Annotated in this window: 43 protein-coding genes and 2 pseudogenes; 28 read left to right on the top strand and 17 right to left on the bottom strand. The window is 63.8% G+C overall.

The window, feature by feature from the left end; genetic code table 11:
- Positions 1-1,058: 1,058 nt before the first annotated feature.
- The 12 genes and pseudogenes from HMH01_RS17070 to HMH01_RS17015 form a co-directional block, all read left to right on the top strand.
- A pseudogene (locus HMH01_RS17070) lies at positions 1,059-1,730 on the top strand (MotA/TolQ/ExbB proton channel family protein); the annotation flags it as partial.
- Entirely contained in the window at positions 1,731-2,114 is a 384-nt protein-coding gene (locus HMH01_RS17065; protein WP_171327008.1) for an ExbD/TolR family protein, read from the top strand.
- A 4-nt stretch (positions 2,115-2,118) separates the two neighbouring features.
- On the top strand, positions 2,119-2,541 hold the full coding sequence (locus tag HMH01_RS17060) for an ExbD/TolR family protein (protein WP_171327007.1): 423 nt from the start codon (positions 2,119-2,121) through the stop codon (positions 2,539-2,541).
- On the top strand, positions 2,538-3,458 hold the full coding sequence (locus HMH01_RS17055) for a TonB family protein (protein WP_171327006.1): 921 nt from the start codon (positions 2,538-2,540) through the stop codon (positions 3,456-3,458). Before HMH01_RS17060 ends, HMH01_RS17055 begins: the two co-directional genes overlap by 4 nt.
- A gap of 91 nt (positions 3,459-3,549) precedes the next feature.
- A complete protein-coding gene (locus HMH01_RS17050) occupies positions 3,550-4,533 on the top strand; it encodes a siderophore-interacting protein (protein WP_171327005.1) in 984 nt (327 codons plus the stop codon).
- Positions 4,534-4,615: 82 nt separating this feature from the next.
- Positions 4,616-6,706 (top strand): TonB-dependent siderophore receptor, encoded by a 2,091-nt coding sequence (locus HMH01_RS17045; RefSeq protein ID WP_171327004.1) that lies wholly within the window; start codon positions 4,616-4,618, stop codon positions 6,704-6,706.
- Complete coding sequence (locus HMH01_RS17040; RefSeq protein WP_171327003.1) at positions 6,706-7,470, top strand: ABC transporter ATP-binding protein; 765 nt, start codon at positions 6,706-6,708, stop codon at positions 7,468-7,470. The genes HMH01_RS17045 and HMH01_RS17040 overlap by 1 nt, the downstream gene beginning before the upstream one ends.
- 13 nt (positions 7,471-7,483) lie before the next feature.
- Positions 7,484-8,389 (top strand): iron-siderophore ABC transporter substrate-binding protein, encoded by a 906-nt coding sequence (locus HMH01_RS17035; protein ID WP_171327002.1) that lies wholly within the window; start codon positions 7,484-7,486, stop codon positions 8,387-8,389.
- Positions 8,386-9,279 (top strand): ABC transporter substrate-binding protein, encoded by an 894-nt coding sequence (locus tag HMH01_RS17030; protein WP_171327001.1) that lies wholly within the window; start codon positions 8,386-8,388, stop codon positions 9,277-9,279. Before HMH01_RS17035 ends, HMH01_RS17030 begins: the two co-directional genes overlap by 4 nt.
- A complete protein-coding gene (gene fhuB, locus HMH01_RS17025; RefSeq protein ID WP_171327000.1) occupies positions 9,276-11,252 on the top strand; it encodes a Fe(3+)-hydroxamate ABC transporter permease FhuB in 1,977 nt (658 codons plus the stop codon). Before HMH01_RS17030 ends, fhuB begins: the two co-directional genes overlap by 4 nt.
- Positions 11,253-12,533: 1,281 nt before the next feature.
- Positions 12,534-13,862, top strand: a complete 1,329-nt coding sequence (locus tag HMH01_RS17020; protein ID WP_171326999.1) for a hypothetical protein — start codon at positions 12,534-12,536, stop codon at positions 13,860-13,862.
- Between the two features lie 248 nt (positions 13,863-14,110).
- Entirely contained in the window at positions 14,111-15,469 is a 1,359-nt protein-coding gene (locus HMH01_RS17015) for a hypothetical protein (protein ID WP_171326998.1), read from the top strand.
- A 424-nt stretch (positions 15,470-15,893) separates the two neighbouring features.
- Here HMH01_RS17015 and HMH01_RS17010 read toward each other — a convergent pair whose 3' ends face one another.
- Positions 15,894-16,316: a helix-turn-helix domain-containing protein gene (locus HMH01_RS17010; protein ID WP_171326997.1), complete on the bottom strand. Its 423-nt coding sequence runs from the start codon at positions 16,314-16,316 to the stop codon at positions 15,894-15,896.
- A gap of 625 nt (positions 16,317-16,941) precedes the next feature.
- Here HMH01_RS17010 and HMH01_RS17005 point away from each other — a divergent pair.
- Positions 16,942-17,886, top strand: a complete 945-nt coding sequence (locus HMH01_RS17005; RefSeq protein ID WP_171326996.1) for a tyrosine-type recombinase/integrase — start codon at positions 16,942-16,944, stop codon at positions 17,884-17,886.
- 248 nt (positions 17,887-18,134) lie between these two features.
- Here the strand turns inward: HMH01_RS17005 and HMH01_RS17000 are convergent, their stop codons facing one another.
- The 4 genes from HMH01_RS17000 to HMH01_RS16985 all read right to left on the bottom strand — a co-directional run bounded on the left by HMH01_RS17000 (position 18,135) and on the right by HMH01_RS16985 (position 22,602).
- Positions 18,135-18,893 (bottom strand): AIPR family protein, encoded by a 759-nt coding sequence (locus HMH01_RS17000; RefSeq protein ID WP_171327013.1) that lies wholly within the window; start codon positions 18,891-18,893, stop codon positions 18,135-18,137.
- Positions 18,894-19,154: 261 nt separating this feature from the next.
- The gene (locus HMH01_RS16995) at positions 19,155-20,681 is read right to left on the bottom strand and encodes a sugar ABC transporter ATP-binding protein (protein WP_171326995.1); all 1,527 of its coding nucleotides are present in this window, start codon (positions 20,679-20,681) and stop codon (positions 19,155-19,157) included.
- Positions 20,678-21,658, bottom strand: a complete 981-nt coding sequence (locus tag HMH01_RS16990; protein ID WP_246237465.1) for an ABC transporter permease — start codon at positions 21,656-21,658, stop codon at positions 20,678-20,680. The genes HMH01_RS16995 and HMH01_RS16990 overlap by 4 nt, the downstream gene beginning before the upstream one ends.
- The gene (locus HMH01_RS16985; RefSeq protein WP_171326994.1) at positions 21,655-22,602 is read right to left on the bottom strand and encodes an ABC transporter permease; all 948 of its coding nucleotides are present in this window, start codon (positions 22,600-22,602) and stop codon (positions 21,655-21,657) included. The genes HMH01_RS16990 and HMH01_RS16985 overlap by 4 nt, the downstream gene beginning before the upstream one ends.
- A 296-nt stretch (positions 22,603-22,898) precedes the next feature.
- Here HMH01_RS16985 and HMH01_RS16980 point away from each other — a divergent pair, with 296 nt between their 5' ends.
- Positions 22,899-23,900 (top strand): sugar ABC transporter substrate-binding protein, encoded by a 1,002-nt coding sequence (locus HMH01_RS16980; RefSeq protein ID WP_171326993.1) that lies wholly within the window; start codon positions 22,899-22,901, stop codon positions 23,898-23,900.
- Positions 23,901-23,965: 65 nt separating this feature from the next.
- On the opposite strand, the gene HMH01_RS16975 is transcribed toward HMH01_RS16980, so the two are convergent.
- Both HMH01_RS16975 and HMH01_RS16970 read right to left on the bottom strand, forming a co-directional pair.
- A complete protein-coding gene (locus tag HMH01_RS16975; RefSeq protein ID WP_171326992.1) occupies positions 23,966-25,669 on the bottom strand; it encodes an extracellular solute-binding protein in 1,704 nt (567 codons plus the stop codon).
- Positions 25,670-25,859: 190 nt separating this feature from the next.
- Entirely contained in the window at positions 25,860-26,981 is a 1,122-nt protein-coding gene (locus HMH01_RS16970; protein ID WP_171326991.1) for a Gfo/Idh/MocA family protein, read from the bottom strand.
- A 261-nt stretch (positions 26,982-27,242) separates the two neighbouring features.
- Between HMH01_RS16970 and HMH01_RS16965 the strand changes: the two genes are divergently transcribed.
- The 10 genes from HMH01_RS16965 to HMH01_RS16920 all read left to right on the top strand — a co-directional run bounded on the left by HMH01_RS16965 (position 27,243) and on the right by HMH01_RS16920 (position 36,242).
- A complete protein-coding gene (locus tag HMH01_RS16965) occupies positions 27,243-28,835 on the top strand; it encodes a GMC family oxidoreductase (RefSeq protein WP_171326990.1) in 1,593 nt (530 codons plus the stop codon).
- Positions 28,832-29,830: an inositol 2-dehydrogenase gene (gene iolG, locus HMH01_RS16960; protein ID WP_171326989.1), complete on the top strand. Its 999-nt coding sequence runs from the start codon at positions 28,832-28,834 to the stop codon at positions 29,828-29,830. The genes HMH01_RS16965 and iolG overlap by 4 nt, the downstream gene beginning before the upstream one ends.
- A gap of 392 nt (positions 29,831-30,222) precedes the next feature.
- Positions 30,223-31,110, top strand: a complete 888-nt coding sequence (locus HMH01_RS16955; RefSeq protein WP_171326988.1) for a LysR family transcriptional regulator — start codon at positions 30,223-30,225, stop codon at positions 31,108-31,110.
- 105 nt (positions 31,111-31,215) lie between these two features.
- A complete protein-coding gene (wrbA, locus tag HMH01_RS16950; protein ID WP_171326987.1) occupies positions 31,216-31,839 on the top strand; it encodes an NAD(P)H:quinone oxidoreductase in 624 nt (207 codons plus the stop codon).
- Complete coding sequence (locus HMH01_RS16945) at positions 31,839-32,477, top strand: DsbA family oxidoreductase (protein WP_171326986.1); 639 nt, start codon at positions 31,839-31,841, stop codon at positions 32,475-32,477. Before wrbA ends, HMH01_RS16945 begins: the two co-directional genes overlap by 1 nt.
- A 36-nt stretch (positions 32,478-32,513) precedes the next feature.
- Positions 32,514-32,927 (top strand): P-loop nucleotide/nucleoside kinase family protein, encoded by a 414-nt coding sequence (locus HMH01_RS16940; RefSeq protein ID WP_171327011.1) that lies wholly within the window; start codon positions 32,514-32,516, stop codon positions 32,925-32,927.
- Positions 32,928-33,002: 75 nt separating this feature from the next.
- Positions 33,003-33,902, top strand: coding sequence for an EamA family transporter (locus HMH01_RS16935; RefSeq protein ID WP_171326985.1), 900 nt, complete (start codon positions 33,003-33,005; stop codon positions 33,900-33,902).
- Between the two features lie 41 nt (positions 33,903-33,943).
- Positions 33,944-34,606 carry a DUF4386 domain-containing protein gene (locus HMH01_RS16930; protein WP_246237464.1) on the top strand — a complete coding sequence of 221 codons (663 nt, stop codon included), beginning with the start codon at positions 33,944-33,946 and terminating at the stop codon, positions 34,604-34,606.
- Between the two features lie 51 nt (positions 34,607-34,657).
- Positions 34,658-34,819 (top strand): hypothetical protein, encoded by a 162-nt coding sequence (locus tag HMH01_RS16925; RefSeq protein WP_216366913.1) that lies wholly within the window; start codon positions 34,658-34,660, stop codon positions 34,817-34,819.
- A 484-nt stretch (positions 34,820-35,303) separates the two neighbouring features.
- Positions 35,304-36,242 carry an ABC transporter substrate-binding protein gene (locus tag HMH01_RS16920; protein ID WP_343035388.1) on the top strand — a complete coding sequence of 313 codons (939 nt, stop codon included), beginning with the start codon at positions 35,304-35,306 and terminating at the stop codon, positions 36,240-36,242.
- On the opposite strand, the gene HMH01_RS16915 is transcribed toward HMH01_RS16920, so the two are convergent.
- Complete coding sequence (locus HMH01_RS16915; protein WP_171326982.1) at positions 36,239-37,468, bottom strand: winged helix-turn-helix domain-containing protein; 1,230 nt, start codon at positions 37,466-37,468, stop codon at positions 36,239-36,241. The two genes, HMH01_RS16920 and HMH01_RS16915, sit on opposite strands and share 4 nt — an antisense overlap.
- A gap of 124 nt (positions 37,469-37,592) precedes the next feature.
- On the opposite strand from HMH01_RS16915, the gene HMH01_RS16910 reads away from it, so the two are divergent.
- Complete coding sequence (locus HMH01_RS16910; RefSeq protein ID WP_246237463.1) at positions 37,593-38,093, top strand: DUF6647 family protein; 501 nt, start codon at positions 37,593-37,595, stop codon at positions 38,091-38,093.
- 143 nt (positions 38,094-38,236) lie between these two features.
- Here HMH01_RS16910 and HMH01_RS16905 read toward each other — a convergent pair whose 3' ends face one another.
- The 6 genes from HMH01_RS16905 to HMH01_RS16880 form a co-directional block, all read right to left on the bottom strand.
- Positions 38,237-38,980: a response regulator transcription factor gene (locus HMH01_RS16905; protein ID WP_171326981.1), complete on the bottom strand. Its 744-nt coding sequence runs from the start codon at positions 38,978-38,980 to the stop codon at positions 38,237-38,239.
- A gap of 343 nt (positions 38,981-39,323) precedes the next feature.
- On the bottom strand, positions 39,324-39,824 hold the full coding sequence (locus HMH01_RS16900; RefSeq protein WP_171326980.1) for an OmpA family protein: 501 nt from the start codon (positions 39,822-39,824) through the stop codon (positions 39,324-39,326).
- Positions 39,824-40,318, bottom strand: a complete 495-nt coding sequence (locus tag HMH01_RS16895; protein ID WP_171326979.1) for a hypothetical protein — start codon at positions 40,316-40,318, stop codon at positions 39,824-39,826. Before HMH01_RS16895 ends, HMH01_RS16900 begins: the two co-directional genes overlap by 1 nt.
- Positions 40,319-40,391: 73 nt before the next feature.
- The gene (locus HMH01_RS16890) at positions 40,392-41,660 is read right to left on the bottom strand and encodes a hypothetical protein (RefSeq protein ID WP_171326978.1); all 1,269 of its coding nucleotides are present in this window, start codon (positions 41,658-41,660) and stop codon (positions 40,392-40,394) included.
- A 53-nt stretch (positions 41,661-41,713) separates the two neighbouring features.
- On the bottom strand, positions 41,714-42,307 hold the full coding sequence (locus HMH01_RS16885; protein ID WP_171326977.1) for a hypothetical protein: 594 nt from the start codon (positions 42,305-42,307) through the stop codon (positions 41,714-41,716).
- Positions 42,308-42,546: 239 nt separating this feature from the next.
- Positions 42,547-43,320 carry a hypothetical protein gene (locus HMH01_RS16880; RefSeq protein ID WP_171326976.1) on the bottom strand — a complete coding sequence of 258 codons (774 nt, stop codon included), beginning with the start codon at positions 43,318-43,320 and terminating at the stop codon, positions 42,547-42,549.
- 133 nt (positions 43,321-43,453) lie between these two features.
- Between HMH01_RS16880 and HMH01_RS16875 the strand changes: the two genes are divergently transcribed.
- From HMH01_RS16875 to HMH01_RS16865, 3 genes are all read left to right on the top strand, one after another.
- Entirely contained in the window at positions 43,454-43,684 is a 231-nt protein-coding gene (locus HMH01_RS16875; RefSeq protein ID WP_171326975.1) for a hypothetical protein, read from the top strand.
- 153 nt (positions 43,685-43,837) lie between these two features.
- Positions 43,838-45,064, top strand: a complete 1,227-nt coding sequence (locus HMH01_RS16870) for an ATP-grasp domain-containing protein (protein WP_171326974.1) — start codon at positions 43,838-43,840, stop codon at positions 45,062-45,064.
- A gap of 105 nt (positions 45,065-45,169) precedes the next feature.
- Positions 45,170-47,158 (top strand): hypothetical protein, encoded by a 1,989-nt coding sequence (locus HMH01_RS16865; protein WP_171326973.1) that lies wholly within the window; start codon positions 45,170-45,172, stop codon positions 47,156-47,158.
- A gap of 225 nt (positions 47,159-47,383) precedes the next feature.
- Here the strand turns inward: HMH01_RS16865 and HMH01_RS16860 are convergent, their stop codons facing one another.
- From HMH01_RS16860 to HMH01_RS16850, 3 genes and pseudogenes are all read right to left on the bottom strand, one after another.
- Positions 47,384-48,523 carry an HPP family protein gene (locus HMH01_RS16860; protein ID WP_171326972.1) on the bottom strand — a complete coding sequence of 380 codons (1,140 nt, stop codon included), beginning with the start codon at positions 48,521-48,523 and terminating at the stop codon, positions 47,384-47,386.
- A 707-nt stretch (positions 48,524-49,230) separates the two neighbouring features.
- Entirely contained in the window at positions 49,231-50,094 is an 864-nt protein-coding gene (locus HMH01_RS16855) for a transporter substrate-binding domain-containing protein (RefSeq protein ID WP_171326971.1), read from the bottom strand.
- Between the two features lie 393 nt (positions 50,095-50,487).
- A pseudogene (locus HMH01_RS16850) lies at positions 50,488-51,727 on the bottom strand (hypothetical protein); the annotation flags it as partial.

Here is a 51,727-nt window from a genome sequence, read left to right as displayed (position 1 = left end):
TATAGATACAATTTCCATTGATTGTGAGGGGCCATCAACAGGATGTTCCACATCATCCTAGCAGGTTTCCCTGCCTGCCACACCCCGAGAGTCGATGCAAAAACCTAAGCCAAAGAGGCTGGTGAAGCCATGCATGAGTAGTTCCGTCGAGCGTCAAACAGTCGTCCGTGGCACTGAAAAGCGCTCAGCGCGTTTGGGATTGCCCCTGAGAGCTCCTATGCGCCGTGCATGCGGCCTTGATGCGATTGGCCAGGGTAAGGGGACAGCCACAAACGGAAACAATCTGTCAGCGGGCGTCTCAGAAGGTCATGGGCTTATGGCTGCCGTTGAACGCGACGGACTGTGGGCTTCCGCAACCGCCACAGCACGGCCCAATTCCCGGCGACCGACGCGAAATTCTGGGTCATCGCTGCGAAGCGCGGGATCGCGCCAGCCTGCTTGGGCCAGCGATGCCCGATCCTCTTCCAAGACAGCCGAGGACGGCGCCGTGCCGTTTCCGTGTCCAAAATCCGACGAGTCTCTGAGAGGCCCGTGGACGGCCGAAAATCGTCGACGCACGTTCCCCCCTGCTGCCGACCAAGATGATCGCCAGCGAGCCTCCTAAGGCGCCTGCGCCCCCCCTCCGACACTGGGGGGCGCTGCTTCCGCTCCACCCTGTCGGCCGCCTGAAAGAGTCCGGTCTCGAGCGCGCTAAATGTAGCATCGAGCGCCAACTGTGGACCCATCCATACGGATCTGGGCACCAATATAAGGATCCGCGCACCGGAAGTCGGCCCACAGCCGACACTGGAACCTAAGAGGGGCGCGGCCGTTCTAGGACTTCCAGTATGAGCGCCCATGTCTGGGCAGGCGTCGTCTAGTGCAGCGTCGTGCAAACACAAGCCGCTGCCTCGCGCCGCTCGGGTAGCCTGTCATACCGAAGCACGTCTGGATTCCCGACAAGATTAATCGGATAAATTGTTGACAAGGATAGTCGTGAATTATATCGCAACCCGGCAGTGTGAATGCAGCAGGGAATTGCAGGCATGGAAAATCTTTCGGGCACCCTCGCGCCGGGCGTCTCCACCCTCGCTACCCGCGCTTGGGAATTCACCCTCCTGGGTGGACCGGCAATCTGGGCAATAGCGGCGCTTTCGGTCACGACTGTCGCGCTGATCCTGTGGAAGATCTGGAGGCTGGCGCTGCTCGGAGCCTGGACGGGCGGCCGTAGCGCGCGTCTTGCCCTCGATCTCTGGACCGGGGGACAGGAGCGTGAAGCCATCCGGCTTGTCTCCGACAGACGCACCTGCCGGGCACGGTTGCTCGCGGCCGCGATGTCTGCGCGGCAGGATCACACTCTGGGCGAAGCAGCAGCGCAGGCCGAGACGGAGCGCGTCGCCCGGGGCCTGCTGGCCCGCGCGCGATCGGGGCTTCGGCCACTCGAACTGATTGCAACGATCGCACCGCTGCTCGGGCTCCTCGGGACGGTTCTCGGCATGATCGCAGCTTTCCAGGCCTTGCAGGAGGCCGGTGCGCGCGCGGATCCTGGCACCCTTGCAGGCGGAATCTGGGAGGCACTTCTGACGACCGCGGCGGGTATGGCCGTCGCGATCCCGGCATCCATGGCGCTCACCTGGTTCGAGAGCATCGCCGACCGTCTGCGACACGACATGGAGGATGCCGCGACAAGGGTCTTCCTGCGCCCTATCGCTTCATCTGAAACACGCCGCCTGCGCGCGGCGGCCGAGTGAATGTTCGACTTCGATGTCCCCCGCCGACCGCGGCGGCCGAGCCTGACTCCGATGATCGACGTCGTGTTTCTGCTGCTGGTGTTCTTTATGCTTGCCTCGCGCTTCGGGCTGGACTTGCAACTGCCGCTCAACCTCGCCGGTGGCGTGAACGCCGACGAGTACGAGGGGCCACCCCGGCTTGTGGACGTGCTGCCGAAGGATCTGAGGCTGAACGGTGTCGCGGTCCGCGCTCAGGATCTGGCGACCAGTCTGGAAAACCTCACAGCGACACCGCAGGACACGATCATCCTCCGCCCCCGCGACGACGCATCGTTGCAGCGCGTGGTCGAGGTCATGGAAGCGCTTGCCGCTGCGGGGTTTTCCCGGCTCGTTTTGGTGGAGTGACTGGATGCGACTTGCCGATCCCTCCCGCCGTCAGCCGCCCGAAAGTGTGGTTCCCATGATAAACGTGGTGTTCCTGCTGCTCATTTTCTTCCTCATGACAGCGCAGATTGCACCGCCTGAGCCATTCGCCGTCGAGCCGCCACAAGCGGAGGCCGGGGACCCCGCCGGTGGCGATTTCACTATCTATCTCGCGCCGGACGGAACCTTCGCCTTTCGTGACGTGACCGGGGACGAGGATGCGCTCGCCGCTCTCGGGTCGGAGCTGGAGGCCTACTGTACGGCTGGTGAGTGTTCCGAAGCGGTCCCACGCCCGTCAGTAATCTTGCGCGCGGACCAGGCCGTATCTGGCGCAAGCGTTGCAGCGCTCCTGCCGCGTCTGGGCGCGATCGGATTTGCTTCCGTACAGCTGGTGACCGTCTCACCATGAAACGGTTCGCGGAGTTCACGATCTTTGTCGCGGCATCAGCGGGGCTGCACGTGGCAGCATTCGCCATCGCCCCGGCGGAGGAAGGTATCAATGCCGCTGGTGAGGGTGGCGAGGTCGTCATTTCCCTCACCGCCTCAAGCGCAAGCCTGGCCGACATGGTCGTCGACTGGGAACGCCCGCCCGAGATACTGACCGCATTTGAGCCACCACCAGCCCTGCCTCCATCGCCGGTAGAGCCTCCGCAAATTGAGGCCCCGCTCGCGACGGAAGCGTCCGTTGCCATGGCGAGGCCCGACGCGCCGGGTCTTGCCCTGCCGCAAGCAGAGGAGGCGCCCGAGATCGATACGACCGCCCCGCCGCCGCAAGCCGAACCGCCGATAGAGGCAGAGGCGGAAGAACCCGAGGCGGAACCGCAAGAGACAGACCTCGATAGCACCGCCGCCGTCGAGACGAGCGCCCGCCCCTTGGCCCGACCGCGCGACTTTGCCTCCGTCGAAAGGAGCGAAGCCGCGCCTGTACAGCGAAGTCAAGCGCAGGCGAGCCCCTCACAACGTGCGGCCGGACAGTGGGACGGCGCGGCGGCCGGCAACGACCGACCAGCCGATACCTCGACATTGAGTCAGAACCAGCGGCAGAGTCTTACGGCGCGCTGGGGAGGGCAGGTGCGCGCTGCGATCGAGCGACGCAAGCGCTATCCACGTGATGCCACGGGCGCTTCGGGCACGGTAGTGGTCCGGATCACGGTGGGGCGCGATGGCAGCCTGAGGAATGTCGCGCTTGCCCGGTCCTCCGGCAGCGCCGCACTGGATCAGGCCGCACTCCGCGCGGTGCACACCGCCCGAAGCTTTCCATCCGCTCCCTCTGGCCTGACTGAGCCGACTTACACATTCACACTCCCGATGACTTTCAGCAGCTGACGCACCGAGGCGGCGCGCCTGCCCGCCGAGAGGAGATCTCATGACACGGCACAGCACATTCACGAAAGTCTCCAGTGCCAGTCCTGGGATGATGATCACGCAGATCCGGACCGGGCTTGAAGCCCGCGATCTCGTCTTTGCCAGTGACGCGGACGGTGCGCTCACCTGCGACACCGGCATCGGCCTACTGCGATTCAGTGCCGAAGATGGGTCGGTTGCCATCCGGGTAGAAGCGCCCTCGCGCAACGAGGTGTTCATGCTTCGCGAGAGCGTACTGGCACAGCTCGAGCAGCTCGGCCCGGCGCTGGTCGCTGGGATCGAGTGGCAAGGCGCTGAGTTCGCCTCGCCGTATCCGCCGAACTTCCGTGTGGCGCAGATCGTTGGGTGCACGCAGGTATCGGCGCGTTTCCTGCGGCTGCGGCTTGAGGCCGAAGATTTGGGTGATTTCGCGCGATCCGGATTGCATCTCCGCCTGCTTTTGCCACCCGCGGGACGGGAGCCCGTCTGGCCAAGCCTTGGGCCCGACGGCCGCACTCACTGGCCTACGGGTGCGGACCGGCTGCACACTCCGCCCTATACGATCAGACGCATCGATCCAGGCGCGGGCTGGCTCGATGTGGATGTATTCCTTCACGGCAATGGACCGACCTGCACATGGGCCAAGCAGGTTTCCCCGGGCGCCACGGTTGGCATGACCGGACCGGGGGGCGGCTGGTATCCGCAGGCGGATGACCTGATCCTCGCAGGCGACGAAACCGCGCTCCCGGCCATCGCCCGCATGCTCGAGGCGGCGGCGCCTGAGACGACTGGCAAGGCCCTGATCGCGGTCGAGGATGCCGGGGACCGGGGCGATCTTCAGAGGCCGCCGGGCGTGGAGGTAGTCTGGATCGAGCGCGGCAAGACAGCACAGCCCTTGGTTGGGGTGCTCAAGGAAATTGTTACTCGTCCCGGCCCGTATGTCTGGTTCGCCGCCGAGAAGGCCGAGGCCGCGCTCGCGCGTGACTACCTGCGCGAGACGGTGCAACTCGACCGAAAGGCCTGCCATGTCGCGGGCTACTGGGCGAAGATAAGTTGACAATAAAAGTCGGAATCAGTAACCCGCCACCGCCAAGCCAGTCGCCAGGTAAAAATAAGATTGAAAAAGAATGGAGCGACACATGCAGCTTAGCCGCACCGCCATCTCGTTCTGCGCATTGCTGGCGGCCGTGCCAACACTGGCGCAGGACATCCAGCTCGATCCGATCACGGTCGAGGACGCAAGCGACGAGGGGTTCTTCGGCGCGCCTGTGGCACTTGATACTGGCAGCGTCATGAAATCGGGAGACCCGATCCTCGAGACACCCCGCTCGGTGGGCGTAGTGACAGCCGAGGAGATCCAGCAGCGGGGCGCGCAGGACGTTGAAGAAGTCCTGGCTTACTCTACCGGTGTCGCCGTCGGTGAATACGGACTCGACAACCGCTCCGACTGGTACCTGATCCGCGGCTTCCGCCCTTCGACCTTCCATGACGGGCTCCAGGCACGCTACGGCTTCTACAACGACACCAAGCCCGAGCCCTTCCTTCTCGACAGTGTCGAGATCCTGAGGGGGCCCGCCTCTGGCCTCTATGGCAACGGCGAGGTGGCGGGCGTGGTCAATACCACCTCGAAGACCGCCGCCGAGGATTCCCCGAACGTCGTGCAGCTGCAGTTCGGCTCCTTCGGACGAAAGCAGGTCGGGGTGGACTATGGCAGCGATCTGACCGCGGACGGCACACTGAGTTACCGGGTCGTCGGGCTGTTGCGCGACGCCGATGCTCAGGTCGACTATTCGCGTGACGACGCCTTTGCCATCGCGCCCTCGATCACCTGGCGTCCGACGGCTGCCACGAGCCTTACGGTCCTCGCCAACGTCCAGCGCAACCGGACCAGTCCGATGATCCAGTTCGCATCCGTGGCCGGGACGCGCGACCCTGCGCCTAACGGACGGTTCCTGCCCGACAGTCTTTTTGTGGGAGAGCCGGGTTTCGACCGTTTCGACGCCGATCAGGACGCACTGACCGTCCTTTTCGAGCACCGCTTCAACTCTGTCTGGAGCACTAACGTCAATGCCCGCTACACGCAGGGTACCGCCGACTATCGGCATGCGTGGTGGGCCTATGACAACTTTGCCACCAACCGCTACAACCCCGACGGGACGATAAATCGCACTTTCTACCGTGCAGAGAACGAGATGGAGTCCTTCAATCTCGACGCGAACGCAACGGCCGAATACCGGCTGGGGACGTTGGACATGCGCACGCTTACTGGGATCGGCTATACTCGCGGCGAATACGACAGCGATTTCGGTTACGGGGCCGAGACGAACCCTATCGACCCGTTCGACCCCGTCTACACCGGATTTCCCGACATCGCGGTGACCGACACGCCGGCGAACACTGTCGAGGAATGGGGCGCCTATGTCCAGAACCGTGCAAGTCTCGACGACAGGCTCCACATTGATTTCGGACTCCGCTTCGGGCGCATTGAGACCGGCGAGACTTCCGGCACATTCCGCTCGGCCGCGATCTCTGCTTCGGACGAGGCGATGACGAAGAATCTCGCGGTACTCTATCGGTTCGATAATGGGCTTGCGCCCTATGCCAGTTATGCCGAGAGCTTCCGGCAGGAAATCGTGGGCTCAGACGCGGCTGGCGATCCCTTTGAGCCGACCCGCGGCAAACAATACGAGCTGGGCGTCAAGTATCAGCCGCCCGGCACCAACACGCTGCTCACGGCTGCAGTTTTCGACCTCATCAAGTCAAACCTGACTGTTGCGGATCCCGCGAACCCCGGCTTCCAGATACAGACTGGTGAGGCCAAGGTCCGCGGGCTCGAGTTCGATGCGGTTACCCGTATCGGCGACTTCACCCTCGATGCAGGCTACACCGTTCTCGACACTGAGAACGTGAGCGGAGAGCGGATCGAAACGGTGCCCGAGGACTATGGCTCGATCTGGGTGAACTACGCGCCGCTCGGTAGCGAGATCGAAGGATGGAGCGTAGGCCTGGGGGCGCGCTACAGTGGCGCAAAATGGGATGGTGCAGGCAACCGGAGCACGCCCTCCTACATGCTCTATGACGCGTCCGTGGGCTACACGTCGGAGCGCTACGACCTTCGGCTAAACGTTCGGAACCTAACCGACGAGCGGCACGTGACCTATTGTGGTGGTGGTGCCTGCTATTTCGGCGAGGGACGCACCGCAACGCTGACCGGGACCATCAAGTTCTGATGTTCAGGCTAGAGCAGGTCAGCAGGAGCCACGACGGGCGCGATGTGCTCAGGATCGACCAGCTCGCGCTTGGAAACGAGGGCGTTACGGTGATCCTTGGACACAACGGATCGGGCAAGACAACGCTGATGGGCCTGCTCGCGCGGCAGGACCGGCCGGACACGGGCCGGATCGCCCTGGAGGGTGAGCCACTTGCCGCCCTCCGACAGAGGGACCTGGCGCGTCGGGTCGCCTTCCTGCCGCAGCGTCTTCCGACGGTGCACGGCCTGACAGTGCGGGAACTGGTTCGCCTTGGTCGGTTTCCCTGGCGCGGAGCCCTTGGTGCCTGGCGGGAGGAAGACCACGTCGCGGTCGAGAATGCGATCGTGCGAACCGGGGTCACCACGCTCGCCGACCGACTGGTCGAGGAGACTTCGGGCGGCGAACGTCAGCGCGGCTGGATCGCCATGCTGTTGGCTCAGGATGCCCCCGTTTTGCTTCTGGACGAGCCGACCGCTGCTCTCGATCTGGCGCACGCCTTCGAGGTGATGGCGCTTCTGCGCACGCTCAGCCGCGAGGCCGACCGGCGGGTCATCGTCATCCTGCACGACATAAACCTCGCTACACGTTTTGCCGATCGCATCGTGGCGCTCAAGGGCGGCACGATCGCCTTCGATGGCCCGCCCGACGCGCTGCTCTCGGCAGATGTACTGCGTGGGCTCTACGGCATCGACATGACCCTATTGCCGCGTGCGGGCGCCTTGCCCCATGCGGTCGTTGCCTGAATTGGAGAAACCCATGCTGCGCATACTCGCCTTTCTCGCTGCCTTTACCACCGGTGCGTCCGCACAGTCGCTGAGTGACAGCCGCGGCCTTGTCGCGCTCGACGCCCCGCCAGAGCGGATCGTCGCGCTCAGCTGGGCCCTTGCTGAGCTTCTGGTAGAGCTGGACGTTACACCTGTCGGGGTTGCGGACGTCGAGGGCTATGGCACGTGGGTAGTGCAACCCGCGCTCCCCGAGGGCGTGGCCGACATGGGCTTGCGAAACGAGCCCAATCTCGAGCAGATCGCTGCGGTTGCCCCCGACCTGATCCTTGCATCGGATCAGCAATCTGACGTTGTGCCCATGCTCGAGCGCATTGCACCGGTGGCGCATTTCGAGTCCTTCACGGCCGAACATGACAACGCCGCCGCCAGCCGCGAAACCTATCTCGCCCTCGCCCGCATGCTCGGCAAGGAGGCCGAGGCAGAAGCCCGACTCGCCGATCTCGATGCGCGTATTGCAGCGGCGGGAGAGCGGGTCGCAACGCATTTCGGAGGTGACGTGCCTCCAGTGCTGCCGATCCGTCTGCTGTCGCCAACGAACCTGCGCCTCCACGGGGCAAATTCCATGGCCGCCGCTGCCCTGTCGCAGATGGGGCTGGATCACGCCGCGCCCGGAGAACCCACAGATTGGGGGTTCGTACAGCGCCCCGTGGAGGATCTGGCGGAGTTCGACTCCGAACTCGTGCTGGCCATAGAGCCCTTTCCCCAGCGCGACGAGTTGTTCGGAACGCAGCTCTGGCAGTTCATGCCCTTCGTGCGCACAGGCCGTTTCGCCGAGGTGCGACCGGTCTGGACCTTTGGCGGGGTGTTCTCGCTCGGATACATCGCGGAGGCCTTCGCCGAGAGCCTGATGACCATCGATCCCGAGGCCGCACGGTGAAATACCTGCGGGTCCTCATCCTGTCTTTACTTCCCGTCGCGGCGGAGGCCGTAACCATCGAAGACCGGCGCGGCCCGCAGGACTTCCAGACGATACCGCAGCGGGTCGTGGCGCTCGACTGGACGATGGCAACGCAACTACTGGATCTGGATCTCGCGCCCATCGGCGCGCCGGAGATCGAACTCTATCGAGACTGGGTACGCGATCCGGCAATGCCTGCCTCTGTCCAGGAGATCGGGCGGCGTGACGCGCCCGATCTAGAGACGCTGGCCCGGCTGCGACCTGATGCGATCATCGGATGCGACCGGTCCGCAGATGACGTCTCTAGCCTGGAGCGGATTGCGCCAGTCCTGGTCTTTGACTGCTTCAGTGCGCGACATGACAACATTGCCGAGGCGCGGCGTATCTATCTCGCCCTTGGCGCGCTTTTCGACCGAGAACGGCTCGCGATGGAGCGCCTCGCCACCGCCGAGAGCGAGATCGCAGGACATGCCGCGGACATCGCCCCGGACGTGGCACAGCTTGGAACCGCCGCCGTGGTGCGGCTCAACGGGGATGCCACCGCTTGGGTCTATGGCAGCAATTCCTTTGCCGAGGCCGCACTGGAAAGTCTTGGGCTTTCGAATACGCTGCCGCAGGCCGCCTCGCGATGGGGCGTGGCACTCAGGCCGGTAGAGGAGCTCGCCAGTGCCGATCGTGGTGCGCTTCTCGCAATCTTGCCACACCAGGCCGATCCCGCGCTTTTCGAAAGTCCGCTCTGGCGGTTCCTGCCGGCCGTTCGCGACGCGCGCTACCTCGAGGTGGACCCGGTCTGGAGTTATGGCGGCGCGCTTGCCCTGCTGCGGCATGTGCGGGCCTTTCATGCGGCGCTGTCCGGGCCTGGCGCATGAGGCTTGCGCTTCGGATCGCACCACCGGCCACCGCGGTTCTGGCAGCGCTGGTCGCAGGACATCTATGGGTCGGCAGCGACCTGCCCCCCTCTCGCATGGCCGAGCTTCTGATCGGATCACCGCCCGAGACGTTCGAGGACATCCGCTTCAGCCATGCAACGCTGCCACGAATGGCATTGGCACTGATGACAGGCCTCGCACTCGGGCTTGCGGGCAGCCTGTTCCAGCAGGTAACGCAGAACCTTCTTGCATCCCCGCTGACGCTTGGAGCGGCCTCGGGCGCGTGGCTCGCGATGGTTGCGGGTACGCTGATCGCACCCACGCTTGCAGCCGAACATGGGGCCTGGCTCAGCCTTCTGGGTGCCAGCCTGGCCTTCGGCCTCGTGGTCGCCATCGCAGGCCTGAGGGGCCTGATGGGGCTTCATGCCGTGCTGGCAGGAATGGCGGTGAACCTGTTGCTAGGGGCGGTCGCATCGGCGCTTCTGCTGCTCAAGAGTCCCTATTTCGGACATCTTTTCGTCTGGGGCGCCGGCGATCTGGGGCAGACGGGTTGGGACCGGACACTCTGGCTCCTGCCGCGGCTCCTGCCTGTCCTCGCGATTGCGCTGCTTTTGGGCCGAGGGCTTGCTCTTCTGCGCACGGGTGCGGCCGGCGCGGAAGCACGCGGCATGACACTCGCACCCTTTCTGGCGATCGCCGTGCTGCTGGCTCTTGCGCTGACGGCCCTGAGCGTAACGGCCGTGGGCATGATCGGCTTCGTCGGTTTGCTGGCGCCGAACCTCGCGCGCCTGTCTGGCGCAAGACGCCCTGTCGAAGAACTCCTCGCCAGCGCGGCGCTTGGTGGGATACTGCTTCTCGGCGCGGATCTGATCGCCGTGATAGCGAGCAATGCGCTTCCCGACATGGTCCCCACCGGCGCCGCGACGGCGGTCCTCGGCGCGCCCGCACTGATCTGGCTTCTCGGCCGTCGCCTCGGCGCTCAGGATCATATCCGCTTCGAGTTACCGCCGGGGCCCGCGCGGCTGTCCCGACGGACAAAGTTCGCAGTTCTCCTTGCCGCAGTCGCCTTGCCATCCGTCGCATTCCTCGTGGAGCAGAATCCGGAGGGGTGGAGCCTGACTTTACCCGAGGCCCTTATACTGGAGTTCCGTTGGCCGCGGGTGATCGCTGCTGCCGCCGCCGGCCTCGGGATGGCGCTGTCCGGCGTGATCCTGCAACGCCTTGTGCGCAATCCACTCGCCAGCCCCGACATCCTCGGCATGTCCTCGGGCGCCACCTTCGCTCTTGTCGGTGCGGCAGTTCTCGGGGGCGGCTCCGTTCACGACTTCAGCGCAGGCCTCGCGGTGGCTGGCAGCCTCTGCGTCCTTGCGATGCTTCTGTGGTTCGGCAGAAGGCACGGACACGCTCCGGCGGCTCTGGCCCTGATCGGCATCGCGCTTGGCGCCCTGCTCGACGCCCTTGTCAAGTTCGCCCTCGCAGCGGGATCCGAGGACAGCTTCGCTATCGTCGGATGGCTGGGCGGATCGACCTACCGCGTGGGGCCCGAGGCAGCCGTCGCACTTGCACTCTCCATGCTTGCCGCACTTGCACTCACATTTGCCTTCCGGCGCTGGCTCACGCTGCTGTCGGCAGGCGACACAGTGGCCGCGGGCCGCGGCCTTTCCCTCCCTCTTGCGCGCCCTGCAAGCATGACGCTCGCGGCCTCCATCGCGGCCGTCGTTACGGCCTTTCTTGGCCCCGTATCCTTCGTGGGGCTTCTTGCCCCCCACATGGCGGTCATGCTGGGCGCACGCCGGGTTGAAACGCAGATCTTGCTGGCGGGAGTGCTCGGCGCTCTCCTGATGACCTGCTCGGACTGGCTTGGACGAATGGCTCTGCACCCGATGCAGCTTCCCGCGGGCACGATCGCGGCAGTCCTGGGCGGCAGTTACTTCGTACTGCTCTTGGCGCGGGGGCGGATCCTGCAGCAGTGAACAGCGACCGGTGCTTTCCGTGTCCCGATGCAAACTAGCTGTTCGCGCGCATCTCGGAAGGCCGTCGAACTTCTTGCAGCGGTTGAGCATTTCAGACGAGCCAGAGCCTCAACGTCATCTGGATAGCCCCCTGTACGAGGTGCTCACCATCGGCGATCAGCAGCGCAAGGCGACGCAGCAATGGGATCATAGTTTCCATTAAAGATACTGTTTCGATCACCTATGAGCGCCCGTTGCTACGATGTTGCGCACCACCCTCACCCGCTATCCTGCTTGCCACACCCCGAGAGTCGATGCAAAACCCGGACCAAAGAGGCGAGTGACACCAGGCGTGAGTAGCCCCATCGAGGGTCCAACAGTCGTCCGCTAAACCGAGATTCCCTCAGTTCGTTTGAGATCCCACCTGAGAGCTCCTGTGAGCCACGCAGGCGGCCTTGAGGCGATTGGCCAGGGGAGGACAGCCGCAATCGGAAACAGTCTGCCAGCGGGCGTTTCAGGAGGTCATGGGATTCTGGCTGCCGTTGGAAGCGATGGACTGTGAGCTGCTGTGACCGCCGCGACATAGCCTAATTCCGGGCGCCCGTCGCGAAACCGTCAGTCATCGCTGCGAAGCGCGGGATCGCGCCGGCCTACTTGGGCCCAGCGATTTCCAACCCTCTTCCAAGCGAGCAGAGGACGGCGCAGAGCCATCTACGCGCCCAAAATCCGACAAGCCTCTGAGAGGCCCGTGGACGGCCGTTAATCCTCGAGGCACCAAGACCCTGCCGCCGACCCAAGATGATCGCCAGCGAGCCTCGTAAAGCGCCTGCGCCCCCCTCCGGCACTGGGGGTCGCGTCTTCTACTCCGCTCATCCGCTCCACCCTGTCGGCCGCCTGAAAGAGTCCGGTCTCGAGCGGGCTAAATGAAGCATCGAGCGCCACCTGTGGACACATCCATACGGATCCGGGCGCCAATATAAGGATCCGCGCACCGGGAGTCGGCCCACAGCCGACACTGGACCCTAAGAGGGGCGCCGCCTTTCTAGGACTTCAAGTTTTACAAGCTTCTCTGACTGCATACATCCTCCGCCACGCCGCGCTGAAATTTCGGTCAGCCGGCCCACGCGAAGACATGGAGATCTCGGCGAGCGCCACTTGCATTCAGACACAACCACGCATAACTCCGCCCAATCGCAGCCACGGATGATCCAAGGCGGTGCGCTGCGCGATCGCACCAGCAGACCCAATTCCTTTCGCTTAATGAAAAGCTTTTTTCAAAAACCTCTTGAAACCAAATAACAAATGATTAGACTGCTAAAAAATAAAAAGATTACATATAAGGAGAAAATAAAAGCAATTCGTCACGGCCTTGAATTTAACATTTCCCATTCCGATAAAACTATCTCTCTACATCCAGCGACCCTAAGCAAAAAATTAGACGACTACCATCTCGTTACATCCCTTGACAGCATCTTCACACTTACAAAGTATAATTCCCGGTATCCCATAGGGAAACAAAGAAGATTTTCTGGCCGGGCAGCTCTTGTACCGCAAATCGACCTCAGCAAATACAGGCTGTCGCCAAAAATTGAGGAGATCCGGGTAAGCTTGTCGGACATGAGGCCGGAGCGCCTCGAGCGCCTTCGCGAAATCCTGATTAAGGAAGGCATTGACGCCGAAATCTGTGCGCCGCGCAAGGCGGGCGGCCAAACTCGTCCGCAGCAGCTGAAAATAGTCCCGCCGTCCAAAAATCCTGCAGAAAAAATCCATTCCGCTTTGATCTATGCATCGCTAAATCTAAATGAAATAAAAATAGATGAACTGAAACTATCAATAGAATTTAAAGCTAAAAGGCCGACCGATTTAAGGTATGTCCGGATTGTAGAGATTTTGTGGCGCCACTTCATGCCACCAGAAGAACTATGGAACGCACCTGGGTTGAGGCCACGCTCGATTTGGCGCACTTACGCCAGCAGCCCTTCAGACAAAAGTGCTGACCGCGTCAACCTGCTTTTTGCTCCAATGACCGCCTCGGACTACCAAGAGTACACGCCGACCTTTCGTGGAGTAGAACTGGAACCGGATCCAATCCGTGATGCCGCCCTCAAACCGCAGAAAATGAAGCGTCCAGGCGCATACACCGCGATACACTGGGGCAGCCAGCGATCATCGATGCACTATGAAATTTTCTTTAAGTATAAGGACAAAAACGGCGTCTCACTAAAAAAAGAAGATCGTAGAGCAGTTCTTTCTCTGACAGCGGCTGGCCTTGGGCTGTCTCCTAAAGGCTATCTCTGTCTCGATGAGATTCCTGCATTTGTACGCAGCTTGAAGAAAGGTCACTTAAAGTTTTACCTTGCAACCATCCCCTATGCAAATACTCAACCATTAATGTGGAAACGCCATGCAAAATACTTTGTAAAGGCAGGGGTGTTTGGCGCCGCCTTGAAGGATTGGGCGGAAGCAGCACGCATCAAGGCCTTTAACCGCCTGGTTAACCGAGCCTCCCGACTTAAAGTGGAGCGCCTGCCTTCGCGTATTGGCGCTCACCTCACAGTGTATGACGACCTCAGCGATAAAGTCAGTGACGCGCTTATTCGATTAGCAGATAAATGGGAAACATCAACATAGTTTCTCTTCCGCAAGCATAGCTTAAATATAAGAATGCGTCAATAGATGAAAATTGGCTTTATGGCAACCTAAATTATTTAAAATTAACCTTATGTTTCACCCCTTGGAATAACGGGGTGAGAAAGAGTCGCGATCCGCCCAGACAAACCCTCAACGTGAGGCGACACAGATTCCTCTAGCCGCAAGAAATGAAGCGCTGAACCTAGCGTAATTGACACGGCGCTCTACGGCAAGCACAGGGACAAAAGATGGCTCTAAGTTTCAAATTAATAGGGACTGATGAAGATAAACGTATCTCCATCCCTCTTGAGTTTTCGCCCGGCAAGAGCGATCCGGCGGTAGATTTATGTAAGCCTGAACCTTTAGAGTACTTTTTTGCGCAAGTAGCGCCAAGTGCTCCTGATAGTGAATTACAGACTCGGTTCCTTGGTCGAAAAATTATCGAACCGTCGATAGATCTTGATAGTTTTCGGTTTGAGTCAGTTATCGACTGGGTCTGGATTTTAATTGAGGTAAAACATACAAGCTCTAAATGGATAAGCGAGAAGCTTTCTACTGCACTTGGTCGCAATCCAAGGGTAATCTCCGATGAGGTTAAGCCATGGGACGACGCTGTCCTGGTAGACTTCGTAGGTAATCGGTTTGGGGTCGTCATTCAGGAGCCGACCCCTTTGACGCTTATTGCAGTCAACAAAATTCTTTCACGGGAGTTTGGCATGGTTAAGCCGGCAAAGATTGCCGGAATTGAACTGGCTCTGGACCTCTATCCGCGGGATGCATCAGATCAACTGCGGTGGGCGATGACGGCGGTTCTCCACCGTCACCACCTTCCACCAAAACCACAAAAGCCTGTGCCCAGGTCTGACTACCGTCATACGTTCAGCAGCAAGAAGGGGATTGGGGCCAAGCCCCAAACAAAGTTTGTTATTGCAAAGCGAGGGGCGGCATCCGACGGACTTGAAATAAGCGATTACGATCTGGCGAAGAAAGACGCGCGCATGCGTGTGCTCGGCGACAATAGCCATTTCGCTCCCTTCATAGACAGCACGGTCTATCGTGGTGAACGAGGCGACCCGGTCATGTTCCGCATACAGAACAAGGTTGAAGATAGTCGCGTCAACGGAGTTGGTATTAGGCTTGCCCCCGAACATCGGCGCGCCCGGATAGAAGTTACGCTTTCCGGGCCAGCTTGCGCCAAGGGCGGGCTAAAGAAGCTCCAGGACCTCTTTGGCTACAATTTCGGTACGCTAGGCAGGGGCTATTTTGATTTCTGGCTTCCGTCCATAGTTGCTACCAGCGCCGACAAGGCCGACATGGCTGGGATAATCGACGCTCATCGCGAACGACGAATGATCGAAATTTTTGTCGAGAGCGGTGTGTATGGTCTCGACCTCTATGAAGAGGCCCTGAAGCGCCAACACAGCAGGAACACATCCGGCGCCAAGAAAGTCCTAGCCGAACAGTCCAATGACGCTGAGCAGTCTGCCGGTACAGCACCAATGCGCTGGCACAGGAGCAGCCGCAACCGCAAGGCTTGGGACGAGATGAGAGCCAAGACATACGAAGCGCTAAGACGTCTCACCAAAACTTGGCGCTCCCCAAGCTAACAAGGGTGCATAACGGCGATTGATTCATCAGGATGAATGGTCACTTTCTGCCAACTGTCGCGCAGGGCTAGCGGAGCCGCATAACCACTTCCTATGCACTGCCGAGGGGATACGCCTACTCGGGTGTCAGATCTCACGCGAAGCATTATCAAAACCAAGCTTCACCTAACTTTGAGGCGAAGCCTTCAGCTTCGCCGGTTTTTCTCACTCATCCCACTCTTGCCGCTGCCTGACTTTCCTAGGGAAGAGGATGTTGCTTGGGAGCCTGCCCCCTGTGCCAATCACTATGACCATTACGTCATTAGTTATTAGAGGGGCGAGCCAGAACCCTGTTTTCCAAGGCACAGGCAGGGCTTGCTCCCGGGAAAACAGGTCATTCAGCGGTGACTTCCCGCTTTCGCTGCAGGTTTTTTCAGTCTTTTTTCTACTCATGCGGAAACCCCGCGTGCGCCTCCTTCATCTCGAACAACTCCCCGAAGAGAACCACCAGCGCACTGCGCATCGCTGGGCTCAGGTCCAGATCCCGACCCTCGCGGGATTCGTCATAGGCATCGATCAGGATCTCCTCGTCCCGGGTCAGTGGCTGACCGAGATAGGTCACGATCACACGCCAGGTCTCCGGCTGGTACTCCTTCAGGGCGATGCGCAGGAAGGGGACCGGATCCACCCCGCAGGCGCGGGCAAGGGCCGGAATGCGTTCGATCGGGACCCGCGTCTCGCCTTTCTTCATCATGGAGATCATGTTGGGCTTGTCGAAGCCGGCACGCTCGGCGACCTCGCGCTGGCTGAGACCGGAGAAGGCGAGCGCGCGCTCGAGGAATTCGGCCGTGCGGCTGGTTTTGGGCATCGGGACGCGTCCTTTCATTCTGCGTTAGCGACGCGTCTTGATAGTCGCGCAGGGCAGATCCTCTTGCGTGGCGGCCCAAGCCAGTGTCGGCGCACGCTGCAAGCTGATGCGGTGATTTCGGGAGGCTGGCTGGGAGCGTCCGTGGCGGCGTCCAGCGTCGGGCGCAGGGTCCATACCTCCCCGCGCTCCGTGCCAGCCTCGACCGCTCTCAGAGAGCCTGGCACGCTCTGGGTGGCGTTCGATGCTTTTTTGTTTCCAGAACTTCGTCAGTAGCGCTGCAGCGCGAGCGCCTACATCGCCGCCCCCTGTGATCGGCGCTCCTGCTGCCGGCACACCCCACACGCATCCCACCGCTCGGACTTATGCGTAGAAAAAACGCCAAATTCGCACGTAGATGAAGCGCAGATAGCACGCACTGGTCGCCCGGGCGGTTTGGCGGCCTGTCCACTTGCCTCGATAACCGCGCCGTGGGGACGTCATACGTGCGGCTCTCAGCATGCAAACGCTCGCCATCACCGTCCTGAATACGCTTCTTTTTTCCGCGCTCGCGCTTGGGAAAACACCCGACGGAGCACTCCGCATGTCGTATAATAGATGCAGTATCGGAAACAGACACGAGGGCCCCATGACCAGGACCGACAAGACCATTCGAGACGCCGCCGCGGCATGGCTGAAGACCTGCGAGCGCAACGGGCTCGAGCGCGCGACGCTGCGGAGCTACCGCGGTCACTTCGACCACCACATCGACAAGAAGATAGGTGATCTGCTGGTCACCGAGCTGACCCGGGCGGATGTTCGAGACTTCATCGACGACCTGCAGGACGACGGCGTCTCCCGGTCCATGACGAAGAAGGTGCTCGCAAGCCTTCGCGCCATCCTCGCAGAGGCCGTCGAGCGGGAGTGGATCCCCCACAATGTCGCCAGCGACGTGAAGATGAAGCGCAACCGCCGGGAGGAGGCAGAGCGCGTGATCCCGACCAAGGATGAGATCCGGACCATGATCGGGGCCGCCCCGGAGCGTCACCGGCCCTTCATCGTCACCGCGATCTTCACCGGCATGCGCATGTCGGAACTGCGAGGCCTCTCGTGGGATCAGGTCGACTTCGACCGCAAGGTGATCGAGGTCGTCCAGCGGGCAGACCGCTTCAACGAACTCGGCAAGCCGAAGAGCCGAACCAGCAAGCGGGTCATCCCGATGGCGCCGAGCGTCGTGAAGGAGCTTCGGGCCTGGCAGCAACAGTGTCCGTCCGGTCCGCAGAACCTGGTCTTTCCCAACGGCGCCGGGCACATCGAGAACCACTCGAACATCTACCAGCGCGTGTTCAAGCCGCTCCTGGTCGAGAACGGGATCGTGGACGAGGACGGAAAGCCGCGCTTCGGCTTCCATGCCCTCCGTCATGCGGCCGCATCATTGTTCATCGAGCAGGGCTGGCCCGCGAAGAAGGTGCAGGCGATCCTGGGGCATTCCTCGATCACGATGACGATGGATGTCTACGGCCACCTGTTCGAAAGTCCGGAGGAGGACGTGGCGCTATTCGAAAAGATGGAGCGCGACCTAATGGCCGCATAGGGCGAACGCGGTGAGAGATAGAAAACAGGGCCTCCTTCGGGGGCCCTTTTCTTATACTTGGAGCACATTTATGCGAGATTTTGGCACGGTTTGGTGGATTATGATTCCGCTGCTCTAACCAACTGAGCTACTCCGCCGAAGCCGAGGCGGTGTTTAGGCATTTGGCGGGGGGGCGTCAAGCGGGAAGGTGGCTCCGGAGCGACGTGTTTTCGCCTAAGGCTGATCGCGGTCCCGGGGGCAATCGGCAATCACTCCGACACGACCCCCAGATCCCGCAGACGCGCGAGCACCGTCATTGCATGCTGCGACTGGCGTTCACTCGGCACGCGCCTTGGCATCGAGGCGCAGACCTGCAGGATTTGCTGATCCATCGGGCTGAGCTTCCTTTCCGCCATACCCCGCGCGAGGATGTCCTGCCAGAATGCGGGGCCGCGACCGACGACCTCGGATTGCGCGGCTATTCCTTCTTTCGCCTGCCTCTCCTTCTTTTCGTCCCGCTGCCTCGTGCGCGCTGTTTCCTTCAGCACGAGGCAGCTTTCGAACTCGGGACCGTAATCGAGCCTGCGCCCCTTCAGACCATTCCAGCAGGCCTGCTGCTTGGCCCATTCCGACATGTTGCGCACACCGGTCGGCGGATTGGTGATCACGTCGTTCGCCTCGGCCGCAGCAAGAAGCAGCGCCTGCTGCAGCGCGTCGGAAACGGCCTGACGGCGCCAGATCGCGTCGAGGTCGAGGACCTGGTTATCGCTATTCGCATCGTGGAAGACCTTTGCCATGGCATAGGTGACGATGTTGGCGCGATAGCCCCCCTCGTACCACGGCTGCTTCGGAACCTCTGCCTCCAGCTTGCGGAAGATGATGGCCTTTGCGATCAGCCGTCGGTACCAGAGCTCGTCATAACCGACGTCGCTCTTCGACCATGCCTCGCCGATTTCCCTGGCGAAGGCAGCGAAGTTCTTCTGGGCAGCCCCAGCACAGCGTCGCTGTCTCGTGGGTGGCCGGTGTATCCGTCAATTCGCATCCGCTGACTGCCGTCGCCGCCCTGATAATGGGCACGAGCGGCCGATGACGACCCCGTCGATCCGTGCCTGGGTCTGATTGCGCAGCTTGCTGTGGATGCCGGCGACGACAACGATAACCTCGCACACAGCTTCGGGCCGATCGCGCCTGAGGTCAGCGTCTTCTTCTCGAAGAGAGCGCCGATGCCCAACGCTTCCTGTCCGGCATCTGATAGGATCTGAGCGCCGCCGCAGATACCAGTCCCAGCCCTATGCCCGCCGCTCGATCACGTCCCTGCCTCTGACCGGCACATGGTTCGAGACGGCGTCGATCAGGTTCTTCTCGGTCATCTCGTCACCCGCGAATTCACCCACCAGTCGCCCCTCGGACATGGCAAGGATCCTGTGGCTGACGCCCAGCACCTCGGGCATCTCGGACGAGATGACGATGACCGCCAGCCCCCGCTCGGCAAGTCCCGCGATAAGCTCGTGGATGGCCGATTTGGATCCCACATCGATCCCGCGCGTCGGCTCGTCGAGAATGATCAGCTTCGGGTTCGCGCACAGCCACTTGGCCAGGACGAATTTCTGCTGATTGCCGCCGGAAAGCGTCGAGACGGGCTGCTCCGGACCGGTCGTCTTTATCTGCAACTGGTTCCGGTAGCTGTCGAACACCTCGCGTTCCTGATGACGCCGAATGATCCGCATTCTCGAGAACATCCCCAGGTGCGGAAGCGTGATGTTCTCGCGGCCGCTCATGCCCAGCACCAGCCCCTGCTCCTTGCGGCTTTCGGGCACAAGGCTCATGCCCAGATCGATCGCCTGCCGCGGGGTCGGAAGCGGGATCGGGCGTCCCTGCCAGAACATCTGCCCAGCGCCGGGCTTTCGCAAGCCGAAGATCGTTTCGACAAGCTCGGACCGACCGGCGCCGACAAGACCGTAGAGCCCAAGCACTTCGCCCCGTCGCACGCCAAGCGAGACACCCTCGAACAGACCCGGGGCGCTCAGCCCCTCGACGCGCAGCACCTCGTCGCCGAACCGGGGCCTGGCACGCACGAAGTAGCTGGACAGGTCGCGCCCGATCATCAGCCGCGTCACCTGGCCTACTTCGGTGCCCGCGGTGTCGAGCGTGCCGCGCACGACCCCGTCGCGCAGGACGGTGATGCGGTCGGTGATGTCGAATATCTCGTCCATCTTGTGCGAGATGTAGACGATGCCGGTTCCCCGCGCCTTCAGGGCGCGGATGGTCGCGAAAAGCTGGGTCTTTTCCGCGTCGGTCAGCGACGCGGTGGGTTCGTCGAAAATCACCACATTGGCGTTGAAGGCCTGGCTGCGCGCGATCTCGACCATCTGCTGGCGCGCGATCGACAGGGTTCCGACCCGGACCTCGGGTCCGAAGTCGCAACCCACCGCCTCCAAGGCCGCCTGCGCGTCGCGTCTGAGCTTGCTCTTCTGCAATACGCCGAATGCGTTGGTGGGCCAGGCGCCCAGGTAGATGTTCTCGGCCACGGTAAGTTCGGGCGACAACGAGAGTTCCTGGTGGATGAGCAGGATGCCGCGCCGCCTTGCTTCCAGCGGCGAGGCGATCTCCACTGGCTCGCCATTGTGCAGGATCCGCCCCGCGTCCGGGCGGTGCAGCCCGGCGAGGGTTTTCATGAGCGTCGACTTCCCCGCGCCATTCTCGCCGACCAGTGCGTGGACCTCGCCCGCGCGAATGTCGAAGCTCACATCGTCGAGCGCCTTCACGCCGGGAAAGGTCTTGGTGATGTTCTTTACGGACAGTACAACGCCGCTCATCGCCTGCTCCTTCCATGTTCCAGCAGCCGGTCGAGAGCGAGCGCAAGGATCAGCACCGTCCCCATGACGATCAACTCGACGTAATTCGGCGTGTTCAGAAGCCGCAGCCCGTTGCGGATCACCGCCAGCGTCAGCACGCCCCCGATGGTCATCCACATCGTGCCGTAGCCGCCCATCAGCCGGGTGCCCCCGAGGACCACGGCGATGATTGTCCACAACTCCCAGATCCGGCCCGCATTGGGTTCCGCCGTGCCGAGCCGCATCGAAAGCAGGATGCCGGCGATACCAGCCATCGCGCCACAGATCGTGAAGTTTATGATCTTGTGTCGCTTGATGTTGATCCCCGAGTCGTGCGCCGCCTCGATATTGTCTCCGACAGCATAGGTCTCGCGCCCATGCCGGGTCGAGGTGAGGACCCATTGGAAAAGCAGCGCGAGCCCGAAGAAGATCATTGCCGTGAGTGAAACCGGCCCGAGATAGAGTTCCGGGATCTCGGTATAGCTGAAATCCTCGACCATCAGGGCATTCTCTCCGGTATAGACGAAGACAAGCCCGCGGATGCCGATCAGGGCGCCAAGCGTGACGACGAAGCTGTGCATCCCCGAGAACGCCACGAAGGCGCCATTCAGGAAACCGAGCGCGGCGCTTGCAAGGAACCCGGCGAAGATCGCGGGCCAGACCCCGATCAGCGGTTGCAGCCCGATCGCAAGCGCCCCGGCAAGAGCGAGCGTCGCGCCCACCGACAGGTCGATCTCGCCATTCAGGATCACCATCGTCATGCCGACCGCGAGTATCCCGATGAAGGCCGCCTGCGTCAGCACGTTGCCCAGGTTGTTGAGCGTCAGGAAATAGGGGCTCGCGAAGGAAAAGACCGTGATGGCGATGGCAAGAAAGATCCAGATATGGTTGCGGATCAGCCAGTCGCCGGCCCTGAAACCAGTCTTCCGCGCGGATTGACCGGCGCTTTCCATGCTCATGCGATGATCCTCCCGCGCTTCGCCGCAAGATCGATCCAGACGGCGGCTATGATGACGGCCCAGGTGACAAGCCACTGGACGTAGTAGGGGAACCCGAGCAGCAGCAGTCCATTCTGGATGAAGCCAAGCATCGTGACGCCAGTGACCGTGCGCCAGATCGAGCCCGAGCCACCCATCAGCGAGGTTCCGCCGAGGATGATCCCCGCAAGGACGGTCAACTCGTAGCCCTGCCCGATCGTGTTCTGTGCGCCCATCACCCGCGAGCCCATGATGATGGCGGCCAGTGCGGTGGCGACGCCCGAGAGCACATAAGCCAGGAACACCGTCCAGCGGGCATCGATGCCGGAAAAGACGGACGCCGTCTCGTTTCCGCCGACGGCATAGACCGTCCGGCCATAGACGGTGCGCCGGAGCACGAAGCTCGCGATCACCGCGAAGCCCAGGAAAAGAAGCGCCGGGACCGGAATGCCCCATACCGTGCCGCGCCCGAAGATCGCGAACCAGGTCGTCTGTGCCCCCTCGACGTTCACGTTCGAGCCGCCCGAGTAGAACAGCGTGAGACCCTGCAACAGTGAAAGCATGGCCAGCGTGACGATAAGGGCGTTGAGCTTCAGGAAACCCACCAGCGCGCCATTCCACGCACCGATCAGAAGCCCGGCCCCGAGGGTCACCAGAACAGCCCCGCCCGGACCGAGGTTGTTGTGCTGATCGACCACGATCACGGTCAGCAGCGTCAGCATCGAGCCGACAGACAGGTCAAGCCGTCCGCTTATCACGACGAAGGTGACGCCAAGCGCGATGATCCCGATGATCGAGACCTGCCGCAGCACGTCAAGGATGTTCCCGACCGTCAGGAACCCGTCGGCGCTGCTGGCCACGATGGCGAGAAACAGACCGAACGCGACCAGAAGGCCGTGCCGGCGGGCGACATTCATCCAGTCCATTGTTGTCTTTCCTCCCGTTTTTCAGGCTATGGAGAGGCGCGGTCGGTTCCCACAAACTTTATATCCATTCTGGACCAAGCAGCCGGTCCCGGACCTGAAACGCCCGAGAGGAACCGCGTTCGCCTCGGCCAGGGCTGTCGGTGAACCGCCGGCGCGACCGATTGAATGGTCAGATTTGGACATCATCGAAGTTGAGCGGACGGGGACGCAAACCGACGATGATCGCAGGATTCGGACGCGGCGTCTGTGTCCCAACTGATCCAAACCCCGCAAAGGGACCGATGGGAGGAAAAAAGATGAATACGTCGAAGGGAAGACTGGCCACAGGCATTGCCACGGCGCTCGCCGTTGTCCTGGTCGCAGGCACCGCCATGGCACAGGATGCGCCGGACTGGCTGGGAGGAGATCTGAAGAAGCCGCTCTCGGAAACGCGGATCGGCATCACCGTGCTCTACCCGGGCTCGAACGCCTATCAGGCGAAATACGCCGAAACCGCGGCAGCCTACAGCAAGGAACTGGGGCTTCAGGCGACGGTGATGGACCCCCAGGGCGACCCTGCCACGCAGTTCAACCAGATCCAGGACATGGCCTCCCAGAACCTCGACGCCATCATCGTCTGGCCGACATCCCAGAACGCGCTGATCCCGGCGATCCGACAGGCCAGCCGCGACGGCATCCCGGTCATCACCTCCAACTCCCCCATCGGCGAGGCGGGGCGTCGCTATATCGAGGCGCATACCGGACCGGACGACTGCGCCCAGGCAGAGCAGTCTGCGGAAATGCTGGGCGATGCGCTGAACGGCGAAGGCAATATCGTCGTGGTCGAGGGGACGCCGGGCTACACCGTGTCGATCCTCAGGAAGAACTGCTTCCTCGACAAGATGGCGGACGACTATCCCGGCATCAACATCCTCGCCAGCCAGACCGCGGAGTGGAACCGCGAGAAGGCGCAGACCGTGATGGAAACCTTCATCACCCAGTTCGGCGACCAGATCGACGGCGTCTATGCATTCGACGATGGCATGGGCCTTGGCGTCATCAGTGCGCTGCAGGGGGCCGGCTACGCGCCGGGTCAGGTCAAGGTCGTGACCTGCAACCAGTTCGGCGAGGGCTGGGACGCGATGAAAGCCGGCTGGCATTCGGGCTCGAACAAGCAGTCGCCGATCGACGATGCGATCCTCGCGATCCAGACCGCCATCAAGGTCGTCAACGGCATCGATGTGCCCGAAGTGCAGGGCATCGAGACGCCCAAGGTGCTTCCCGGCAACGTGGACGAGTTCGAACGCCCCAGCTGGTGAGCAACGACTGACGTGCGGATCGGCCCGGGACTTGTGCCCGGGCCGTTTTCGTTCCCGGGTCCGGTTCAGTAGCGCCCGTTTGCCCGCATGATGGCGTCGATCTCGTTCTGCGCCGCCGAAAGCGCGGCATCGATCGTTACCGCACCCTGAAGCATCATGTAGATGCGGTCGCCCAGGACCTTGAGGATGTCGTTGAACTCGGGAATGGGCGGGCGCGGCCAGATCTGGATCTCTCCCCGGCGCTCCATCTCGTCGATGCGGCCGATGATCGGCGAGGTCGCAAGAACCTCGGGGTCGGCGCTCGTGGAAAACCGGGGAGAGCTCAGATTTCCCTTCTGCACATACCATTTGATCAGTTCCGGCCGGGTCAGGTACTCCATGGCCCGCCAGGCGCGACGCGTTCGATCCGGCGGAAGATTGGCCGGTATCGCCAGCGAAAACCCCCCGATCGGCGAGACGCGCGGGGCGCCCGGGCCGGCGGGATGGGGAACGAACTCCACCTTGCCATGCGCCGCCGCCATCTCGTCGAGTTCGAATGCCCCGGCGCGGATCGACCAGCCGTAGGTCATGGCCGCGTGGCCGCGGGTGAAGATCCCGATCCGTCGGTCCCAGTCGCAGATCAGACTGTCCTTGTGCGAATAGGCCAACAGCTCGAGCAGGAACTCGGCGGTCGCGCGGCCGACCGGGCTGTCGATCATGGGTCGGAACTGCTCGCCGCGTATGCGGCCGACATCGAACTCCGTGCCCATCGACTTCAGGTTGATCACCGGCTGGCCGAAATCGGCCATCGTCTGCACGAAACTGTGGGCAACAGGGATGCCGCGCCCGAAATTCATGACGATCCCGGCCAGGTTCATGCGCGAGCGGTGCAGCGTCCTTGCCGCGAGCAACACATCGTCGGTCGTCGTGGGGATCGACAGCCCCGCCTCTGCAAACAGGTCCGAGCGACAGAAGAGAAGCTCGGTCGTTGGCTGGATGGGCAGGCCGTAATGCTGCCCGTCCCAGGAAGAGCCGCGCCAGGCCGCATTGTGAAAGTCGCTGGCCTTGAACGCCTCTTCCTCGAGGATGTGGTCGATCGGCTGGATGATGCCGGCCGACGCAAGCTGGCCGATCCACGGCAGATCGATGGCGATGATGTCGTAGTCCTTCCCGCCGCGCGCATGGTGGGCGACGATCTCTTCATGGAGTTGCCCAAGCGGCAGGTTCACCACCTCGACGTTCGTTCCGCACAACTCGCTCAGGTTCGGCGCCACTTCCGAGAGCGTGCGGAATGTCGGATCGACCGGGCTCAGGATCCTGATCTTGGTATCAAACCCGACGCCCCGCCGCATGGCGGCCGGCGTCGAAAGGATCCGGGAGGCCATGTAGTAGCCCCCGAAGTAGAAATCCTCGATCGCCTTGTCCGAGGTGTTGAACCCGAAGGTCTGCCCGACCATGGCCTTTAGCTGAAGCGCAAAGGCCTCGAATTCCGAAATCAGCCGCCGCGACGGATGCAGCGAGTACCGCTTGCCCTCCCTGGAGCGCGGCCGCTTCAGCAGCAGCCCCTCCTCGATCAGATCCGTCAGCCGTCGCATCGCGGTGCCATAGGGCACCCCGGCCGCGCTGGCCGCGGACGATGTGGTGATGAGCTTCCCCTCGAGATGGCGCTGCATGGCAAAGGAAATGATGTTCCAGCGCGGGTCGGTGATGGACAGAGTGGTCCGATCCTCGGCAATGGCGCGTGTCCGATCCACGAATTTCAGGATCTGAATAAGCTCGTCGCGTGTCATCGCTGCGTCCGCCTCCCCCGGTCTTGCAGCCTAAGCGCGGTTTCCGTCCCCAAGAAGAAGCAAAAATGTCCAGACTGGATCATTCCAGGCCCCACGGAAGCGATGCGCTCCTGGCTGATGAACGGGAAGCCGGGGCGACCGCGGTCCAATGGCGACCGGGTCGAAGTGCCCCGGGCCTTTTCGGAGTACCCTAAAGCCCCGTCCAGAGACCATTTTTCGCAGACCGCTGCATCGCATCGACTATGCGCTGCACTTCGTAAGCCTCGCGGAAATCGGGATAGCCCTTGCTCCCTTGGGCAAAGGCGGCAAGCAATTCCGCCACTTCGATCACCTTCAGGTCGTTGAAGCCCAGATGGTGCCCCGGCGCGGGACAGAACCGGCCGTAGGGCGGATGCGCGGGGCCGGACTCGATCCGGGTAAATCCGGTGCGGCCGTCGCGCCCCGGCGTCCAGACCAGCAACTCGTTCATCCGCTCCTGGCTGAACGCGATCGCACCTCGCGTGCCGGCGATCTCGAAGGACAGATCCATGGTCCGCCCGGTCGCGGCCCAGTTCGCCTCGAGCGTGCCTGTCGCGCCGTTCCCGAACCGCACAAGCGCATGGGTCACGTCGTCCACCTCGACCGGGGCGCGCTTGTCCGAACCGGGGCTGACCGGACGCGACGAATGGATCGTTCGCGACTCCGCGCTGACACCATCGATCGGCCCCAGCAGATGACGCGCCATCGAGATGACATGACTGCCAATATCGGCAAGCGCGCCGCCCCCCGCCGGATCGGTCCGGAACGAGTGGGGCACGTTGGGGTCCGCCATGTAGTTCTCGGCATGGCGTCCACGGAAGCTTGCTACTTCGCCGATCTCGCCTGCGTCGATGATCTCGCGCGCCAACCGGATCATCGGGTTGCGCAGAAAGTTGAAGCCGACAACGGTCAGGGCGCCTGCGGCCTCCGCCGCCTCGGTCATCCGCAGCGCTGAGGCCGCCGTCGTCGAGAGCGGCTTCTCGCAATAGACCGCCTTGCCGTGAGCGAGCGCCTCCAACACGATCGGTTCGTGCAGCGCGTTGGGGGCCGTAACCGCGACGATGTCCACGGCCGGATCGGCGACCAGCAATCGCCAGTCCCCGGTGCCACGGTTGAATCCCAATTCCGCGGCCGCGCGCCGCGCGGACTGTTCGGTCGCGTCGGCCAGGATCTCCAGCGCGGGCGCCACCGGCAGGTCGAACAGCCCACCCACCGAACGGAACGCGTTCGCGTGACAGCGGCCCATGAACCCGGCGCCGACCAGTCCGATACCAACAGTCTTTTTCCCCGACATTGCTCGCGATCCTGTTCCTGTCGCTGGACCCGAATGGCCAGTCTTGCCGTTCCGTCGTTCTTCCGCCCGCCGACTATCCGCACCGGCACGGCCGATCGATGATCCGGAACGCTAGCGCAACCGGGCGCGCCGCCTCAGGGATGTTTTGTCCAAACCTGACATTTACGGCGTTCAGCCGCGCACGCCGCTCTGACATCGTCCGCCGAAGGACCGACACACGCATCAACGCACCGGGAAGTGTCGCGGCTGCCGGGGGAATGGATGAACAGGACGTACGACTACATCGTGATCGGCGCGGGATCCGCGGGATGCGCCGTTGCAGGCAGGCTGGGTGAGGCCGGACATTCGGTGCTGCTGCTCGAGGCGGGCGGCCGCGACAGCAACCCCTGGATTCACATCCCGCTCGGCTACGCGAAACTCTACGCGAACCCCTCGGTCAACTGGTGCTACACCTCCGAGCCCGAACCCTTCATGAACGGTCGTCGCCTGTTCCAGCCGCGCGGCAAGGTGCTGGGGGGAACCGGGTCCATCAACGGCATGATCTACATGCGCGGCCAGCCCGAGGATTTCGACGGCTGGGCAGCGGGCGGCTGCACGGGCTGGTCCTGGGACGAGGTGCTGCCCTTCTTCCGGAAATGCGAGGATCAGGAGCGCGGCGCCGACGCGTTCCACGGCACCGGCGGCCCGGTCTCCGTCTCGGACCTGCCCTCGAAGCATGACCTGGGCGAGGCGTTTCACGCCGCGTCAGAGCGGCTTGGCGCCCCCCGCAACGCCGACTTCAACGGCCCGGCACAACTCGGGACGGGCTATGTCCAGACGACCACGCGAAAGGCCCGCCGATGGAGCACCGCGCGCGGCTATCTCCGCGGGCCGGCGATGCGGAACATCGATCTCACCCTGCACGCGATGGTCGAGCGCATCCTCGTGAGCGAGGGCCGGGCCACAGGCGTTGCCTGGACCGACCGCGCGGGCCGGCACGAGGCGACAGCCCGGGCAGAAGTGATCCTGTGCGGCGGTGCGTTCAATTCACCCCAGCTTCTTCAGCTGTCCGGCATTGGGCCAGGCAGCTTGCTGCGGGAGCACGGGATCGAGGTGGTACACGAACTGTCGGGCGTTGGAGAAAACCTGCAGGACCATTTCGGCATCGGCACGGAATATCGAAGCCGGGTGAAATCGACGGTCAACGACATCTACAACAACCCGCTCAAGGGCGGCCGGGAACTGCTGCGCTACCTGCTTTTCCGCACCGGTCCCTTCGCCGACAACGGCAACTACTCGAACACCTTCATCCACACCTCGCCCGAGATCCCGACACCCGACATGATGGTCACCTTCATGGCCTGGTGCACCGGCGAGGACTTGAAGCCGCGTCCCTTTTCCGGCTTCACCATCCTTGCCGAACACATCCGCCCCGACGCGCGGGGCCATGTCCGCATCACCGGGCCCCGACCCACGGATCAGCCCGCGATCCGGTTCAACTTTCTCGAAAGCGAGGCCGACATGCAGGCGGCACTCGCCGGGCTGAAATACGGCCGGCGGATAGCCCGGACAGAGCCCATGGCGTCCTGCGTCGAGCGGGAGATCACGCCCGGGCCGGAGGTGGAGGATGACGAGGATCTTCGTGCCTATTGCCGGGCCAATGGCCTGTCGCTGCTGCACGCGGTGGGCACCTGCCGGATGGGCACGGGCCATGACGCGGTCGTCGACCCGCGCCTGCGCGTGCGGGGGATTGACGGCCTTCGGGTCGTCGATGCTTCCATCATGCCGCGCATCGTCTCGGGAAATACCAATGCCGCATCGATCATGATCGGCGAAAAGGGGGCGGCGATGATCCTGGAGGACGCAAGGACATGAAAGGCATATCCGTATTCGGCTCAGGCCGCATGGGCGAGATCTTTGCAGGCAACGTGGCCGCACATCCCGGGGCACGACTCGTGAGCGTGATGAACCCGAACATCGCCTCGGCGCGAAAGCTGACGGATCGCTTCGGCGGCAGGCCCGTCGGCACCCCGGAAGAGGCTCTCGCCGACCCCGAGGTGGAGGCGGTCATCATCAGCACCCCCACCACCACGCATCTCGAATACATCGAGGCGGCGGCGGCAGCGGGCAAGCCGATCCTGTGCGAGAAGCCGCTCGACCTGAACCTTGAGCGGACCGACCGATGCCTTGAGGTACTGGAAAAGCACCCGGTACCTTTCATGCTGGGCTTCAACCGCCGCTTCGATCCGCAGATCAGCGCGCTCCAGCGTGCCGTGCGTTCGGGCGAGATCGGGACACTTACCTTCCTGATGTCGACCAGTCGCGAGCCGGCGCCGCCCCCAATATCCTATGTCAGGACTTCGGGCGGCTACTTCGCCGACGCCACGATCCATGACATCGACCTGATCTGCTGGATCGCCGGAGAGCGCCCGGTCGAGGTATTCGCCACCGGAAGCTGCATGGTGGATCCCGAGATCGGCGCGCTGGGGGACATCGACACCGCGATGACGGTGATGAAGATGCCCAGCGGCGCGCTCGCGCATGTCAACAACTGCCGCCGCAACGTGTATGGCTTCGATCAGCGGCTGGAAGCCTTTGGCTCCGAGGGGATGATCCAGACGGCGAACCAGCGTGACGACGACCTGATCCGCTGGACCAGCCAGCAGACCGACGCGAAAGCCCCGCTAAAGCACTTCTTTCTCGAACGCTACGAGGCGTCTTTCCGGCAGGAATTGCAGGAATTCCTCGATGCGCTGACTGAGGGTCGGCCACCTTCCGCGACCGCAGAGCACGGCCGAACCGCGCTCGCCATCGCGCTGGCCTGCGAGGAGTCGCGCAGACAGGGTCGGGCCATCAAACCCCATTACTGACAACGGTAGCTCATTGGGCTCGTGGCCGGCACGTCGGTGCCGGTCAAGATGCTCGCGCCGGAGCTTTCCCCCTCAACGTCTTGGGCGTACTGCTGGCGGCGATGGAATGGATCTATGACCACCTGCAATCGCCAAAGAAATTCAGGCCGGTGAAGCATTGGGGCGGTGACTGGCGGCGACGGCATGCTGCCGGCAGGGTAGCCAAGCGGAAAGCTGCGCTCCCATGCGGAGATGGGCAGGCCAGACATGGCGAACGGCAGCAGGCAGCCTGAGCGGCAAGCGGGGTCCTTCGGCGGCGCTGATGCAATCCGTTCGCGCGTTGCCGTGCCCGTGATAGGGTCGAGGTGCATGCGACCCGCAAGGGGCGCTCACGCCAGGAACCACCGAGAAGAATGGACAAGCTTTCCGTCATGCACGCCTTCCGCCGCATCGTCGACCGCGGCAGCTTCGCGCGCGCGGCGGAGGATCTGGGCGTATCGCCTGCGCTTCTGAGCCGAGAGGTCAAGCTTCTGGAGGAGAGCCTCGGCACCACGCTGCTGAGCCGCACGACGCGCTCCATGTCGCTGACCGATGCCGGGCGGCTCTACTACGACGAGGCTTCCGGCATCCTCGACGCGGTGGCGCAGGTCGAGACGCGGATCCGCGACGGCGCCGGGGCCGTGCGGGGGCACCTGAAGGTCAACGCCTCCAGTTCCTTCGGGCAGACGGTCATCGCGCCGATCCTGCCCGGGTTTCTCGATGCCTATCCCGATCTGCGTCTGACACTGTCCATGGACGATCGCGTCGTGGACATGGTCGAAGGCGGGTTCGACGTGTCGATCCGCATCCGGCCGGCCATGCCGGACTCGGCGCTGGTGGCGCGCAGGATCGGGACGATGCGGCAACGGATCTTCGCGGCACCCGCCTATCTGGAGAAGGCCGGTATTCCGCAGGCGCCGCGGGATATCGCCCGGCATCGGGTCATCGGCTTCCTGCTCGCGGACCATCTCGCTTCGTGGACCCTGAATGGTCCTTCCGGTTCCACTGTCGTCGACCTCGACCCACCCATCCGCGTTGGCAACAGCCTCGTCCTGCGCGATCTCCTGATCGCGGGCCAGGGCATCGGCACCTTGCCGGACTTCGTCTCGAACGAGGCAGAGGCGCGGGGCGCGCTTGTCCGGGTTCTGCCCGACTGGGAACTTCCCTCGCCCGAGATCTTTGCCGTGACGGGCTCGCGGCTGGGCATGGACGCAAAGGTCACGGCGTTTCTCGACCACCTGCGTGCCGCGCTGCAGCCCTGACATTCTTCAGCCGGCGTAAAGAATGAAGTGACAGCGGGCCGGTTATTCCAGCCCGTCCGATCCCCGATCTTCTCAGGCAAGGAAACCCAGCCCCGAGAGGATCCCATGACCCGCGTTCTCGTTCTCTACTATTCCAGCTACGGCCACGTTCGCGCGCTTGCGCAGGCCGAGGCCGAAGGCGCCCGCAGCGTCCCCGGCACCCATGTCGACCTGCGCCGCGTGCCCGAGACCGTCCCCGAAGCGATCCGGCAGAAGGCCGGCTTCGCCGCAGACGACACGCCCGTGGCCGCGCCGGCCGATCTGGAGACCTACGACGCCATCATCTTCGGCACGCCGACACTCTTCGGCATGATGGCCGGGCAGATGAAATCCTTCCTCGACCAGGCGGGCGGCCTCTGGGCCCGGAATGCACTTGTCGGCAAGGTCGCAGCCGTCTTCGCCTCGACCGGCTCGCAGCATGGCGGGCACGAGGCGACGCTGTTGTCGACCCAGATCCCGCTCCAGCATTTCGGAATGCTGATCGCGGGCATGCCCTATACCTTCGCGGGCCAGACAACGGCCGAGGGCATCGTCGGCGGTGCGCCCTATGGCGCGGGCACCATCGCCGGGGCCGATGGCTCACGCGCGCCCACCGCGACGGACCTTGCCGGCGCGCGTTTCCAGGGGGCGCATGTGGCGCGGATCGCCGCGCGGCTGGCTGGGGCCGCGCTGACCGAGGAGGCCGCGTGATGGCGTCCCTCACCGTCGACTTCTTCCACGACGTGGTCTGTTGCTGGTGTTTCAACATCTCGTCGCGGATGCGGGCGCTTGCCGCCGAATTCGATCTCGACATCCGGCACCGCACCTTCGTCCTGCAGGCCAGCCGCGCCGAGATGGCCGCGCGCTGGGGCACGCCCGGGGACGCCCGCGCGACCATCCTCGGGCACTGGGCGGTCTGCCGCGATGCCAGCGACCGGCCGGAACTCGTTGATATCGACGCCATGCGGGCCGCCGCGTTCGACTATCCCCACGGGCTGACCGCCGCGCTGGGATGCAAGGCTGCGGAACGGCTTGGCGGACACGCCGCCCACTGGGCCATGTTCGATCGCCTGCAGCGCGCGCATCTGACCGAGGCGCGGAACATCGCGGATCCCGAGGTCGTGCTGCACGCCGCGCGGGACCTGGGCTTCGAGGCGGCGGCCTTCGCGGAGGCCTTCGACGACCCCGCCACCCTGCGTGCCGTCGAGACCGACCGACACCACGCCCGCGCGATCCGGGTCCGGTCCATCCCGACCCTCATCGTCCGCGAGACCGGCGCCCGCCTCGTCAACGGACCGCGCGAGGATCTGGCCGCGCAGCTGCGCGCCAGCCTCCGCCTCGTCGCCTGAAAGGAAACTCCATGACGCTCCCGTTCCTGCGCACAGCTGCCCGGCACCGTCCTGATCGCCGAGGACGACTGGTTGAACGCGCTCTTCGCCGACGAGCTGGTATCCTTGCCCGACTATGTCCGGTGTTCCTCCAAACTGCGGCGGATCATGGCGGCCCATGTCGCCGCCGTGTTGAACGCGGGAGCGTCGGTTGTCCTCGATTTTCCGGCGAACACCGTCGATCAGCGTGGTTGGATGCGTGGCATCCTCGAGAAGACGACCGCCGCGCACCAGCTTCACCTGCTGGACGTGCCGGACAAGGTTTGCCTGACACGGCTGCGCATGCGCAACAGCCAGGGCGACCACCCGTTCGCGGTGACCGAGGCCCGGTTTCGCCAGTTTGCCAATCACTACGCCCCGCCAACGCCCGACGGGGGCTTCAACGTCGCAAGGCATGACGAGGGCGGTTGACGCCGCCGGACCAAGCCGACGCCGGGCCCGCGATGCGCCCCCTCCTTTCTTCGGTCTTCCAGGAAGAGACACGCCATGTCACGCACCACCGACATCCTTCTCACGGCGCTCGCCCCGGCGGTCTGGGGCAGCACATATCTGGTCACGACCGAGGCGCTGCCCGCAGGCTACCCCATCACGATGGCGGCGTTGCGCGCCTTGCCGGCCGGGCTGCTCCTGCTCGCGCTGACGCGGTGCCTGCCGCCGCGTGTCTGGCTCGGGCGCACCTTGCTGCTCGGCAGTCTCAACTTCGCGCTGTTCTGGACGCTCCTGTTCGTGGCCGCCTACAGGCTTCCCGGCGGGGTGGCGGCCACGCTGGGATCGCTGCAGGCGATGATGGTCATCCTCATGGCGCACGGCTGGCTCGGCACGCCGATCCGGGCGGGCGCGGTCGCCGCGGCAGGCACCGGCGTTCTGGGCGTGGCGCTGCTGTTGATCTCGCCCGACGCCGCCCTCGATCCCATCGGCATCGCCGCGGGGCTTGGTGGCGCGGCGTCCATGGCGGCGGGAACGGTCCTCAGCCGGAAATGGCAGCCGCCCGTCTCGGCCCTCAGCTTCACCGCGTGGCAGCTGACGGCCGGCGGGCTGATCCTGCTGCCGCTCGCGCTGATCATGGAACCCGCTCTGCCCCCCCTGACGGCCACGAACCTTGTCGGGCTCACCTGGCTCGGCCTCGTCGGCGCCGCGGCCAGCTATGTCATCTGGTTCCGCGGCGTCGCCCGGATAGAGCCCGGCGCGGTCGCGATGCTGGGTATGATGAGCCCGGTGACGGCCGTGCTGCTGGGCTGGGTGGTTCTGGGTCAGTCGCTGTCCCCATTGCAGGGGCTCGGCGCGCTGATCGTCCTCGGCTCGGTCTGGGCAGGACAGCGGGCAAGCCGCCAAGATGCGGTAGTCACCACCGCACGCTCGGTCCCGAGGCCGGCAAGTTCCGCCTGACCGCCCTTCCAGAAAGGAATTTCCGAATGGCTCCGCTGACATTGACCCAAAAACTTGCGCGCAAGGCGCGCCTTGCCGGGTTGCTCTACCTCGTCATCATCGTCACGGGTCTCGGCGCCGAGCTCGGCCTCCGCGGGCCGCTGATCGATCTCGGTGATGCCGACGCCACCGCCGCCGCGATCCTCGCGGCACCGGGCCAGTTCCGCCTGGCCATCGCCGCCGATCTCGTGATGGCGCTTTGCGATGCGGGCCTTGCGATCCTGCTCTACCTGATCTTCCGGGCCATGGCGCCGGGACTTGCGCTGTCGGCGATGGTGTTCCGCCTGATCCAGACCGTGCTGATCGCGGCAAGCCTCATGGCCTTGCTGACCGCCTGGCTGGTGCTGACCCGCGCCGGCAGCATTGCCGACGCCGCGGCGCTGGCGCTGGTGTTTCTGGATCTGCACGCGCACGGCTACGACCTCGGGCTGGTCTTCTTCGGCGTGAACAGCCTGATAATGGGCCTGCTGGTCTGGAACTCGGGCGTTTTCGCGAGGGTGTTCGGTGCCGGGATCGCGGTTGCCGGGCTGGTCTATCTCATCGGCAGCGGCCTGCGGTTCCTTGCGCCTGACCTGTCGTCGTCGTTCACACCGGCCTACGGGCTGACCATCCTTGCCGAGACGGCGTTCTGCCTGCGTCTACTTGTGCAGCGAAGCCCGGGGTGAGGATGCCCGCATGGCGATCTTGTACAGGCACCGGCCACGAGGCGTACATCGATGTCTGCAAGAGGGTTGACCGTCCGCGCACTTGGCGAAATCGCCATCCTCGGCCACGCCTCGATCATCAGGGCTATGGATGCCTACGGCCACCTGTTCGAAAGCCCGGAGGAAGACGTGGCGCTGGTCGAGAAGACGGAGCGCGACCTGATGGCCGCGTAGGAAGCTTGCCGGAACGCCAGCTGGCCCAGGGCTCCCTCGGGGCCCTTCACTTGCACCAGGCAGGCGCATTCAGGGATTTTTGTCCGGCCTTGGTGGATTGTGATTCCGCTGCCCTGACCGACTGAGCCACTCCGCCGAAGCGATGGTTGGGCATTTGGGGGGGGCTTCAAGCGGGAAGGTGGGGAAATGGTGTGATGGGGGCGCGAGGCCGAATTCGGCCCTTGGCCGACGGTCAGCACGACCACAACGAGCCGGTCTAGCCACCCCGAACCGGGCACGGAGGCCTGGGCCGGCCAGCCTGCTCCTCGGCAACGGGCATGAGGATCGACACCCTGTCTTCACGGGTCTTTCGGGGATTCTTCATGACATCGGCGGGGTGACGAGGCACTGTCGGGAAATGCTCAGGACCGCGCTTTGCCTTGTTGCAGTCGCCGCCACGGCCCAGCTTGCAGTCCCCGCAAGGGCCGAGACGCTGCACTGGCGGGTGAACAGCCTGCTTGCGCCGCAGCTTTTCGGGGAATCCGGGCGCCTGCTTGCGGCAGAGGTCGCGCAGGCGACGGACGGGGCCTTTACCATGGCCGTCCACAACCAGCTCGTTCTGGACGTGAACGCGTTCGAGGCACTGCGATCCGGCCTTGTCGATGCCGTGTGGGGGTCTCCCGGTCACCACCACCGCGAAGACCCCGCCCTGACCCTGTTCGGCGGATTTCCGTTCGGGCCCGATCCGGCCGCATTCACCGCGTGGATGCAAGACGGCGGCGGCGCGGCGGCGCTCAACGCGCAGTATCGGCGACACGGACTGCGCAGCATCTATTGCGGCGCACTACCCGCCGAAGGTGGCGGCTGGTTCAGGTTTCCGGTCGCGCGCGTGCAGGATCTCGACGGGCTGTCGATGCGGGCCTTCGGATACGGGGCCAGCACGTTGCAGGCCCTGGGTGTCACGACCTACGAACTGCCCGCCGCCGACATTCGACCCGCCTACGAGATCGGGATCATCGACGCCGCCGAATTCGCGATGCCGTCCATTGACGACGAACTGGGCCTGGACGAGATGGCGCCCTACCTGCTTCTGCCGGGCTGGCAGCAACCGGCCACGTCACTGGAACTCTTGATGCTCGAGACGACGTGGCTGGAACTGCCGGACGGGTTTCGCGATGCGGTCAGCCGGGCATGCGACGCGGTTTCCCGCTGGACCCTGGAGGTCGCCCAACCGCGACAGGAGACGGCGATCGCCGGTTTTCGGTCGAATGGGGTGGAAATCCGCCAATGGCCCGACGACGTCCTCGCGGCGCTGGAGCAGGCCTGGGCCGGGGTCGTCGCGGCAGAGATGGCAGCCGATCCGCAAGTCAGCCTCGGCTGGCAGAGCTACCGACGGTTCCTCGAAACCGGCGCGCCTGCCGGCCCCCGCGCCGAGGGGAACTAGCCCGGCAACCCCGCCAAACGCAGCCCGTCAAGCACCACGTCCAGCCCGCGCTGCCCGGTCATGCGATCGAGCGACAGGGCAACGGTTTCGCGTGTGCGTTCGGGGCGCCTTTGCAGCGTCGCCTCCACCACGATCCGCGCGCGATCGATCTGTCCGGCATGTGCAAGGCTCGCCGCCAGGAACCACCCCATGTCGTGGCGGGGTCCGCCGAAGGTGCCGGCCCCTTGCAGGCGCCCGAATTCCTCAGCCGCCCGCGCGGGGGCGCCGGCCAGCAGATACGCCATTCCGGCAATCTCGCGGTACCGGTCGGACGGAACGGGCATCCCGGTGCGTGCGCGTTCGAGGACCGGCAACGCCTCACCGGCCCGATCGTTGGCCGTCAGCGCAGCCGCCAGAGCGACCAGCGCATCCGGATCGTTCGGCGCGAGCGTCACCGCAGCCTTCGCGATGGCCAGCGCGTCCACGCGCGACCGTGTATCCCGAAACGGTGCATCGAGGCGAACTTCCGAAAGGATGCGATAGGCTCTCGCGCCGCCGTCCAGCGCCATCGCGCGCTCCAGCGCGGCGAGCGCCTTGTCGAGTTCGCGCCTGCCGCCGCCCCAGGCCGCATGCTTGACCTCCAGCCAATATGTCTCTGCCAGCGCGGCCCACGCCGCCGCGTTGTCCGGGTCCTGCGCGAGCGCGGCTTCCAGACGACCCTGCCGGGCGTCATTGGCCGCCCGGTCGCGCCAGTCCGGGTCATGGGGCGCCACGGCCAGCATGTCTTGTGCGTCGGGCCGCGCCTGCAACCGGGCGGCCCGGTCGGGAACCGCGATCGCGCTGCTCAGGGCCGCGATGCCGATGCCAGCAAGACCCGCCGTGACCAGGATCGCACCGGCGCGGACGACAGGCTTCCGGCGGTAGGCTCTCGCGACCCGAGACGGCTCCGTTTCCAGGACGTAGCCGCGCCGCGGCACAGTGCGCAGCAGATGCGCGGCATCCTTGCCGAGCGCCCTTCGGATGTCGCTGATACATTGCGACAGCGACTCTTCCGTCACGGTGACATCCGTCCAGACCGCCGAGATCAGGTCGTCCCGGGACACCAGCCGGCCCCGGCGATCCAACAGCACCTCAAGCACACGGTAGGACTTCGGGCGCAGGTGGGGCGGTTCGGGCGATCCATCCTCGAGCCTGCCCAGCCGTCGGTTCAGGACGAAGTGCCCTATTCTGGCATCCGATGCGTTCATGGCCCCGATCCAGAGATGTGAAGGGCAATATTAGCAGAATTTCCGGATTCTTTCACCTGTCTCTCAGGACTTGGCCCGGGCCGTGGCCGACCGTCATCGGATCACCGCAGCCGGAGCGCAGCCCATGACCGTTTTCCAGACCTCCGCCGCCGCCGCTGTACTTGTCGCGGCAATGTCCATGCCCGCCGCGGCGGAACAGCGAACCGCGCCGTCGATCCTGGACTTCATCAGCCTCTGGCTGCAATCCGAGTACCAGTTGGGCAGGCCGTCGGCGCCACCGGACATCGTGGCCATGTCATCGGCCGATCTGATCGCACGCCGCTATGGCGACGGTGCCGACGCCGGTCCGACCGGGATCATGGCGCTTTACGACGCGGAGGCAGGGGCAATCCTCGTGTCCGAGGGCTGGACGGGCGGCACCGTCGCCGAAATCTCGATCATCGTGCACGAGATGGTCCACCATTTGCAGCGGGAGGCGGGAACGGTGTTCGCCTGCCCCGCGGAACGCGAGCGGCTTGCCTACCGCGCGCAGGACGATTGGCTGAAGCTCTTCGGCCAGGATCTTCACGGCGCGTTCGGGATCGACCCGGCGCTGATCCTCGTGGCGACCGTCTGCACCCATTGACATGACGGGACCGCGACAGCGCGCGCATCGCGGCACCACCTGGTCGCCCGGAAGCTCCCTGCACTCGGACGCAGGTCGGCAAGCGCGGCCCCGGGGCGTTCAGTTCCGGAGGACGTCGCCGACAAAGCCATCGAGAACTTTGCCTATCGAATGCCTTTCATGGTGAGGACGTACCCTGATCCCCGGACACTTCTGATGGGGATCGGGGTCCCGTCGGGACGTACAAGCTTCCGCCTCAGACGTACGACCAACCCGTCCACGAGCCTGAGATCCGCAACGCTCCTGCCATCCCGGATGGCAGCCACGATCTCGGCGCGGCTGACGATGCGACCAGCGTTGCGCAGGAAGTATGTCAACAGATCGAATTCTGATGGCGTCAGGTGAACGACGTTCTTGCCGGTGTCAAATACAACTCTCTCGTTAAGATCGATCGTCCAGTTCTCAAGATGCAGGGTCGGCCCTTCAATCGGTGAAGGAGAGACGGTGGCGGGCAAATCCGAATTTGCCACATGACGCCGTGTGTTCAGACGCCGGATAACGCTGGATACTCTCGCACGAAGTTCGCGCGTGCCGAATGGCTTTGCCACATAGTCGTCAGCACCGCTTTCAAACCCCAGGACTACATCAACTTCAGTTGCCTTTCCGCTGATGAGAACAATTCCTGCGTCCGATCGCCGCCTGATTTCCTGCGCGATCTCAAGCCCGTTCGCGCCAGGAAGAACCAGGTCGATCAAGTAGACATCGATTGAGCACACAGATTCAATGTCTTTAAATTCACGAACGTCGTTTGCTACATAGACTTTATGACCATCAATTCGCAATACTTGACTCACCAGTTCAGTCACGCCAATGGTGTCATCAAGAACCAAAATATTGCAGCTACTCATCACGCCTCATCCCTTTGCGTCGTTCTTGTTCCACGCCCGCAAACACGCAGATCACACTACCCCGAGCTGCATTTATTCAATACACAGCGTGTATCTTTACCCTCTGGCGATCATATCTGCGCATGTTTCGCACGCGAAATGTTTCTGATGGTACATTTCCACGGTAATCAGCAGGGATTTTGACTGTGGCTGGCAACTGCCTTGTCATTCTTTTGCTGCGTTTTCCATGCTTTACAACCTGAGGTGAAACGCACCTGCCTGTCCGAACCCGTGGGCAGAAGACCGGCGGAAGAGAGAATTCCGCGCGCACAACTCCGCGGGTGGCTCATCGTTTTCCCTGCGCTCATTCCCCCCGCAGGCCTTGGTCATAGACCACATGCACGTCGACGCGCCGGTCGATCAGGGAACTGTCCGCGCCCTGGCCGATCGCGAAGCTTCGGCTGTTTCCAACCCCGGACACCTGAACGAGGCGCTCACGCGCAATGCCGCGCCGCAAGAGAAACGCAAGGACTGCCTGCGCTCTCTCTTCGTCGACGTTCTCCAGTCCGGCAGCCAACTCGTCACGGTCCGCATGACCCCATATGGTCACACGGGCCGTCGGGTGCTTTTCCAGGGTCAGTGCCAGGTCCGCTAGAACAGGCACGTTCGGGTCGAGGATGTTCGAGCTGCCGCTGTCGAAGAACACGATATGGCCAGATGGCGCGACTTCGGCAGGAGCCAGGCGCACACCGCCAGACTGGGTCGCCTCCTGCCGGGGAGCGCATGCCGCCAATCCCAGCAAGGAAAGCATGACCGCCGCAACACCAAGCCGAAACGGTCGGCTACTGACAATCGCCCCCGTCATCATTCGCTCGTGGCCGAGCCGCCCAGGTCGCCGCGAGAGGCGGAAACTCCGTTGCGAGCGGTTGCCGTCCTCGTGTCGTCGCTCGAGTAGGCCGAAGTGCGGTCGACCTGTCCATTCCCGTCGACATCGGGATCACCCTCGCCCGCGGTCGAGTTGCGGTCGTTGGTTGCCGCAACCTGCTCTCCGCCCGCTGTCCTCTCGGCGGTCGTGCCATTTCCCTCGGTCTGGTGCCCGACTTGCGGATCGAGGCCGGGCTCGGGATCCGGTGCGGGCGCACTGTGGCGAGGAGGCTGTCCGGTGCCGTTCGCCGGGATTGGTGCAGGAGTTATCAGCACATAAGGACAAGGCTGGGGCACGGCGCTGTATTCATCCTCGATCCAGCTGCCATCCTTCAGCTGGACCATCGGCACGCCCTGTTCCACCTTGCATTCTTCTTCGGGACTGCACGCGGCGACTGCCAGAAGCGCCGCCCCCGTCAATACTAACCTATTCATGTTCTCTACTCTTCGACTGTGAGGAAGCCAGCCGGAAACTCCGGCTGGCCCTTGTCGCTTGAACGCGGGTGGATCAGAAGATCGTGCTGCCGAAGAACCCGGTGTCGATGTGGGTATCGCCGAAGCCACCATTCTGAAGGTTCTGGCACTGCGAGACATTCGCACCGCTGGCGCAATCGGATGAGAAGGTGGCGTTGACGTCGACCTCGCCGCCGAAGAAGCCGGCGCCTTCCGATGCGCCAAAGGCGGAACCGACACCAACAGACGAGGAATCGGCAAAGGCATCGCCGAAGTAGTTCGAGCTCACGACGACGTCGACGCCCGCCTCCTGTTCGCGAGCCTCAACCAGACCGCCATCTGCGGATATGGCTTCGATCTCGTCGACAGTGGCGTCGGCAAACAGGCTGTTCTGTGCAGAGGACGAGCCGACGAAGTCTTCGTTGCCGCCTGTGGTCCCTGCCCCGGTAAAGGACGCAAACGAACCGTTGACCGAAGCGGCGGCATCCGCGCCGAAAGCGCCCGTCCCGGTAAGTTCGCTGCCGGCCGCCGACCAGCCCAGACCCGCGCTGCTGCCGCCTGCAACCATCGCGGTCCCCTCGCTCAGAGAGGTAAGGCTCTCGCTGGAGCCGAAGCCGACCGTGGCGGCATCCGCGCTACTACGGTCGGTGTAGGTGATATCCATGTCCTCGACATCCGCGTGGTTGTCGAATTGACCTAGGTTTGCATAGAGATCGGACCCGCTATCGACATCAGCATCGAGATCGAGGGACCGGTCAGAGGCGAAGGCGCTGGAGCCGACGAAGCCGTCGCCCTTGCCCAGGACCATGGCCGACGAGTTTTCAGAGAAAGACATCGCGCCAGCGGTTCCGTGCGACACGTTCTGGTCGATGGACAGGGTTTGGCCCGAATCCGTGTCGATCCAATCAGCTTCGCGAGACCAGCCCGACGAAGCCTCGAACTCGGCCGACGTCTCTGCGGTGTTCCCCGCGCCGGCCGTACCGACACCGACCGCCGAGGACGAGCCGACGGTGAGGTTCGAGTAGTCGATGTCGAGTTCGGAACCACCGTAACGCTCGTCGTTGGCCCCGCTCCCAGCATCGAAACTGCTCTGGTAGCTGAACTGTTCGAGATTCACGGTGAAATTCTGGTCGACGTCCACGCTCGAAGATCCGACGAACCCGTTATCCGCCCCGGCGGTCGAGCTGAAACCGGAATAGGATGTGCCGACGCCGCTGAACCCTGCACCATAGGAGGCGCCGGCGTCGATGGTGCCGACATCGGCAGCAGCGGGAATTGCCATGCACAGGGCGATGGCAGACGAGATTAGCAGTGTGTTCCGCATGTTTTCTGTTTCCTTGTTTTTTTGGGCTGCCCTTTTGCTAGACGCAGCCGACTTCACATGTGCCTTGCGACACAGCCTCTTCCCTTGAGCACCTCCGCCATGAGCGCCGGAGCCTGCTTGGGAAGAACTACGACACACCCCCCCTGTGCCTTCGTGCCGACACCCGGTTCGCCGGCACGATGCGGCTCTCCGGTATCGACAAACACTCCAATATCCTTCGCCACTTCGCCGACGATCGGGTCTGAAAGCATGACGCCCACTGCAAGACGCTGAAGATCGCTCCGCATCTCCGGTATCTGTTGCGATGATGCGAGGATCGCCTGCACCCAGGCACGACGCGTGCATGAATCGTCCAGCGACGACCGCCCGAACCCCAGCGCCACGGCGCCGGGAAAGCCCGCGCTGCCGCTGGCCCCGGAACCGGCGCATGGCCCCGCCCCGAACGAAGTGAGCCCTGGCGCCGATGCGATGCGACTGTTGTTGGAAAAATCGGCTCCGGTGTTCACATCGCCGAATACGCCGTTCGCCGCCGCCTGCGTCTGGTTATTGAGATCCGCGCTCACGCCGCTTCCGGATGATCCGGCATCCTGCCCCATGCCCTCCAGCGGGTACAGGGCCACCAGGACGCATAGAGCCAGGAATCTCATGACGCTTACCCCACAATCCAACAACAACCGTGCAGCCGGTCGGCACAGCACCAAGGCAGCGCGATGCAACCTTCTCACCGGATTGATGTTTAGCGGAGCTACGGGCGAAAATATGGCCGGGATGTTTAATTATTGTGTAAAAGCAACATTCTAAGCGGCAACCCTGATGCGCCGGGCCATATCGGTCGGGATGCCTGGCCGCTTGCCCCAAACACGGGCCAGCCGCCCCGGGAATTTAGCTACCTGAAACGGATCGGTTTCACCGAGATGTTGCGCATCTGGACCGTGAAGCCTTCGGTCGGCGCGGTCCGCCCCTCGGGCCGCAGGCCGTCCAGCCGACCCCGCTCGCCGTAACCGCGGAAGAGGATGCCAAGCTGGAACTGGATCGGCTTGTTCGGTTCCTGCAAAGCGGGCACGCACTGGTACACGCCCTGCTGGCCGCAATCCGGCGGGATCGCCGTGCGGCCGGTACGGGCCAGCACGACACGGTCGTTGCACACCACGCGGATCACCCCGTCGTCGTTCATCGACCACCGGACCTGAACCCTTATGCTGTTCCATCCGCCCAGCCCGGCCGGCGGGATGCACACCACGTCGTCAAAGGTCAGGCCCCGGCGCGCATCCAGATGCATGGTGTGGATGTGGTTCTTGATGGTGTTGATCCGCTGCCATTCGGCCACTTCCAGAAGGCTGCGGCGATTGGGCCCGCCTCCGTATTTCAGCCCTGCGGGCACCAGGATCTCGAAGGCGTACTGGACCGAGTCGCCGAGCCTTGCATAGCGATCATAGCCGATCCTGGAGCGAAGATTGCCGTTGAAGCAGTCCGACTCGCCGCGGCCGTCGCCGTAGTCTATGGCGCTGCAATCTCCGGCGCGGACATGGAAAGTGGTGATGCCCCGCGCATGTTCGGGATCACGCCCGTTGAAAACGTGATCCCCGAAGCCGGCCGGGGCGGCCTGCGCCGGCAGGCTCAGCGCGACCATCATCAGGAACGTTGCAGCAAAGCGCCACATCGGCGGACCCCCGTACCTGTCTACCCCAGGGTCCCACTTGCCGGCAATTCCGTCAATTCAAGTCTTGTCCGCGCACCGGGGGGACTGCCGCGCGCATCCCGAAAAGCCGTCGAACTTCCTGCATCGGTCGAGCATGCCGGATGAGCCGAACGCGCAAGCGGATCATCCCGATGGCCCCGGCATCGCAAAGGAACCGCGCGACTGGAAGGGCGCCTTCCCGCGCAGGCGGCGGAACCTTGTCTTCCCCAATGGCGCCGGTCTCATCGAGAGCCGCGCGACCATCCATCAGCGCGCGTTCAAGCCGTTCCTGGCCGAGAACGGGATCGTGGACGAGGACCGCAGGGATCCCGCCCAGGCGCGCTGACCCGCCGCATCGCCACGCGCTGGCGGCCCGAATTTGCATAATCAGCCGAAATTGCTTATACCGCGCATTCCGCGAAAAAAGAGTGTCGAGAAATTCAAAAATTTCGGTCCTGTTTTGAAACAGACCGAACGTACTGCATAATAAGGAGAAAATATGACTTCGAAGGATCCGAGCAAAGGTTATGTTGCTATTCTTGGATGGAGTCTAAGGTGTATTGACGCGCTCGAGAAATTCGACCGTCGCTACCTGATTGTCGCGCCAAAATGGGCCGAGGACTACGCCAGGAAGCATGACATCCCCTTCCTCAGCTGGGATTTCGAACGTCTGAACGACCGGTCCTTCGAACTCGCGTCGAACCTGAAGGAAATGGGGATCGACGTCGCCATCCCGTTGTTCGAGGAAACGGTGGAATGGGCCGGCGCGATCAATTCCGTGCTGATGGACAACCCCCGCTTGCTGGGTCAGTCGATGCTGTTCCGGGACAAGTCTCTGATGAAGAGACGCGCACAGCTGGGCGGTATCCGCGTCGGCATTTTCGAGGAAGCGATGGATCAGTCCGATGTGATCCGGTTTCTCAAGCGCGTGAACCAGACGCTGCTGAAGCTTGATGGCGACCCCAACGACCCGATCCATTTCAAGGCATTCGACAAGGCCGGCTGTCTTGGCCACCGGGTCATCCGCTCGCCCGACGATGTGGCCGCGATTGCGGACGAGGAATTTCCCGCCCTGCTGGAGTCGCATCTGGACGGTTGGGAATTCGCCGTCGAGGCGTGGATCAAGGATCGCAAGATCCAGTTCCTGAACATCTCGGAATACGTCACGCTGGGCTATTCTGTCTTCGTGCCAGCGACGCCCGAGCTGGAAAAATACCGCGACAAGATCACCGAACAGATCGAAAACCTGATCGAGGTCTTCGACATCGACTTCGGTTTCATTCACCCGGAATATTTCGTGACAAACGACGGCACGATGTATTTCGGCGAAGTGGCCTATCGCCCGCCGGGCTTCAACGCGTTCGAGTTGATGGAACGCGCCTACGGCTTCAACGCCTATCAGGGGCTGGTACTGGCGTTTGACCCCAAGGCGACGCAAGAAGAGCTGGACGCCTTTTTCCCCAACCCGGTCGAGGATGCGTTGGGCCATGCGGGCTGTTTCGGGGTCTATCCGCGCCGCAGGGTGGTGAGCGAACTGAGCCTTCCCAGCGACACCGAGAACGACCCCTATTTCGAGTTTCACGAACTCGCCCCGCCGATGGAAACGAAGGTGACCAAGCGCACGGCTTTCGGCACGCATTGGGGGCTGGTCTATTTCTTCGGCGAGGATCCGCACCGCCTGCGCGATCTTCTGAAGGCGCAGGAAGAGCTTGATTTCTACGTCTAGCAAGCTTTTCCGCCGCTCTTGCGCGCACGCCCGTGGCATCCCTTGCTTGCATTGCCATCGGTCAGTGACGACAAATCGACTGACGCTGCCGAGGCATGAACCAAGATGACCATGACGTCCGACCACGACCCCCTGCCCGCGCTCGCGCGGAATTTCGACCGGATGCTGGCGCAGCTTGCCAATGCCTCCAGCGCGGGCAAGATCAGCTACCAGGGCCGCGTGCTGGATGCCGCGTGCCGCGTCCTGAAACTGCCGGGCGGGCTGGCAGAGCTGGAACAGCGCGCGGCGAAGCTGGACGATGCCGGCGTGTTTGCCGGGACGGACTGGGCCATGCCCGCGGGGCTTGTGCCGAGCATGGTGGGAAACACGCTCAGATCGACCGACAGCCGCACGGTCGTTCTGGAATGCCTGAGCCTGTTGCGTTTCCAGGCCGTGCTGAAGGGCGAACATGCGACCCCGGCGCTCCAGCGCGAGACGGCAAGACAGTTCCTGACGCAGGTGCTTGCGCTGAACCTGGACCGGATCATCGGCACCACGACCGAGGCGGCGCGCGTGCAGGCCACGGAACTTGCACCGGCCGTCGATGCCCTTCTGCAACGGCTGCTTGCAACCGTGGGCACGGGCGGGATCCTGACACAGCTGGTCGACGAGGTCTGGCGCATCCTGCGCCAGCGCCCGCTGCAAGTGGATCATGTCAAATCGATGATCCTGCAGATAGCAGTCGCCATGAACCAGGAAGGCAGCGGGCTTGGCGTGAGCGATGCACGCAGCGGCGCGGACCGTCTGATCAGCGCGCTTTTCGGCCCCAGCCAGCTGTGCCGGGATGATCCGGGGCTTGCCGCCTATCGCGCGCGGCTGGCGGCGTCGGACTCGGGCACGCTTCAGGCCGAAGCGACGGGCATGGCGCGCGCGATGCACGATACCGGGCTGGTTTCCGATTACCACACGGCGCTCCTGCACTTCATCCTTGATAGCGGACAGACGCATCTGCTGCCTGTCGCGCTGGGGCTGAGCAGCACCGGGCTGGATGCACTGCGCTGTTACCAGCCGCTGGTGCATCGCCTGATCGAGGTCGCGCTGCATCCGGGCACGGCGCAGGGAGTGCTGTGCCTGTCGCTGATGCTGGAGCGTGGGATCATGTATTCCCCGCCCATTGCGCCGTCGCTCTGGCGGCTGCTGGGAAGCAGCCTGACGCCGGCCTGTGAAGCGGCGCTGACCATGGCCTTTGGCGAAGGCGTCAGCCCGCATCAGCGACTCGTGGCCGGTGTGGTCTGCCTGCTGGGGCTGCCGCTGGGCGTGGGGCAAGGCAACAATCCCACCTGCCAGTCCGCGCGGGCGCTGTCGATCTGGGCGCTCAACGATCCCGACTATCTGCTCTGGCTGCTTGCGCAGGCGACCTCGAATGACCGGATCGTCATTTATTTCGAGGGCGACGCGCTCGATTCCAGTCTGCTTCCCGCGGGGCTCGCCCAGAATACCCCGCTCGATGCTGACCCCGTGTCGGTGCTGCTGGTGCCGCATCTGGACCGGATCTATGCCGAGATGGGCCGCCGCGTGGCTGGCCGCCCCGAGGACCCCCATCGCTGGATCAACCCGGAACTGCATGGCTGGTGGGTTGGACGCGAGTTTCACATCGCAGTCGACATAGCCACGGGCAAGCTGCGCGATTACGACCGCTTCATTCGCGACTTCCACCTTGCCTATCATCCTCTGCACAACGGGAACGAGCCGGTCATCCATCCGCAGCCTGCCGGCATCGCCGTGACAAACAGCAACGGCGTCTTTGTCGGCTGGCATGCGATCACCATTGTCCGCGTGGCCCTGGATCAGAAGGGCGAGATGCGGGTCTATTTCTTCAACCCCAACAACGACAGCGGACAGGATTGGGGCCTGGGCATCGTCGTATCGACACATGGCAAGGGCGAGCGACTGGGAGAAGGCTCCCTGCCCTTCGCCCAATTCGCCTCGCGGCTTTATATCTTCCATGACGATGGGCTGCGCACGTCACTGGCCGTGCCGGTGGACGATGCAGAGATTGACGCGATCCGCGACATGGCCATCCGGAGCTGGGCGCGCGACCGCCTGGAGGCATAGGCCCGCGCCCATGCGGGCGGTCGGCTTTGGCCACGCGAAGATCAGCATGATCCCGCGTGTGCTCGATCGCCACGGCAGTCAGACCCGCCGCCCGGTCCGGGTGGCCGTGACGCCACTGGCCAGAAGAAACCCGCCTGGCCGCGGCCGGGTTGGCCAACCGTGTCCGATACCGGGCCGGTGGATCACGCCCGGCTCCTTTCCGCGAACGCCACGCAGATCCCGAACTCAGGCGGCCGTCCGCAGACCACCTGCAAGGATCGTCTGCCGGGCGAGGACCGCAAGCAGGTCCGACCGCGTCATGATGCCCGCAAGGCGCGATCCCTCGACAACGGGGGCCGCCTGCACCCGCCCGTCCGCCAGCAGCTGGACAAGCACGCCGATCCCGTCGGTCGGTCGCACCGTGCAAAGCTCTGTCGTCATGATGTCCCGCGCGCACAGGCGTCCGTCGCCTCCTGCGGCCAGAAGGCCCGTCATTGCCGCGGCAAAGCCCCTGCCGCTGCGGGTCGCGTCAAGACGGGCACGCTGGATCAGGTCGTTCTGGGTGATGATGCCGCGCAGCGTGCCGTCGGTGTCGACGACCGGAAGCGTCTTGAACCGGTGCTTGCGGAACAGGTCCGCCACCCGCCGGGCCCGGGTATCGGGCGTGACGCTTACCACATCGCCCGACATGACTTCGCCGCAGGTCAGCCCCTTGAAATGGCGGCGCGCCGCCTCGGCCTCGGCGGCGGCAAGGATCCGCGCGAAATCCTCGGCGCCGATATTGGCGCTCAGGTTGAACCGCTCGAGCACGGCTGCAAGATCCTCGCTCGAAAGCCCGAGGCGGCGTGTGTTCGCATCCCGCATCGTCGCGCGCCGATCGGCCCCTGCCGGCTGGCGGAACGGATACTTCCGCCCCGTCACCCGGTTGTAGAGCACCGCGACCGTGACCAGAAGCGCCGTGTCCAGCATGACCGGCGAAAGCACGAAGCCAAGCCCATGCGTGGCCCCCACAGGCGTCGACAGCACCGTGGCAAGCGCGACCGCGGCCCCCGGCGGATGCATCGCGCGCAGCACCGCCATGGTCAGCATGGCTGCGAGAACGGCAAGACCGGCAGACAGTTCCGGGGCAAGGCCAAGGCCCGTGACGCCGATGGCGACAAGGGCCGACGCGGCGTTCCCGACGATGGCGGACCATGGCTGCGCGAGCGGGGAATTGGGCACGGCGAACACAAGGAACGCGGTCGCCCCGAGGGGCGCGATCAGCAGGAAACGCGCCGCCTCTCCATGCCATGCCTCCAGCAGAACCAGGATGGCCCCGCACAGCCCCAGCGCCAGCCCAGCCCCAAGCCCGGAACGCAGCGCCTCGCGCCAGTTTGGCCGTGGCATCGCGGGGCCAAGCGCACGAAGCACGCGCCGCGCCCGAATACGCATCCGTGGCGCCCGGGGGAACCCTGGCTTGCCCGGCCGCGCGCGCGGGCCGTGTTCGGCCACGGCCGGTTCCGGCCCGCTTTCCCGAAAACCCCGCATCCCGTTACACCGGCGCAGAAAGATGCTGCGACGACCCGGGCGGAGCCATGAAGATCGCCGCTGCCACTGTGCCTCGCTCCTTGTCCGGGGACCGGCTGGTGACGCCGTGGTCCATGCGCATGCGGCCCCCAAGGCGGGACGCCGGGCGCCGTTCCGACCGCTCGATGCCCGAGAAGAGGCGCATTCACAAGCCCCGGGCGCGGGTGCGGCCATCGCCCGGGGCCGGATGCCCGTCGCGCCCCGGCTGCGAAGGAAGAACGCCAATCCACGGCGCGACGGCTCTGCGCGACCACTGATCCATGGCTCGGGTGCGCGGCGGGACAGTCGTTCTTTTTTGCAGGCACCTGCCTGCCCGGGCCGGCTGATGCCGGCGCGGCCCTCGCATCGGGGCACAGACCTGCCATACACGCCGGTCCTTCGGGCCGCGTTGCACATCCGCAATACGAGGCGTCACCGGCGGCTGGGCCGCGCCGACATCTGGAAACCGGGCATGACCGCGCCGCGCCGGCGCCGCAACAGGGTCGAGGCGCCTGGCCTTGGCAGGCCCCCTGCCCGGCACGCTCAACTCATTGCAGCGCCGCCTTGTAAAGGAACTCGCGCGTATCGTCCCCCATCTCTCCGAAATGGCGCTCGTGGATCTCCTCCAGCGATCCCGCGAAGATCCAGTCGCTGAGGGTGACATCCGCGAGCAGCAGCAGATCCTGATGCTCCCGCGCGACCCCTATGGCGATCGGCTCGTAGGTCAGCGGATCCCGTCTCAGGACGACTTTCCGGCCCGAGGTCTCGGCATGGCCCTTCGCGACGCCACGGGACACGAAGTAGGCATCGAGCGTGCCCTCTTCCAGCGCGGCAAACGCCTCCGGGTGGCTGTCGAAGCGGATGACCCTTTCTGCGGGCAGGTCCGCCAGAAGGATGTTCTCCATGAAGGCGGCGGTGGTGGTTCCGCCAAGGACACCGACCGTCCACCCGCTTCCGGCGATCCGCTCGATCATGTCGTCATGCGTCACATCTTCCTCGGTAAGGGCCAGCAGTTCCTCGGGCGCATCGCTCGACACGGCGACGGTCACGCCATCCTCGAACACAGGTATCGTGAAGTTCATGAAGCCGCGCCGCTCGCGGGTGATGGTCGTCACCCCGCAAAGCAGGTCGACCTCGCCGTCCCGGATCGCATCGAAACGGTCGGACGTCTCGACATCCACGAAGGTATAGGCTTCAGGATCCCCGACGATGCCGCGCGCCAGCACGGGCGCAAGCCGTCTGCACAGATCGGCGGTGTACCCCACATGGGTGTCGCCCACCTTCGCCGAAAAGGCCGCCGCATCGGTGCGGAACCCGATCCGGACCTTGTCGGCTGCCTGCTCCTGGCCGATCGCGGCAGTTGCTGCAAGAACGATAAAAGAACAAACGGAACCAGCATTCAGAATATACATCCCACGCTCTCCTTCGGTATCTTAATTCGCCCGTGCAGCATGGTATTGTTGCAACTGCAAGTCTACCACGATGACCGTGCGCGACGGTATTCGCGACCAAATGAACCACACCAGCGATGAACCGGGCCTGACCCTTTCAACTACATCCGCAGAACCGGCACCGCCGACCTGACGGGAAAACACGCGCCAGCCGATCCTGGATGCCGCATGCCGTATCCTTGTCGCGAAGGGGGCGCGCATGAACAGCGGCGCGCGTGACATGAGCCGGCCCTGCCCTTCGCGGCGGCCGGATCCCGAAGGCGCGCCGAGATTGCGCCTTCGGCAGATGGGCGTCGGCCGCCGCTGGCTGAGAGGACCGTTGCGGGGCACCCCCGGCCCGGCGGCGACCGGGTGTCAGAACTTCACTTCAAGGTTTAGACTTGCCCCATAGCTTTCGAAGTCCGACCCGAGCCCGTCGTAATGCGCACCGACCCTCAGGTTCGTTCCCGCTGCGGTGCCGTAGATGACGTTCAGATGGGTACGGCCCCGAAGGTTCTCGAACGCGGGTTCGCGGGCGGCCCCGTCCGTGGCGGAGTAGATGCCCGATACCCCGGCAACCAGCTCCAGGCTGCCCGACTGCGACGGCAGCGGGATACCGAAGTCCATGCCCGCGTTCAGCTGCATGAGGCTTACGGTCTGGCCGGGGATCACGTTGTCCAGGCTGTCCGTATAGGTCTGCTGACGATCCTCGGCATAGGTGAACTTCACCGCGGGCAGCAGGGAAATGTCCCGAACGCTGTACTGTCCCGTGACCCCGAGCTGGACCAGCCAGCGGTCCGTCTCGAAGTCGTCGGTATAGAACCCCAGCGGAGATATCTGGTTGCTGGTCTGCCCGTACAGGACGCGCCCCTCGAAATACAGCGGCTGCTCGGGTGTCTTGGCCACGAAGTAGGGCCCGGCCATCCAGCCGGTGCCGGAAACGTCCGCACTGCCGGATTCGGCACTGTCCACCTGGAGCATGGCGCCGACGAGCATGTTGGGGCTGACGAACCTGTGCGCCCCGACCGTGAACAGGGTGTACGCCTCGCCGTCCGACCAGGAACTGCTGATCTCGGTCCAGACATTGTTCTGCGAGAAGCATCCATTCAACGAACCGCTGTCTTCCGTCGCCTGGGCGCTGAAGTTCCCGCAATCGTTGTCGATCAGGAACCGGGCGATGTCCGGCTGGTTGGAGACCAGGTTATTCGTCCTGGCCAGCATGAAGGTCGCAATCTGATCCTGCGTCTCCTCGACAAGATCGTCCGTGGCGGCCATGCCGAAAGTCACCTGTGTCTGGCCGATGACCTCTCCGCCAACGTCGTCCCTGCTGACCACGATGGTGGCCAGTCCCGCGGAAGTTGACGTCAGAAGCGCGGTATACGACCCGTCATTGTTGTCGCGCATCGGTGCCTCGGCCCCGGGCGAACCTTGCCGGAGGGTTCCCATGCTGGTGGCAGCCCAGAACACGAGCCCGCCGGTCGTAACCCGCTCGCCGTTGCGGAAAACCGTCAAGGTGATCTCTGCGGTATCGACGCCATCGGCCGCCTTGACCTGAAGATCCGAGACATCGGTTGTCAGGACGTACTCGTCATCCCCGTTGGGTGTGAACTCGATT

Source organism: Halovulum dunhuangense (genome assembly GCF_013093415.1).
GTDB classification, from domain to species: Bacteria; Pseudomonadota; Alphaproteobacteria; order Rhodobacterales; family Rhodobacteraceae; genus Halovulum; species Halovulum dunhuangense.
Note: the sequence above shows the minus strand (reverse complement) of the source record. Positions and strands in the feature narration are given on the sequence as shown.

Coding starts and splice junctions, on each gene's coding strand:
- HMH01_RS17065 (WP_171327008.1), top strand. CDS start 1,731: ATGTTCGACTTCGATGTCCCCCGCCGACCGCGGCGGCCGAGCCTGACT.
- HMH01_RS17060 (WP_171327007.1), top strand. CDS start 2,119: ATGCGACTTGCCGATCCCTCCCGCCGTCAGCCGCCCGAAAGTGTGGTT.
- HMH01_RS17055 (WP_171327006.1), top strand. CDS start 2,538: ATGAAACGGTTCGCGGAGTTCACGATCTTTGTCGCGGCATCAGCGGGG.
- HMH01_RS17050 (WP_171327005.1), top strand. CDS start 3,550: ATGATCACGCAGATCCGGACCGGGCTTGAAGCCCGCGATCTCGTCTTT.
- HMH01_RS17045 (WP_171327004.1), top strand. CDS start 4,616: ATGCAGCTTAGCCGCACCGCCATCTCGTTCTGCGCATTGCTGGCGGCC.
- HMH01_RS17040 (WP_171327003.1), top strand. CDS start 6,706: ATGTTCAGGCTAGAGCAGGTCAGCAGGAGCCACGACGGGCGCGATGTG.
- HMH01_RS17035 (WP_171327002.1), top strand. CDS start 7,484: ATGCTGCGCATACTCGCCTTTCTCGCTGCCTTTACCACCGGTGCGTCC.
- fhuB (WP_171327000.1), top strand. CDS start 9,276: ATGAGGCTTGCGCTTCGGATCGCACCACCGGCCACCGCGGTTCTGGCA.
- HMH01_RS17020 (WP_171326999.1), top strand. CDS start 12,534: ATGATTAGACTGCTAAAAAATAAAAAGATTACATATAAGGAGAAAATA.
- HMH01_RS17015 (WP_171326998.1), top strand. CDS start 14,111: ATGGCTCTAAGTTTCAAATTAATAGGGACTGATGAAGATAAACGTATC.
- HMH01_RS17010 (WP_171326997.1), bottom strand. CDS start 16,316: ATGCCCAAAACCAGCCGCACGGCCGAATTCCTCGAGCGCGCGCTCGCC.
- HMH01_RS17005 (WP_171326996.1), top strand. CDS start 16,942: ATGACCAGGACCGACAAGACCATTCGAGACGCCGCCGCGGCATGGCTG.
- HMH01_RS16995 (WP_171326995.1), bottom strand. CDS start 20,681: ATGAGCGGCGTTGTACTGTCCGTAAAGAACATCACCAAGACCTTTCCC.
- HMH01_RS16990 (WP_246237465.1), bottom strand. CDS start 21,658: ATGAGCATGGAAAGCGCCGGTCAATCCGCGCGGAAGACTGGTTTCAGG.
- HMH01_RS16985 (WP_171326994.1), bottom strand. CDS start 22,602: ATGGACTGGATGAATGTCGCCCGCCGGCACGGCCTTCTGGTCGCGTTC.
- HMH01_RS16980 (WP_171326993.1), top strand. CDS start 22,899: ATGAATACGTCGAAGGGAAGACTGGCCACAGGCATTGCCACGGCGCTC.
- HMH01_RS16975 (WP_171326992.1), bottom strand. CDS start 25,669: ATGACACGCGACGAGCTTATTCAGATCCTGAAATTCGTGGATCGGACA.
- HMH01_RS16970 (WP_171326991.1), bottom strand. CDS start 26,981: ATGTCGGGGAAAAAGACTGTTGGTATCGGACTGGTCGGCGCCGGGTTC.
- HMH01_RS16965 (WP_171326990.1), top strand. CDS start 27,243: ATGAACAGGACGTACGACTACATCGTGATCGGCGCGGGATCCGCGGGA.
- iolG (WP_171326989.1), top strand. CDS start 28,832: ATGAAAGGCATATCCGTATTCGGCTCAGGCCGCATGGGCGAGATCTTT.
- HMH01_RS16955 (WP_171326988.1), top strand. CDS start 30,223: ATGGACAAGCTTTCCGTCATGCACGCCTTCCGCCGCATCGTCGACCGC.
- wrbA (WP_171326987.1), top strand. CDS start 31,216: ATGACCCGCGTTCTCGTTCTCTACTATTCCAGCTACGGCCACGTTCGC.
- HMH01_RS16945 (WP_171326986.1), top strand. CDS start 31,839: ATGGCGTCCCTCACCGTCGACTTCTTCCACGACGTGGTCTGTTGCTGG.
- HMH01_RS16935 (WP_171326985.1), top strand. CDS start 33,003: ATGTCACGCACCACCGACATCCTTCTCACGGCGCTCGCCCCGGCGGTC.
- HMH01_RS16925 (WP_216366913.1), top strand. CDS start 34,658: ATGTCTGCAAGAGGGTTGACCGTCCGCGCACTTGGCGAAATCGCCATC.
- HMH01_RS16915 (WP_171326982.1), bottom strand. CDS start 37,468: ATGAACGCATCGGATGCCAGAATAGGGCACTTCGTCCTGAACCGACGG.
- HMH01_RS16910 (WP_246237463.1), top strand. CDS start 37,593: ATGACCGTTTTCCAGACCTCCGCCGCCGCCGCTGTACTTGTCGCGGCA.
- HMH01_RS16905 (WP_171326981.1), bottom strand. CDS start 38,980: ATGAGTAGCTGCAATATTTTGGTTCTTGATGACACCATTGGCGTGACT.
- HMH01_RS16900 (WP_171326980.1), bottom strand. CDS start 39,824: ATGACGGGGGCGATTGTCAGTAGCCGACCGTTTCGGCTTGGTGTTGCG.
- HMH01_RS16895 (WP_171326979.1), bottom strand. CDS start 40,318: ATGAATAGGTTAGTATTGACGGGGGCGGCGCTTCTGGCAGTCGCCGCG.
- HMH01_RS16890 (WP_171326978.1), bottom strand. CDS start 41,660: ATGCGGAACACACTGCTAATCTCGTCTGCCATCGCCCTGTGCATGGCA.
- HMH01_RS16885 (WP_171326977.1), bottom strand. CDS start 42,307: ATGAGATTCCTGGCTCTATGCGTCCTGGTGGCCCTGTACCCGCTGGAG.
- HMH01_RS16880 (WP_171326976.1), bottom strand. CDS start 43,320: ATGTGGCGCTTTGCTGCAACGTTCCTGATGATGGTCGCGCTGAGCCTG.
- HMH01_RS16875 (WP_171326975.1), top strand. CDS start 43,454: ATGCCGGATGAGCCGAACGCGCAAGCGGATCATCCCGATGGCCCCGGC.
- HMH01_RS16870 (WP_171326974.1), top strand. CDS start 43,838: ATGACTTCGAAGGATCCGAGCAAAGGTTATGTTGCTATTCTTGGATGG.
- HMH01_RS16865 (WP_171326973.1), top strand. CDS start 45,170: ATGACCATGACGTCCGACCACGACCCCCTGCCCGCGCTCGCGCGGAAT.
- HMH01_RS16860 (WP_171326972.1), bottom strand. CDS start 48,523: ATGCCACGGCCAAACTGGCGCGAGGCGCTGCGTTCCGGGCTTGGGGCT.
- HMH01_RS16855 (WP_171326971.1), bottom strand. CDS start 50,094: ATGTATATTCTGAATGCTGGTTCCGTTTGTTCTTTTATCGTTCTTGCA.